The following is a 55,775-nucleotide window of genomic DNA, read 5'->3' as shown; positions in this document are numbered from 1 at the left end:
CGGCGGTCTACGGGTTCTTCGCCACCGTCATCGGCCTGCTGTCCTGGCTCTACCTGAACGCGCAGATCGCCGTGTACGCGGCCGAGGTGAACGTGGTCCTGCACCGGCGGCTGTGGCCGCGCAGCATCCTGCAGCCCCCGCTCACCGGGCCGGACGAGGAGGTCCTGGGCTCCATCGCGCGGCAGGAGGAGCGCCGTCCGGAACAGCGCGTCGACGTCGACTTCACCGACGACGGCGGAAAGGACGGCGAGGGGGATGGCGGCGGGAAGGACGGTGACGGGGACGGCGGCGGAAAGGACGGCGACCGGGGCGGCGGGGGCCCGCGCCCGCGGGAGGGGCCGCCGGGCGGCTGACCGGGGCGCGCCGCGCGGCCCGGGGTCAGTCCTGCTCGAGCTCGGCCAGGGCGTCGGTGACCAGGCGGGTGGCGAAGTCAGGGTCGCCGCCGGTCACCCGGTTGATGTGTTCGGCCAGGAGGGCGGCGACGGCTTCCAGCGAGTTCATCTCCGCTTCCGTCCAGGGGCCGTACTGGGCGCGCCAGAGGTTGGGGCTCAGGCCGGTGCCAGCGGCGACGAGCAGGGCGGCCATGGTGGGGATGACCTCGGGGCGGAAGGTCCTGGGCATCATGCGCATCGTGGCGACGAGGGTGGCGACCGCGTGTTCGACGACGTCCTCGTCGCGCTGCTCGTGGAGCGAGCGCAGCCAGTTCATGTACACGTAGATGAGGGTGCAGGTGCCGTCCAGGAGCTCGTGGAGCCCGGTGGGGCCCAGGGAGGCCGCGAAGTGGGCGACCATCCGCTGCTGTTCGGGGTCCGAGCCGGACTTCCCGTCGTAGACGGCCCTGAGCCGGGAGTCGATGACCATGAGCGCCGTGCTCACGTCGCCGACGGGAGCGTAGTGGGGGTCGCAGGGCGATGACATCGGACGCCTCCTCCAAACGGTCACAGCTGGTAGCCGGGGACGTTCGCAGGGTAGTGGGGCCGGTCGGGTGGTGTCCGGCGAACGCGGACTTCGCCGGCCGGTGCGCGCCCTCCAGCGGCGGCGCCGCGGGCACCGGGGGCGGCCGGCACCGCCCTGGGCCGGGCGGGGGCCGTCGGGGCGATTACCGGGCGGTACCGGTGGCGGGCGGCGCTCGTGCGGGGACACTGCGCCGGTTCGGCGCACCGCCGTGCAGGCCAGATCCCGGGAGCCGTCCATGCCGCCGTACGCCCGCCGTGTGCCCCCGGCCGCCGCCCGGCCGGGCGGGCGCGCCGTGCTGCGCCGTCTGGGTTCGTGGTGCGCGCGCCACTCACTGGTGGTCATCGTGCTGTGGATCGTCGCCCTCGCCGGGATCCAGGCCGCCAACAAGAGCGTCGGCGGGACGTACTCCGACGACTTCTCGCTGCCCGGCACCCAGGCGCAGCAGGGCAAGGACGTGCTGCAGGCCCACGAGCCGGCCGCCGCCGGCACCAGTTCGCAGGTGGTGCTGCACGACGCCGGGCAGCTGACCGGTTTCCAGCCGCAGATCGCCCAGGCCGTCTCCTCGCTCCAGCAGCTGCCGCACGTGCTGTCGGCGCAGAACCCGCTGCCGCCGCCGGGGCAGAGCGCCCCGCCGGGCGGGCCGCTGTCCGCGGACGGGCTGACCGGGTACATCACGGTGCGGTTCGACACCGCTCCCGCGCTGCTGGGCACCGGCTACCTGGCGGGGGTGGACGCGGCCGTGGCGCCGCTGCGCCAGGCGGGGGTGCAGGTGGAGTACGGGGGGCCGCTGGGCGAGTTGGCGCGGCCGGCGCCGGACGACCGGGCCAGCGAGGTGATCGGGTTCGCGGTGGCGGTGGTGGTGCTGCTGGTGGGTTTCGGCAGTGCGGTCGCGGCCGGGCTGCCGCTGGTGACGGCGCTGTTCGCGGCGGTGGTGGGGCTGGGGGTGCTGGGGCTGGTGGCGGCGCTGTCCACGTTCGCCACCGTGGCGCCCACCCTGGCGACCATGATCGGTATCGGGGTGGGCATCGACTACGCGCTGTTCCTGCTGACCCGGCACCGGCAGAACCTGATGGACGGGGTGGATCCGGTCGCCTCGGCGGGGCAGGCGGTGGCGACCAGCGGGCGGGCGGTGCTGGTGTCGGGCTGCACGGTGATCATCGCGTTGTCGGGGCTGTCGGTGTCGGGGATCTCCTTCATCGCCAAGCTCGGGGCCGCGGCGGCCGTCACCGTGGTGTCGGCGGTGCTGGGCGCGCTCACGCTGCTGCCGGCGCTGATGGGGCTGATCGGGCCGCGGATGGACCGGGTCGCGGTGCGCCGTCCGGTGGCGGAGGCCGCCGGGGGCGGGGAGGGCGGCTGGGACCGCTACGCGCGGCGGGTGGAGGAGCACCCCTGGCGGTACCTGGTGGCGGGGGTGGTGGTGCTCGTGGTGCTGTCGGTGCCGCTGCTGTCCATCCAGCTGGGCCACATCGGCGACGGCGCCGACTCCACCGACTTCACCGACCGGCGCGCCTACGACCTGATGTCCCAGGCCTTCGGGCCGGGGTCGAACGGGCCGCTGACCGTGGTCGTCGACCAGGGCGCGGTGCCCGCCGGGGCGCGGGCGGGCCTGCAGTCCTCGCTGCAGCAGGCCCTGGCCGGGACGCCCGGCGTCGCGAGCGCCACGGCGCTGCAGGCCAGCCCGGACGGCGTGGTGCTGTTCGGCACCGTCATCCCGGTCGGCGCCCCGCAGGAGCGCGCCACCACCGACCTGGTCAACCACCTGTCGGACACCGTGCTGCCGGACGCGGCGGCCGGCAGCGGCGCGAAGACCTATCTGACCGGCAACACCGCGGCGCAGGTCGACTTCCTGGACATCGTCTCCAGCCGGCTGGTCCTGATCATCGCGGTGGTGGTGGGGCTGGCCTTCCTGATCATCCTCGCCGTCTTCCGCGGTCTGCTGGTCGCCGTCAAGGCGGCGGTGCTCAACCTGCTCTCGATCGCGGCCTCGTACGGGGTGGTGGTGGCGGTCTTCCAGTGGGGCTGGGGCGGGCCGGCCCTGGGGGTGGCGGGGAAGGTCCCGATCGAGAGCTACGTGCCGATGATGATGTTCGCGATCGTGTTCGGGCTGAGCATGGACTACGAGATCTTCCTGCTCTCGCGGGTGCACGAGTCCTGGCTGCGCACCGGGCACAGCCGGGACGCGGTCGCGCACGCGCTGGGGATCACGGCGCGGGTGATCTCCTGCGCGGCGCTGATCATGGTCAGTGTGTTCGCGGCGTTCATCGTCAGCGACAACGTCGTGATCAAGATGATGGGCCTGGGGCTGGCGGTCAGCGTGCTGGTGGACGCCACGGTCGTGCGGCTGCTGCTGGTGCCGGCGGTGATGACGCTGCTCGGGCCGGCGGCCTGGTGGACCCCGCGGTTCCTGGACCGGGTCCTGCCGCACATCGACACCGAGGGGCGCGGCGGGATGCCGTAGGCGGGCGGCTCCGGGGGCCGGCGCAGCGGTCGCGGGCCCTGCGGCACCCCCCGGGTGCTTCGGGCACGCACCGCCCGGGCCGGGGGAAGCGTGTTCCGCGCACGCTAATCTGGTGGGGTGACCACTGCGACGGGACATGAGATCGCCGAGGCCCTGGGGCTGCTGCTGCGCCGCAGCACCCGGGCGGGCCTGCACGCCCAGCTGACCGACGGCCTGGGCGAGGCCGTCGACGACCTCACCTACCCGGTGCTCAGCGGCCTGGCGCGCACGGGGGCGTGCAGCGCCGCCGACCTCGGCCGCGAGGTCGGGCTGGACCGCACCACGGTGACCCGCCGCGCCGACCGGCTGGAGGAGGCCGGGCTGCTGCGGCGCGAGGCCGATCCGGGCGACCGGCGGGCGACCCTGCTCGTCCTCACCGGGGCCGGGCAGGAGGTGGTGCGGGCGACCCGGGAGCGTCTGGCGGACCGCATCGAGGGCTCGCTCGCCTCCTGGCCGGCGGCGGACGCCCGGGCCTTCGCCCGGCTGCTGCGGCGCTTCGTCGACGAGGGGCCGTTCCAGGCCTGAGCCCCGCGCTCAGCCGGTGGGGGCGAGGATGCGGGCGACGGCGGCGGGGAAGGTGGGGGCGAGCCAGGTGGGGGCGGCGGCGCGCAGGCGGGATGCGCCGTGGTGGCCGTAGGTGACGGCGATGGAGGGCATGCCGGCGGCGGTGGCCATGTGGAGGTCGTTGACGGTGTCGCCGACCATGACCGCGTCGGCGGGGCGGTGGCCGAGGCCGGTGGTGATCAGCAGGCCGGCGTCGGGGGCGGGTTTGGGGCGGGCGACGGCGTCGGCGCCGACGACCAGGGCGAAGTGCTCGCGCACCCCGGCCGCGGTCAGCAGGGTCTCGGCGCTGGCGGTGAGCATGTTGGTGGCCACCGCGAGGGTGAGGCCGTGGGAGCGCAGGCGGGCCAGGCCCCGCGCGACTCCGGGGTAGAGCAGCGCGGGGGCCCGGGGCACCACCTGTTCGCGGTAGAGCGCCAGGTAGCCGCGCACGGCGGCGGTGACGGCCCGGGAGTCGGCGGGTGCGTCGAGCAGGTGCGCGAAGGCCTCGGCCAGGGGGCGGCCGATGGTGGCGCGGATCGCCCGGGGGGTGGTGCCGTGGACGCCGAGGGCGGTGAGGGTGGCGGCGGCGGTGTCGACGACGGTGGAGGCGGTGTCGAGCAGGGTGCCGTCGAGGTCGAACAGGGCGAGCGCGGTCACGGCGCGGGGGGCTCGTCGGCGCGCGGGACCCAGCCGTTGTCGGCGCCGGTGCGGATCAGGGTCTGGGCGTAGGCCCACAGGTCGGCGGAGGAGTCGCCGATGACGGACTTGCGGGCGCGCACGTCGGCGTCGGTGACGCCGGGGGTGCGCCAGGTGCCGCCCTTGTTGCCGTAGTTGAGCAGCAGCGGCTGGAGGCGGTCCATGGCCTTGGCGAAGCGGGCTTCGGCGCTGGTGCGTTCCTCGAACTCGTCCCAGATGGCGCGGAAGCGGTCGCGCTGGTCGTCGGGGAGGATGGCGAAGAGCTTGTCGGCGGCGCGGCGTTCGCGTTCCTCCTGGTCGGCGGCGGCCGCGGTGTCGTAGAGGAAGGTGTCGCCGGCGTAGATCTCGACCAGGTCGTGGAGGATGACCATGGCGAGGGCCTTGACCGGGTCGACCGGCTCGTCCGCGTACTCGGCGAGGACCAGGGTCATCAGGGCGAGGTGCCAGGAGTGTTCGGCGTCGTTCTCGCGCCGGTCGGCGGCCAGCAGCGGGCTGCGCCGGAAGACGTTCTTGAGCTGGTCGACCTCGATGATGAACTCGATCTGGCGGCGCAGCCGTTCGGGGGTGCCCTCGGGCTGGGGTACGGATGCGGCGAAGGCCGGGGTGTCGTCGTGGGGCACGGTGCCTCCCTGGGGCTGGTGGTGATGGTGCGTCAGAACTGGAGGTACTGCAGGAGGATACTGGCGGCCAGGACCAGGGTGGTGGCCCACAGTGCCGGGTGGAGGGGTTTTCGGCCCGCGGCGCGCAGCAGGGTGCTGGTGGCGAAGGCGGCGGCCATGGCCTGGTCGATGGCCAGGGTGGCGATGGTCACGGCGGCGGCGACGGCGGTGGCGGCCGGGGTGAGGCGGTCGCCGCGGGTGGGGCGCAGTGCGGTGAGCATTTTGATCGCGACGAAGACCAGGGCGCCGGTGGTGGCTTCGACGGGGATGTGGGCGAGGGCGGGGGCGAAGAAGAGGCACAGGAGCAGCAGGAGGCCGGTGGTGACGGCGGCGAGGCCGCTGCGGGCGCCGGCGCGGATGCCGACGGCGCTCTCGACGAAGGCGACGAAGCTGGAGGAGCCGGTGGTGGCGCCGGCGATGGTGGCGCCGGCGTCGATCAGCAGGGCCTGGCGCATGCCGGGGACTTTTCCGGTGCGGTCCTGCAGCGGGGTGTGGGCGGTGAGGCCGACGACCTTGGCGATGCTGCCGAAGAAGTCGAGGGCGAAGAGGACCAGGATGACGCCCCAGGTGCCGGGGTCGGCGATGACGGTCAGGTCGAGGTGGAGGAGGGCGGCGCCGGCGCCGTCGAGGTGGTGGCCGAGGTTCGTGGTGGCGATGCCGCCGGTGGCGCAGACGGCGGTGGCGGTGAGGATGGCGGCCGGGACGGCGGCGGCCTTGGGGCCGTGGCGGTCCAGGAGCAGGGCGGTGGCCAGGCCGGTGTAGAGGGCGAGGGCGGGGGTGGCGGTCCAGTCGCCGGTGCCGGTGGGGTGTCCGTGGGAGGTGTGCAGGATGTGGGCGATCTGCAGGCCGATCAGGGCGATGAAGACGGCGACGGCGGCGGTGAGGGCGGTGCGCAGTTCGGCGGGGATGGCGTCGATGACGGCTTCGCGCACGCGCAGCAGGGAGACGGTGAGCATGGCGGCGCCGGACCAGAAGACCATGCCGAGGGCTTGGGGCCAGGTGTGGGCGAGGGTGCCGACGACGGAGAAGGCGATGACGGAGTTCATCTCCATGCCGGGTGCGACGGCGAGGGGCAGGCGGGCCCACAGGCCCATGGTGATGGTGGCGAGGCCGCCGACGGCGGCGGTGGCGAGGAAGGCGGCGGTGCGGGGGATGCCGGCCTGGCTGAGGACGGCGGGGTTGACGATGACGATGTAGGACAGGGCGAGGAAGGTGGAGGTGCCGGCGAGGATCTCGCGGGGCCAGGTGGTGCCGCGGGCGGTGAGGTGGAAGTAGCGGTCGAGGGCGGTGGGGCCGGCGGGGGCGGGGGGTGCGGGGCTGCGGGCGGCGCGGGGGGTGCGGGGGCGGCCGGTGGGGGTCACGGGCGGGTGCCCTGGGGTGGGACGGTGGCGACGGGGGCGATGGTGTCGCCGACGTCGCCGAGGACGAGGTGGGCGTCGTCGTCGGGGCTGACGGCGTAGTACTTGTGGTTGAGGACGCCGGATATGTGGCCGACGTGGAGGGTCAGGTGCAGGCCGAGGTGTTCGGCGTGGCGGGCCAGGGCGAGGGCGCCCTGGTGGGTGGAGTGGCAGGTGAAGACGTCGACGGTGGCGCCGGGGCGCAGGGCGAGCTGCATCATGGCCATCAGGGTGACGCCGCTGGCGACGACGCCGTCGACGATGACGACGCGCTCGGCTCGGGAGGGCAGCCATTCGTCGACGCCGACGACCAGTCCGTCGGCGAGGGGGATGCGTTTGGCCTGGGGGGTCCAGCGGCGGTGCTGGTCGGTGATGCCGAGGTGGTCGGCGAGGATGCGGCCCTCGCGTTCGGGGGCGATGACGGCGGTGCCGGGTTCGGCGGCGCGTTGGGCGGCCTGGACGGGCAGGTGGGCGTAGATGTCGAGCAGGGCCCGTAGGTAGCGGGTGCGGTCGGCGGGTCGGGGGGCGGGGAGGTTGGCGATCTCGGCGATGGTGGCCATGGCGTCGGCGATGGCCGGGTGGTGGGTGGAGGCGACGCGGACGGTGTCGGGCAGGGGGCCGCTGCGGTGCAGGGCGGCCAGGGTGGGGGCGCTGAAGTGCACCAGGTGGCCGAAGTAGGTGTCGTAGTGCTTTTCGAAGCCGGCCACGGCATCGCGTGCCTCGGTGGGCAGGTCGGCTCGGTTGAGCAGGTGGGAGCGGTTCACGGCTGTCCTCCGGCCCGGGTGGTCGAGGGGGTGGTGGGGTGCTGGTCGGTGGCGGGTCCCTGGGTGTCGCGCGCGAGGAGGGCGAGGGCCAGGGGTGCGGCGGCGGTGGCGATGGCGGCGGTGACGAGGAAGGTGCGGGTGAAGTCGGCGGTGGCGGGGTGTTCGCCGTGCAGCAGGACCAGGACGGCCAGGCCCACGGATCCGCCGGTGTACTGGGCGGTGGTGATCAGGGCGCTGCCGGTGCTGTTGCTCTGCGGTGGCAGGTCGCGGGTGCCGGTGATGAACATGCCGGTGAAGGCCATGCCCTGGCCGAGGCCGCTGAGCAGCAGGCCGGGCAGGACGCCGGTGGCGTAGCCGCTGTGCAGGCCGACGGCGGCGGCCAGGACGGCGAGTCCGGCGGCGCCGGTGAGGAAGGCCGCGGCGAGCAGGCGGCGCAGTGGGATGCGCCCGGCCAGGCGGCCGGCGGCGGTGTTGCCGACGACGATGGTGGCGGCCAGCGGGAGGAAGGCGGTGCCGGCGGCCAGGGCGCTGTAGTCGCGTACGTCCTGGAGGTAGAGGGTGACGAGGTAGAACTCGGCGCCGAAGCTGGCCATGTACAGCGCGGCCGTGGCGCAGGCGACTTGGAGGGTGCGCACGCGCAGCAGGGAGGCGGGCACCAGGGGGCGGCGGCGGCGCTGGCTGTGGGCGAGCAGGGTGGCGGCGGTGAGGGCGACGGCGAGGGCGGCGGCCAGGAGGGGGGTGGAGGGGTGGCTGCGGGAGAGTTCGGTGAAGGCCAGGACGACGGCGACGACGGTGGTGCAGGCGGCGAGGGTGGCCGAGGTGGCGACGGGGGTGCGGGTGGGGCTCTTGGCGGGGGTGAGGGCGCGGCCGGCGGCGAGCAGGCACACGGCGGTGATGGGCAGGTTGATCCAGAAGATCCAGGGCCAGGAGGCGGTGGCGAGGATGGCGCCGCCGGCGGTGACGCCGAGGGCGAGGCCGACGGCGCCGGTGGTGCCCCAGATGCTGACGGCGCGGTCGCGGGCGGGGCCGGCCGGGTAGGCGGTGCTGAGCAGGCCGAGGGTGGCGGGCACGAGGAGGGCGGCGGCGACGCCCTGTCCGAGGCGGGCGGCGATGAGCGGGGCGGCGGAGTCGGACAGGGCGGCGCCGGCGGATGAGGCGGCGAAGAGGAGTTGGGCGGCGAGGAAGATCCGGCCGGGGCCGAAGGCGTCGGCGAGCTGGCCGCCCAGTAACAGGCAGCCGGCGAAGAAGATGGCGTAGGCGCTGACGATCCACTGCAGGGCGATGGTGGAGAAGTGCAGGCTCGCCCCGATGTCGGGGAGCGCGACGTAGATGATGGAGAAGTCGAGCGCCACGAGCAGTTGGGCTCCGGCGAGTGCGGTGAGCAGGCGGGGCCCGGGGGTCGGGTGGGCAGGAGCGTGCACGGCGGGTCGGCCTCCGTCGGGGTGTCGTGGTGTCAGCCCAGAGCGGTGAGCGCCTTCATGAAGACGTCCCAGAACCGCTCGGTGTCCAGGTGGGTGGCCACCTTGGCGTTGGGGGTGCGTCCGGTGACACCGTACAGGTCGATCACGGTGGCGCCGCGGGTGTACTCCCCGCGCAGTTCGATGGCGACGGGGGCGTCGACGCATTCGACGAGGGTGGGGTCCAGGACGCGGGCGATGGCGACGGGGTCGTGCAGCGGGGCGTCGGGCAGGTCCCAGATCTGGTCGTAGGTGCTGGAGCGGAAGCCCAGCAGGGAGGCGGAGACCTTGCTGATGTGGGTGCCGACGTCGAGGATGCGCTGCATGACCTCGGCGGTGACGGGGGCCTGGTGGGTGACGTTGAGGCCGCAGTAGGTGAGGGGGACGCCGCTGTGGAGGACTTCGTGGGCGGCTTCGGGGTCGACGAGGATGTTGTACTCGGCGTAGGGCTGGGTGTTGCCGCGGTGGGTGGCGCCGCCCATGCAGACGATCTCCTTGATCCTCGCCTTGTCCTCGGGGTGGCGGGCGAAGAGGCCGGCGATGTTGGTCTGGGGGCCGGTGACGACGAGGGTGACGGGTTCGGGGCTGTCGGCGAGGGTGTGGTGGATGAGGTCGACGGCGTGGTCGGGGTGGAGGGGGACCTCGGGTTCGGGGAAGTCCCAGCCGTCCAGGCCGGTTTCGCCGTGGACGTCGTCGCCGATCAGCAGGGTGCCGGTGAGGGGCTTGGGGTAGCCGGCGGCGACGGGGACGTCGAAGGCCTTGGCGAGGGAGCACATGCGGCGGGCGTTGAGGGCGGTCTTGGCGACGGTCTGGTTGCCGGCGCTGGTGGTGACGGCCTTGAGGTCGACGCGGGGGTCGCCGACGGCCAGCAGGATGGCCATGGCGTCGTCGTGGCCGGGGTCGCAGTCCAGGATGATGGGGGTGGGCACGGGGGGCCTCCGGTTCAGGTGGTGGTGAGGGTGCGGTAGAGGGCGAGGTGGTGGCGCCCGGCGGTGGCGAAGGAGTGCCGCAGGTGCGCGGCGAGGGCCAGGTCGTCGGGGGTCGGGGCGGGGGCGTCCTGGGCGAGGGCGTGGCGCAGTGCGTCGGTCAGGGCGCGGGTGTCGCCGGCGGGCACGATGGCGGCGGCGGAGTAGCCGGCCAGCAGGGCCGGCAGGTTGCCGGAGTCGCTGGCGATGATGCGGCGGTGGCAGATGACGGCCTGGGCGACGGCGAGGGAGAAGGGTTCGCCGTGGGTGCCGCGGTCGATCGTCGGGTGGACGATGACGTCGGCGGCGCGGATGGCGGACCAGCTCTGGGCCGGGGTGTAGTGGGTGAAGTGGACGCGGCCCTTGTCGCGCCAGGTCCGGGCGCGGTGCAGGAGGGTGTCGGGGATGCCGGGGGGCCAGATCAGGTGGCGGGTGCCGGCGTGGACGAAGTGCAGGTCGCTGCCGTCGTCGAGGAGGGTGAGGGCGGCTTCCAGGCTGAGGTGGGAGCCCTTCCAGCGGGTCATGCGGCTGGGCTGCAGGACGGTGGGGCCGTCGGTGCCGGGCAGCGGGAAGGGTTCCTCGTCCAGGGGCAGGGCCAGGGGCAGGGTGTGGGTGGGCGCGGCGGGCAGGGCGCGGTGGACCTCGCCGGCCACGAACGGGGAGTGGGTGGCGATGGTGCCGGGCAGGGTGGCGAGGAAGGCCCACTGGGCGGGGTCGTCGTCGATGTTGTGCAGGTCGAAGACGAAGCGGGTGGGCCGGGCGCGGTGGCGCAGCCGGTCGACGACGGCGGTGACGACCTCGGGTTTGTGCCACTGGGGGTTGTGCCAGTGCACGATGTCGGCGTCGGCGAGGCGCTCGGCGAGGTCGGCGGTCAGCTCCGCGGTGGCGGGGTGGGCGATGTCCAGGGCCGGGTGGTGGGCGCAGCCCGGGGCGTCGGGGGTGCCGACGATCGCCGTCGCCTCGCAGGGCTGGTCGGCGAGTTGGCCGATGAGGGCGTTGAGGTGGGTCTCGACGCCGCCGGTGACCGGCGGGCCGGTCCAGTGGAGGTGGACGATGCGCACCGGGCTCAGTCCTTCCGGCCGGTGGGGTGGTCCTCGGCCAGGCGGAATCCCATCGCGTACAGCGAGCGGGGGTAGGGGCCGTGGCGGCGCTGGCAGCGGGCGAGGTCGCGGAAGCGGTTGAAGGCGCCGCCGCGGGCGATGCGGTACTCCCCCATCCTCAGGTAGAGGTCGTCCTGGACCAACTGGCCGCCGGGGTAGGGGCGGTAGGTGCTGCTGGTGTACTCCTCGACGTTGCCGGCCATGTCCAGGGCGCCGCACCAGGCGCGGCCGTGCGGGTGGACGCCGACGGGGCTGGTCATCAGCAGTCCGGATTCCAGGGTGTTGGCGGCGTCGGTGCGCCAGGTGTCGCCCCACGGGTAGCGGGGGCCTTCGGGTCCGCCGGCGGCGTACTCCCATTCCTGTTCGGTGGGCAGGCGGAAGCGGCGGCCGGTCCGGTGGGCGAGCCAGGCGGCGTAGGCGTCGGCGGACGCGGCGGTGACGGTGTGCACGGGGTGGTTGGCGGCGGCCGGGGCGAAGCGTCCGTAGCTCCAGTTGCTGGGCAGTTCGGGGTGGCCGGTGCTCTTGAGGAAGACGGCGTACTCGGCGTTGGTGACCGGGTAGCGGGCGATCCGGAAGGCGGGCAGGTCGACCGGGTGGCGCGGGCACTCCTTCTGGACCCAGGCGCGTTGGACGCCGAACTGCTGGGCGTCGCGGTGGAGTTCGTCGACGTCGTGGTCCGGGGTGCCGATCAGGGCGCGGCCGGCGGGCACGTCCGTCATGGCGGGGTCGTCCCAGCGGATGCGGGGGTCGCCGGCGAGGGCGAGGACGGTGGCGGCGGCGAGGCGGTGTTCGAGCGGCAGGGCGGGGTCCTCGGCGGTGGCGGCGAGGCGGGTGGTGTCGTGCGCGCCGACGTGGGTGAAGAACTCCAGGCGCTCGGCGCGGGGTTCGACGTATCCCTCGGGCAGGCCCATGGCGGCGCGGTCGGTGAGGGCGTTGATGTCGGCGTCGACCAGGTTGTGGTGCGCGATGTGGGAGGTCACAGGCTCTCCTTGGGCTGCGGCTCGAGTACGACGCGCACGTCCTCGCCGATCCGGCGGGCGCCGACGACGCGGAAGCCGGGGGCCTGGGCGCAGGTGGGGACGTCGAGTCCGCGCACCGCGGGCGCGCCGTCCGCTCCGAGCAGCCGGGGCGCGCTGTACCAGACGAGGCGGTCCACGAGGTGGTCGGCGAGCAGGGCGCCGGCCAGGGCCAGGGCGCGGCGCATCGCGGCCCGTTCCTCGGGCGAGAAGGCCTGCGGGGGTGGGGGCGGCTGGGTGCGGTGGGGTGTCACCGGGCCCCCCGGGCGGGGGCGGGTAGGGGGTGGTGGGGCAGGCCGAGGGCGCCGAGGTGGCCCATCCGCTGGTCCTTGACCTCGAGGTAGCCCTCGTTGAAGGGGGTGCGGAAGCCGCCGAGCGGGACGCGGTCCTTGACCGTGATGCCCTGGGCGGTGAGCTGGTCGACCTTCTCGGGGTTGTTGGTCATCAGCCGCACCCCGGTGACGCCGAGTTGGCGCAGGCAGTCGGCGGCCATCGTGAAGTCGCGTCCTTCGGCGGGCAGGCCCAGGGCGAGGTTGGCGCTGATGGTGTCGTGCCCGGCCGACTGGAGGGCGTAGGCGCGGATCTTGTTGGCCAGGCCGATGCCGCGTCCTTCCTGGCGCAGCATGTAGACCAGGACGCCGTTGCGCGAGGCGATGATGGCCTCGACGGCGGCGGCCAGTTGGGGGCCGCAGTCGCACTTGGCGGAGCCGAGGACGTCGCCGGTGAAGCAGGCGCTGTGGATGCGCACGATGGGCGGGGCGTCGGATTCGCTGTGCGGGGCGATCGTGCGCAGGGTCACGACCTCCTCGGTGTCCTCCTGGCCGCCGGCGCCGATGTGGCCGAAGACGGTCAGCTGCATCAGGGTGGAGCCGACGGGGACGGGGGCGCTGGCCAGGCGCAGCACGGTGGCGCCGGGGGGTGCCTCGGTCGGCGCTTGGGCGGGGGTGGCGGCGGCGGTGGCGGGGCCGTCAAGGGCCGTGGTGGCGGTGGTGGCGGGGCCGCCGTTGGCGGTGGTGGTGTCGTCGGTGGCGGTCATGGCGGGCCCCTACCGCTGGGAGCGGGCGGTGGTGTCGGCGTCGATCTCGTAGACCCGGCCGTCGTAGGAGGAGGCGAGGAAGCGGCCGGGTGCGCCGGCGGGGGCGAGCGAGGAGATGCCGGCGACGGTGGGCCGCTGGTCGGTGAGCCAGGTGGCGGTGTCCGGGTCGTAGACGGCGACGCGGCCGTGGTAGCCGCCGGTGGCGATGGTGCCGGTGAGGGGGTCGACGGCGACGCACTTGATGCTGTTGCGGTGCGGGGTGGGCACGGCGGCCTGCTGTTCGCCGGCCGCGCTCCAGATCCGCAGGGTCAGGTCGCGTCCGACGCTGGCGAAGCGGCCGTCGGGCAGGGCGGCGGCGCCGTTGGCGATGCGGGCGTGGGCCTGTTCGTCGGCGGCGATCGGTTCCAGGGAGGGCAGCGTGTGCCAGGCGGCGGCGCCGGTGGCGCAGACGCTGAACAGGACGTCGCCGTGGACGGCGATGCCCTTGATGGCGTTGTCGTGGATGCGGTGGGTGCCGGTCGGTGCGAGGCCGGTGCCGGTGTCGTCGCGCAGGAGGAGGACCTCGCCGGTGTAGGTGCCGATGATCAGGGTGTCGCCGTCGGGGCCGTGGTGGACGGCGGCGCAGTTGAGCGGGGAGCGGTGCTGGTGCAGGGCGGCGCCGGTGGTGGCGTCGAAGACGGTGCCGAGCTGGCCGCCGCTGACGACGGTGGCGCCGATGGGGGTGACGAAGTTGCAGCAGCTGCCGAGTTCGGCGGTGATGCGGCCGTCGCGGCGCACGGTGCCGCTGTCGCCGACGGTGTAGCGGCCGGCGGCGGTGCGGGTGACGGCGTTGAGGCCGGGGGTGGGTTCGACGCCGGTGAGGTCCCAGCTGCCGTCCTTGCGGTCGAAGACGGCGTAGCCGGAGCCGAAGGTGCCGAACACCCAGCGGGTGTCGTCGAGTTTGGCGCAGGAGCGCAGCCACACGTCGGCGGGCACCTGGCTGGTGAGCAGGTGGGCGGGGTCGGCGCCGGGGGCCAGCTGCCACAGCCGCACGGTGCGGTCGTAGCTGGAGCTGAGCAGGACGTGGTGGTCGGCGTCGTAGGCGAGGCGCTTGATGCCGGCGTCGTGGACGTGGTGGCGGCGGGTGCCCCGGGGGTCGATCAGGATGAGTTCGCCCTCGTCGTTGCCGAGCGCGAAGCTGTCGGGGCCCAGCACGGCGACGGTGTCCGTCTCGATGTCGCCGAGGTCGATGGTGCTGAGCAGGGCGCCGGTGTCGGGGTTCCAGCGCCGTACGGTGCCGTCGTCGCTGGTGGTGACGAGTTCGGCGCCGCCGCGCACCCATTCGACGGACAGCACGTCCGCCTCGTGGCCTTCCAGGCGGTGCAGGAGGCGGCCGTCCAGGTCGTAGACGCGGGCGATGTGGTCGCGCGAGGCGGTGGCGACGCGGGTCTCGTCGGGTGAGACGACGGTCATCTCCACGTCGTCCTTGTGGTCGGTCAGGACGGTGATCAGGCGCAGGTCCGGCACGGACCACAGGCGGGCGGAGTAGTCGCTGCTGGAGGTGACCACGATGCGTCCGGAGGCGGAGAAGCGGCACTGGTTGGCGAGGTGGTCGTGGCGGGCTTCGGCGATCGCCGTGCGGGTGGCGGCGTCCCACAGGATGACGCGGTTGTCGTAGCCGGCGGTCACGACGAGGTCGCCGTGGGCGTCGATGCCGCTGATCGGCGAGGTGTGCTTGATCACGAGGGTCCCCTTTGGCTCGTTGGATCGCGGTGGCGCGGTCGGTCGCGGCGCGCGGGCGGGCGTGACGAGGCGCCCGGGTGGAGGCGCGGTGGGATCGACCTGGTGCGCGGAGTCCGGCCTGCTGCGGTGGGGTCGGGCCGGGGTGATGGGGCCGGGGTGGTGCTGGTCGGCCCGAAGTGGCGGCTCGGGCGGTGCGGGCGGCAGACGGGGCGCGACGGCCGGTCGCGCTGTCTGCCTGGGCGGTGGGGGCTCGACGCCGGCCGGAGGGTCGACGCGGGAACGCGGGAGGGCGGAACGCGGTGCGGCGAGGGTCACCGGAGCGCAGGCCGGCGGCGGGCGCCGTGGACCGGGCCAAGGAAGGACGCTAGTTACCGGTACATGCCAGCGTCAACATCGCGGCGGACATGTCCTGATCCCGACCGGCCGCCGCGGGCTCGGGGTGAAGGCCGATCAAGGCCGCCGTGAAAGCTCCCCCACGGACCGGAGGCCCTGGTTCAGCCCCCGTGCAGGTCCCGGCATGATCCGGACCTTGCGGAGGGTTCACATCCGGATGTGGAGCCCGGTGGCGCCGCCTCCGGTCAGCACACCGATCGAGCCAAACCGTGGACGCCGTGTTGCTGAAATGTCGTCACAACACCTTCGATGGAGGGGAATCCACCAAGGGGGTACGGTGAACGAACTGGACGGCGCACTGGAGTTCCTCGGCGACACGGGCCCCGAGTTCGGCCCCGGGGTCAGCAACCACGGCCCGATGGCCTCCGAGGCACTCGCCCAGCTCGGGCACGCGGACGCGATCGCGGCCTGGGTCAGCTCCTACCGCAAGCTCCTCTACCAGGACACCTACGGCCACCTCGACACCATCACCGAGGACAACTGGCGCCCGGCGCTGGGCAACATGCGCCTGATGGGCGACTGGGCCGAGTTCTTCCGCCGCGAACTGGCCGACGCCCCCTGGACGGACGTGCTGGCCCGCTGGTGGCCGCGCCTGCTGCCCGGCTTCAGCGCCGGCGGCGGCCACGGCGTCATCCGCACCGGCCACGCGGTGCGGATGCTCGACGAGGCGCACACCCCGTGGCGGTTGGAGGAACTCGCCCGGGGCCTGGGCTACTGGGCCGCCCGCTACCAGGAACTCCCGCGGGACCCGGCCACCCCCCGCACCCGCGACCTCGCCCAGGCCTGGGCCGCGGTGCCCAAGCTGCGCAGCGACCAGGGCGACGGCATGATCTTCCGCATCCGGCTCGAAGCCCTGTGGCTCGAACCGGACTTCGCCCCCGCCGTGGACTCCCTGCGCCTCGAGGGCGACCCGGGCCAGGCGCTCAGCCGCCTGACCCGCACCACCGCCGCCAGCTACCTGACGGACGACCACGACCGGCCGATGGCCTTCGTCCACGCCCTCACCACCCCGGCCGCCGTGCGCCTGGTGCTGCCCCACCTGCCCGCCGAGCTGCACTGGCCCAGCGTCGCCGCCGCGGTGCGCTTCTGCGCCGCCATCCGCAGCGCCTACGGCACCGGGCGGCGCGAGCACCAGCCGTACGAGGCGGTCAAGGACTACGCCACGCTCGCCGAACGCGCCCTGGCCTCGGAGGACCCGCACGCCATCAAGTACGTGGAGGCCTGCCGGCGCGAGGACGCGCTCAGCCCGGACCCGGCCTACGGGGTGGCCGCGACGCACTGGGTGCGGCTCTGCGAGACCCAGTCGTACTGACCCGGCGCCCCCGGGCGGCCGCCCCCGCCGGCCGCGGGCCCACCGACCGACCGCCTGGCGCCCGCCGACGGGGCCCGACGGGGCGGGGGCCCACCGGCGGCCCGCCGACGGGGCCGACCGGCCGGGCCGACCGGCCGGGTCCACCGATGGGGCCCGCCGAAGGAGCCCACCGACCAACGGACCGGTGATGGAACGTCTCTGGTGGCACGATGCCGTCATCTACCACGTCTACCCCCGCAGCTTCCTCGACACCGACGGCGACGGCGTGGGCGACCTGCCGGGCGTGCGCCGCCGCCTGCCCTACCTCGCGCGCCTCGGCGTGGACGCGCTGTGGCTCTCCCCGTTCTTCGCCTCGCCGATGGCCGACTTCGGCTACGACGTCAGCGACCACACCGCCGTCGACCCGCTCTTCGGCAGCCTCGCCGACTTCGACGAACTCCTCGACGCCGCCCACGGACACGGCCTGCGCGTCCTCATCGACTACGTGCCCAACCACACCTCGGACCGCCACCGGTGGTTCCGGGACGCCCGCGCGGATCCGGCCGGCCCCCGGCGCGACTGGTACGTCTGGCGCGACCCCTCCCCCGGCGGCGGTCCTCCGAACAACTGGATCACCCTGTTCGGCGACAGCGCCTGGACCCGGGAGGAGGCGGGCGGCCAGTACTACCTTCACTCCTTCCTGCCGTCCATGCCCGACCTGAACTGGCGCAACCCCGCCGTCCAGGAGGCCATGTTCGACGTGGCCCGGTTCTGGCTCGACCGCGGCGTCGACGGCTTCCGGGTGGACTGCGCCCCGCTCATCGCCAAGGACCCGCTGCTGCGCGACAACCCGCCGGCCGCCACCGGGACGTCGGCCCACCACCGGGACCTGGGCGGCTTCGACAGCCAGCTCCACCTCCACGACCAGGGCCACCCCGACCTCCACCCCCGCTACCGCGACCTGCGCGCCCTGCTCGACTCCTACGGCGAACCGGGCGAGCGCATCGCCCTGGGCGAGGTCCACGAGTACGACTGGCCCGCCTGGAGCCGCTACTTCGGCCGCGACCTCGACGAGCTGAACCTGCCCATCAACTTCGGCCTGCTCGGCACCGACTGGCACCCCGAGGCGATCCGCACCACCGTCCGCGCGATCCTCGACGCCGTGCCCGCCGGGGCGGTGGTCACCTGGGTCATGGGCAGCCACGACGACCCGCGCGTCGCCTCCCGCGTCGGCCCCGCCCAGGCTGCCAACGCGATGCTGCTGCTCCTCACCCTGCCCGGCACCGCGATCCTCTACAACGGCGACGAACTCGGCATGCCCGACGCCGCCGTCCCGCCCGAGCGCATCCGCGACCCCTGGGGCCTGCGCACCCCCGCCCTCAGCCGCGACCACGCGCGCTCACCGATGCCCTGGTCACCCGACTCGCCGTCATGCGGCTTCACCGCCACGGGCGTCGAGCCGTGGCTGCCGGTCACCACTCCCCCGGGCGGCACGGTCCGCGACCAGGAGGCGGACCCTTCCTCCCTGCTGTCCCTCACCCGCGACCTGCTCGCCCTGCGCCGCGCCGGCGCCGCGCTGCACGGCGCCGGCCTCGCCTTCCTCGACTCCCCGCCCGGCGTCCTCGCCTACACCCGCTCCCCCGGCCCCGGGTCCCCGCCGGGCGCGGGCGGCGATCTGCTGGTCACCCTCAACCTCACCGACCGGGCCGTCCCGCTCGACCACCTCCTGACGCCCCGGCCGTCCGGCGGGCCCTGGCGGCGCGTCTTCACCACCGCCCGCACGAGGGACGCCGCGCACACCGGCCAGGGCGCCCTGGCCCCCGCCGAGGGCGCGGTGTGGAGCGCCGGCGACGGCGGTGGGCCGCACCGCACCTGAGCGCGGGTGCCGCCCCTTCTCACACCGGCCAGCGGGTCCGGCCTCCCCGGAGGCCGGACCCGCCGGGCGGCGGTCACGGGGCGGCGGGGCCGTCAGGGGGTGAGGACCCACTTCTGGTTGGCCAGGCCGTTGCAGTCCCAGATGCCCAGCTGGGTGCGGTTGGCGGTGTTGAAGCCGAGCTCGTCCAGGCACTTGCCGGTCAGGACGTTCTTCAGCGAGCCGTCGAGCTGCGGGACCCACTTCTCGCCCGGGGAGCCGACGCAGTCGTAGATCTCGACCTTGGTGCCGTTGGGGCTGTCGGCGGCGCCCCACACCACGTTGAGGCACATGCCCAGGGCGCGCACGGAGTTGTCCAGGCCCAGGGTCCACCACTGGGCGGGGGTGCCGTTGCAGTCGTAGATCTGCACCGGGGTGGCGACGTTGCTGCTGCCGTGCGCGACGTCCACGCACTTGCCGCCGTAGCCGACCAGGCGGCCCTGCTGGCCCTGCATGCCGATGACGGTCGGGCGGATGGTGTCGGTGGCGATGTCGCCCGGGCGGCAGACGGCGGTGGACGTGCCGTCGCCGACCACGGTGGAGCCGTAGACCCAGTACGTGACCGGCTGGCCCTGGACGATGTAGAAGCAGACCACCTCGGCCCGCCACACCGTGCCGGCCGGCACGTTGCCGCAGCTGGCGGAGGCCATCCAGCCGCCGCGGCCGGTGGTGCAGTTCCCGGGGGTGTCGGCCTGCGCGACGGACGGCAGGACGGCGACACCCACCAGGGCGAGCAGGGCGGTGACTAAGGCGGCGAAGGTTCGGCGCATGCGAGGAGGACCCCTTCCGGTGGACGTGGACCGGCCGGTCGGGTGGAGCGTGTGGCCGGCGCCGCCCAGCCTGGGGCACGCCATCACGGGACGTCAACTGGTGTGAATGCCTTGTCCTGAATTCATTCACGCCAGCTGACGCCCGGGGGTGCCGGGACCGGGGCTGTCCCGGGCCAGGGGCGGGGCAGGGCGGCTGCGGCGGCGGCTGCGGCGGTTGCGGGGGGGGTGGGCGCTCAGGCCCGGGGGCGGGTGGTGGTGCGGCCGGCGGGGAAGGCCAGGCGCACCACGGTGCGCCACTCCAGGGCGCGGCTGCGGTCCTGGCGGGCCGGGTCGGCGCCCGGGCGGTGGCGCGGCACGCGCACCCGCAGGGAGCGGGTGGCCAGGGTGCAGACGACCGGTGTGGGCAGCATCAGCGCCTCGCCGTCGACGGCGACCGCGATCCGGGGGGCGTCGGCGCGCACCGTGACCCGGCGTGCCGACGCCACCGTCAACCCGGTGGCCCGGGCGCCGCGCAGTGCCAGTTCGGCGGCCTGGGCGGCACCGTCGACGCGCACGGCCAGGACGCCGAGCACGCCCCGGTCCAGGCGCGGACGGCGGCCCATGCTGATCGCGTCGGGCGCGGCGTAGGGGTTGTTGCTGACCAGCAGTGCCTGCGGGTTGTCGAGGCGGTGGTCGCCGGCCTCGGCGCTCAGGTGCGGGCCGTTCGCGCCGAGCAGCAGGTCCGGGAGGGTGTCCAGGGCGGTGGCGGTCTTGGCGTCGCGGTACTGGGGGCTCTGCACGATCTCGGCGTAGGCGCCGAAGGAGACGGTGTTGACGAAGGGGCGATCGCCCACCAGGCCGAGGTCCACGTGCAGTTCGACGCCGTCGCGCAGTGCGTCCAGGCAGGTGGAGGGGTCGTCGCGGTCGAGGCCGAGGTCCATCGCGAAGTGGTTGCGGGTGCCGGCGGAGACCACCAGGAACGGCAGGCCCGCCTCGGCCGCGACGGCGGCGACCAGCGCCTGGGTGCCGTCGCCGCCCGCCACGCCGAGCAGGTCGGCGCCCTCGGCGACGGCCCGGCGGGCCAGCTCGCCCACGTCCTGCGGGACGGAGGTGTCCAGCAGGATCACCCGGGTGCCCAACTCCTCGGCCCTGCGGACCAGGTGGAAGCGCCCGACCTTCCCGCCGCCGGACTTCGGGTTCATGATCAGGACCGGTCGGCGGGGCGCCGGCGCCTCCCGCTCGGGCATCGGCCGGGGCGGGCGGGCCGCCGCCAGCGCGGAGCGGGCCAGGGCCAGGGCGGCCAGCCACAGGAAGAGCGCCAGCGTCACCGGCAGCAGCACCTCGGCGACGACCGCCAGCGCCAGCGCCCCGAGCGGCCCGGCGACCGCGAGCACCGCGCCGGCCCACCGGGCCACCCCGCGGTGGGACAGCGCCCACCACCCGCCGACGGCCACCAGCACCAGGGCGAGGGCCTCGGCGAGCAGCACCAGCAGCCCGTGCAGGCCGGTGAAGGCGAGGACGACGAGCGCGGCCAGCGCGCACAGCAGCGCGATCCGCGCGAGGTTGCGCGGGCCGCGGCCCTGCGCCGTGGTCATCGGCTCCCCGTCTCGTCCGCTCTTCGCCACCGTCCCGCCTCCCCTTCTCCCGCGCCGGGGCCGCGCTGTCCCGGCCGCGGCGGGCGGGCAGCGCCGGGTGCCGCGGCCGGGGTGCGCGGTGCCCGCGGCGGGGCGCCGTCCGTCCGGGTCACGGTAACCGGCGCGGGGCGGCGCCCGCGTGTCGCTCGGGCGCGACGCGCGGGCGCGGGCGGGGACCGGCGGGGCGGGCGAGCGGTCGGGGCGAGTGGGCAGGTCAGGCGCGGGGCCGGATGCGCGCGCGAGGGCGGGCGGCCACCAGAATGGTGCGGACAGTTGCTCGCGGTACAGCGTCGTACGGAGCTCGACGTTCCAGAGAAAGCGAAAACCCCACCATGGATCTCGGCGTGCGCTGGAAGCTGCACGGTGACGGGCGCACGCCCGCGCCGGGGGCGGTCGTCCGCCCCGACGAACGGCTCTCCTGGCCCCGCACGGTAGGGCTCGGCGCCCAGCACGTGGTGGCCATGTTCGGCGCGAGCTTCGTGGCGCCGGTGCTGATGGGTCTGGACCCCAACCTGGCGATCATGATGTCCGGCGTCGCGACCGTGATCTTCCTGCTGGCCACCCGCGGCCGGGTGCCCAGCTACCTCGGCTGCTCGCTGTCCTTCGTCGGGGTCGCCGCGGTGATCCGGGCCCAGGGCGGCACCAGCGCGACGGTCACCGGCGCGGTGCTCGTGGTCGGGGCGGCGCTGTTCCTGGTGGGCGTGGCGGTGCAGTACTTCGGGGCGCGGATCATCCACGCGGTGATGCCGCCGATCGTCACCGGCGCCGTCGTCATGCTGATCGGCTTCAACCTCGCCCCGGTGACCGCCTCGACGTACTGGCCGCAGGACCAGTGGACGGCGCTGCTGGTGATGCTGTTCACCGGGCTCGCGGTGGTGTGCCTGCGCGGCTTCTGGTCGCGGGTGGCGATCTTCCTGGGGCTGGTCTTCGGGTACGGGATCTCCTGGGTCTTCGACCGGGTCTTCGGGAAGATCCACTCGGTGGACGCCGGCGGGCACCTGACCGACCACTGGCGCCTGGACCTGTCGGGCGTCGGCAAGGCGGACTGGATCGGCCTGCCCGCCTTCCACGGCCCCTCCTTCCAGTGGTCCGCGGTGCTGGTGGCGCTGCCGGTGGTGATCGCGCTGGTCGCCGAGAACGCCGGGCACGTCAAGGCGGTCGGCGAGATGACGGGCAGCAACCTGGACGACAAGCTGGGCACCGCGATCTCGGCCGACGGCATCGGTTCCATGCTCTCCACCGCGCTCGGCGGCCCGCCCAACACCACATACTCCGAGAACATCGGCGTGATGGCCGCCACCCGCGTCTACTCCACCGCCGCCTACTGGGCCGCGGCCGGCTTCGCCCTGCTGTTCGGGGTGTGCCCGAAGTTCGGCGCCGTGGTCGCCGCGATCCCCGGCGGGGTGCTCGGCGGCATCACCGTCATCCTCTACGGCATGATCGGCCTGCTCGGCGCGCAGATCTGGATCAAGTCCGGGGTGGACCTGCGCAACCCGCTGAACCTGGTGCCGGCGGCCGCGGGCATCATCATCGGCATCGGCAACGTGACGATGAAGTTCACCGACACCTTCACCCTCAGCGGCATCGCGCTCGGCACCCTGGTCGTCATCACCGGCTACCACGCCCTGCGGGCACTGGCCCCGGCGCACCTGAGGACCCAGGAGCCGCTGCTGGACGAGGGCACCTCCTCCTACGACGAGGGGGCCGGGGAGAGCCGGCAGCGCCCGTAGCCCGCACGCTTGACGCCGCGGGGGCCGGGCGGGGGCCGGGGGGGGCCCCCCCCGGGGGGGGGGGGGGGGGCGCCCGCCCCCCCCCCCCCCCCCCCGCCCCGCGCGCCGGACCCCGCCCCCGCCCGCTTGCCGCCGGGGGCCGGGCCGGTCCCCGGGCCGGGCCCGCGGCGTCGGGCGTGCGGGTGTCAGACGTCGCCGAACTCGCCGCCGCGGACGGCGGCGACGAACGACTCCCAGGCCTCGGCCGGGAAGACCAGGGCCGGCCCGTGGGGGTCCTTCGAGTCGCGGACCGGCATCACACCGGCGAACCCGGGCGCCACCTCAACGCAGTTGCCCCCGTTGTTGGAGTACGAGGACTTGACCCAGCCTCCGGCCAGGTCTGTGTGGTCGGTCATGATGCCTCTCTCAAGCGTCGCCGAACTCGCCACTGCGAACAGCGATGACGAACGACTCCCAGGCCTCGGCCGGGAAGACGAGAGCCGGCCCCTGAGGATCCTTCGAGTCACGCACGGGAGTCAGACCGGGGAAGTCCGCGGTGACCTCCACGCAGTCACCGCCATTGTTGGAGTACGAGGACTTGACCCAGGAGGCTCCTGACAGGTCTACGTGGTCGGTCATGCTTGGAATTCCTTTCGGGCCCTGCGGATCATCGCCTGGGATGCGGCCTTCGGAAGCGCTTCCACCAGCAGCTGATCGTAGTCACTTTCCCATCCCGCGACTGCCGCACGCGACCGCTCAAGATGCCCTCTCGCTGTCGACTCCGCATACCCTACGACCGTGTGGTCCGGGAGGTTCAACAGAACCACCGGCAGTGTGAACGAAAGGTTCTCCCCGATGCTGAACGGTGCTATCTGCACAGTGACGTTGGGGCGTTCGGCCAAGTCCTCGAGGTGTTGCAGTTGCTCGGCCATGACCTGAGGACCGCCGATAGGGCGCAGCAACACCCCTTCTTCGATCACGGCATGAAGCGCCGGCGGATTTTTCTGATGCAGGATCTCCTGGCGCAGAGCGAGGTAGTCGGTTCGCTCGTCGGCCTCGGCTGAGGTGATCGCACCGCGTCTGACGGCTGCCTGTGCCAGCGCCCTCGCATACGCGGGAGTCTGGAACAAACCAGGCACGATGATCAGGCCGACCGTTCGCAGCCGCCTACACCGAGCCTCGGCGTCAGCGAACTCGGCGAACCCCTCAAGAAGCGCCGCCCGGCTGAATCGCCGCCACAGTTCGTAGAACCGTTGGCCAGTTCCGAACACCTCATCGGCCTTAACAGCCAAGGACCGTGTTGGGGAACGCCTCCCGTTCTCGACATATGAAATGTGCGCGCCCGAGTACCCCAGCCGACTGGCCGTCTCGGCCTGCGACCAACGCTTTGCCCGCCGTGACCTGCGAAGTTCCTGGCCGAAGCGCACCTGCGGTGTTTCCTGGGCGTCAACTCCAGCTTCGGCCATTACCGTTCGACTCCTTCACACGACATTGCTGTCAAGGGTAAGACGCTGGCAATCGTAGGGGCGATCGCGCCACCATGGCTACGCCAGGTCATCTACCGAGCGCGTAGCGCAACCGGTGCCCGGGCCGTCGATTCCTCACGTCTGGAGCAGAGTTGAGCACGACCAGCCTCTTGTCCCGTCCCCCCGCCCGACGCTGTGGCCAGCAGGTCTTCGTGCTGCGCGAGGACCCCGACGAGCGGGACGAGTTCTTCGTCCTGCTGGTCGACTCCGCCCACCGGGACGGCCTGGTCCTGCCCGGCGGCAGCGCCGAGCAGGACGAGCTTCCGCACCTCGCGGCGCGCCGGCACCTGGAGACGCAGACCGGGCTCGTCATCGCCCTACGGACGATCCTCACGATCGACTACGTGCCCGCCGCGAAGGACCCCGAGGGCGTCAACTTCGTCTACGCGGGCGGGATGATCACTCCCCGGCAGGCCGAGGCCGTCGGCCACCACCAGCCGCCAGAGGGCATCCGCGCTTTGCGCTGGGTGCCCCAGTTCAGGCTGCGGGAGGTCATGGCAGACGAGGAGTACCGACGCGTCGACGACGCGTGGGACGCCTGGGAGCACGGCGCCGGTCTTCCGCTGCTCGTGCGGGGTGTCCCGGTGCCGGTCGGCTGATCAAGGACCTGGGACCTGCGGCCTCGCCCTCGGCAACTGTCCGCGCCTGGCAGTGCCGGGCATGCGGCGTCTGGCCGGACCGGGATATCCACGCCGCCGTCACCCTGGCCACGGCCGCCGGACTGGCGGTGTCAGCCCGTGGAGCGCAGGTAAGGCCGGGGCTCGTCCCGGCACAGCGCGTTGAAGCAGGAACCCACCGAGACGGTCAGACGACCGCGGTAGGAATCTTTGCCGCCTTGGAGCTGTCCGGACGATCACGTGATTGGTTCGCCTGCCGCTCGTTGGACTTGGCATGGGGCGGGATCAGCGGCGTGTTGTCGGATGCTGAGCGGGAACGGCTCAGGCCGTTCCTGCCGGCGACGCGACCACATGACCCAGGAGAGGCCGCCCCCAAGCGGGACAGCCTCTCCATCAGCACGATCTACATCAACTTCCAGGCGCGCGCCGTGGCCCGGCGTGGGAGCTCCCGGCCGGGTGCGGGCGGCAGCCCGATCCGAGCCAGGTCGGTGCGTTCGTCGTTGGGCGCATCGAGGGACTTCGCGTGCCTGGCCGCATCGACGGAACCAGGTCCGTGGATGGTGAGTTCGAAGTCCTGGTGCGCCTTGACGTCCGGAGCGAACGGCAGGCGGATCCGCCCGTCCGCGACCAGACGGCGCACCTCGGCCCGGCTCAGGCCGAGACCGAGCTGGAGCAGCCGCTCCACCCGGACCGGCGCGGGCAGCTCGAAGCGCACCTGCACCGAGAGCGGGTTCGGGTCGTCGAGCGCGTACAGCGGCGTGCGGGTCTCCAGCTCCCACGTCCCCGTCCAGTCGAGCCGGTACCGGTTCTTCGCCGCGAGCGACGCGCTCATCACCAACTCCCGTACCGCTGTCGGTTCGTTGATCTCGTACGCCACCAGCCGGGCCGGCTCCACCGTCGAGACGTGGACGCGCTCGTGGACGGGTCCGGTCGCACGTCGCGCAGCTCAGCAGCAGCCAGACGTCGAGCAGCTTGCCGTTCGCGTTGGCGCGGATCTTCCCCGAGGCGCGGTGCCGCATGCCGGGACAGTCCGGGCAGGACCGGACGACGGTGGGCAGGGCGGACTGACGCACGGCCCACAGGGCCTTGCGGTCGGTATTCATGTGTGTTGGATGCTTTCAGGACTCAGCAGGAGGGCCTGCCGAACTCACTCGGCGGATCCCGCTCTCTGACGGATGCTCACGAGGGGCGCGGCCCATCGCCCCGGGGCCGGGTCTTCAGGCTCCGAGGTCGATCGCGCGACAGGTACGTACTACGTGGCAGTCATCAAAAGTCCATGCGGGTGATCATGATCGAGACGGCGGCCCGCGGCAACCGAATTCCCCCGTGCTCTCCGCCGGTGGTCGCGCGCCGCTCGATTCGGTCAGGTGCGGCGTCGTTGACACGGCGGCCCCTGCGGCTGCCGGGCGCGCCGGGTTGTGGGGCAGGCCACACCCCGGGCGGGTTTGGGTTCGTGCGGGTGAGAAGGGTCACGCCGCTCCGGCGGCCTGGTGGTGGCGCGGTGCCCGGGGGGCCGCAGGGCCCGGCAGGACTGGGCGGGCCCTGGGTCGGGGTGGTCGAAGGGCCTGTCCGTTTCGGGACCAAGGTCATCGATCCGGTTGACCTTCGACCTCGCGGTGATCACGGCGGGTCCGGGCAATCGTGGACGGTCGCCCGGTGTGTCCGGGCGGGGCGCCGTCCACGGTGGGCGGCGCCGTTCCCTGCCGTCTACCCGGCGCACGGCGCGTGGAATGCGATCCGTACGCTCCGGAGGACCCCGAAACCCATGTCCCAGACCATCGACAACGCCCCGTATACCGCCTTCCACCGCAGGTTGGCCCTCGCCTGCTCGGGTGGGCCGCTGCTCGACGGCTACATCCTGAGCATCGTCGGCGTCGCCCTGATCGGCATGCGCCCCGACCTCGGCCTGTCCACCGCGCAGGTCAGCCTGATCGGTGCCGCCGCGCTGGTGGGCATGTTCGTCGGCGGCGCCCTGTTCGGCGTGCTGACCGACAAGATCGGCCGGGAGGTGATGTACACCGCCGACCTGCTCGTCATGGTGGCCTGCTCGGTGCTCTCCTTCTGGGTGGACGCGGTGTGGGCGATCGCCGTGCTGCGCTTCGTGCTCGGCATGGCGGTGGCCGCCGACTACCCCATCGCCACCTCCCTGCTCGCCGAGTGGCTGCCCGCCAAGCACCGCGGGCGGCTGCTCGGCCAGCAGATCGTCGCCTGGTACGCCGGCTCGGTGCTCGCCTACGTGGTGGGCTACCTGTTCCTGGAGCTGGCCGGACCGGGCAGCTGGCGGTGGATGCTGGCCAGTTCCACGGTGCTGTGCGTGGTCTTCCTGGTGATCCGGCGCGGCTCGCCGGAGTCGCCGCGCTGGCTGGCCGCGAACGGGCGGGTCGGTGACGCGGTGCGGGTGGTGGAGAAGCACCTCGGGGTGCGCGTCGACGGCCGTGAGCTGATGCCGGACCCGGCCGCGCGCGCCCGCAGCGCCGGCGGGCTGCGGCTGCTGATGACCCCGCCCTACCGGCGGCGCACCCTGTTCTGCGGCCTGTTCTTCCTGTGCCAGGTCGGCCCGCTGTTCGCGATGCTCACCTTCGGCCCGCAGATCCTCTCCTCCTTCGGCATGCCGGGCGGCACGGTGATGGAGACCCTGGGCACCGGGCTGGTCAGCCTGGTCTTCCTGCTCGGCTGCTACCCGGCGCTGCGCCTGATCGACACCCGGGGCCGGCGCCCCGTCATCATCTGGTCGTTCGCGCTGATGACCGTCCCGCTGGCCCTGCTGGGCGTGTGGCCCACCGCCCCGGCCGCCGTGGCGCTGACCGCGCTGTGCGCGTACGCGTTCCTGTGCGGCGGACCCAACGTGCTCGACTGGACCTACCCGAACGAGCTGTTCCCGACCGAGATCCGGGCCACCGCCGTGGGCGTGGCCACCTCGGTGAGCCGGATCGGCGCGGCCGTGGGCACCTACCTGCTGCCGCTGTCGCTGTCCGGCCTCGGCACCGGCCCGACGATGCTGATCGCCGCCGGGACCACGGCCGTGGGCCTGCTGGTGTGCGCCCTGTGGGCCGAGGAGACCCGCGGCACCTCGCTGGGCGCCGCTCCGGCCGCCGCCGCCCAGGGCCCGGCCCCGGCCGTCCCGTCCCAGCGCGTGCCCCAGCCGGCGCGCTGACCGGCAGCGCGCACCGGCCGCGGTACGTGGCCTGCGCGGCCTGCGCGGCCTGCGCGGCCTGCGGTTGAACGGCGGCGCCGCCTGGGAGGCTTCCCGGGCGGCGCCGTTGTGCTCACCGCCCGCCGACTCCCCCTCCCCGGCGCCGGTTCGGCGCGGGCCGGCCAGACGGGGCGGCGGACAGGCGCTCCAGGGTGGCGAAGTAGGCGCCCCACGCGGGTTGTTGGGAGCCGAGCGGGTGGGGCGGGAGGGGGTCGTCACGCTCGACGCCGGCGGGCAGCTTGCCGGTGACGGGCCTGAGCGGGCGTCCGCCCCGGCGGGCGAGGTGCGTCCAGAAGCCGACGGCGAGCGGCGCGGTCGCCACGCCCGCGGGCGCGGGCCAGGGCTGACCGGTCTGCGGGTGGCGCGGCACCACGGCGATGTCCGGAAGGGGATCGGGCAGGAGCAGGCCCGGTCCGGCCAGGGCCGCGCGCTTGGCCGGACCCGCTGCGGGCAGCAGCCGGTCGAGGCGGGCCCGGAAGGCGTCGGCGAGGGGGCCGTCGGGCAGGGCGACGGGCGAGCCGTCTGCGGTGGCGACCAGGTGGGCGAGCGTCACGGCCGTCTCCGACGCCCAGCGCGGGTCCCACCGCCCGGCCGCGTCCCACGGCTCGGCGGCGCACCACCAGTGGGTGAGCGAGGCCCAGTCGGCCACCGGCCGCACCGGGCCCGCGGGCACCGCGCGCACCGCGGCCGGTTCGAGCCAGGTGGCCTGCCACAGGGAACAGGCGTCGATCCTGGTCGCCACCTTCCGGCCGCAGCCGGCGCAGGTGAGGTTCGGGCCGTAGCGACCGTCGATGCCGCAGCAGGCGCCGGGCTCGCCGCGCTGGAGCAGGACGGTGCCGTGGGCGTCGCCGGGGGCGATCACGATCGAGCGCTCCGCCCGGGCGGGGTCCTCGTCGACGGCGTAGGTGCCCGGTTCCATGAGGACGGGCATGGGGTGGCCGTTGCCGTAGGGCATGCCGGCGTAGACGGGGTAGGGGACCCGCGACAGCGGCGCGGTCAGCGCGGTGCCGCATCCCCCGCACGTGAAGACCTCCACGTGTGCGCTCCTTTCTCGCCGCGGCGGCGGGTGCGCGCCTCCCGCCCGGGTGGGGGCGGGTGGGGCGGCCCCGCGGCGCCCTTGAATTTACCGTCCCGTGCAACTATTGTCGGGACACATAACGTGCACCTGCAAGCGGCTGCGGGGCATTGGCTCCCGCCGCCGATCCCACCGGGAGTCCGACTTGAGCACCGATCTCTTCACCCCGATCACCCTGCGGGAGCTGACCGTCCCCAACCGGGTCTGGATGCCGCCGATGTGCCAGTACAGCGCCGCACCGGACGGCGAGGCGGCCGGGGCACCCACGGACTGGCACTTCGCCCACCTGGCGGCGCGGGCCGCCGGCGGCACCGGGCTGATCATCGTGGAGGCCACCGCCGTCAACCCCGAGGGGCGCATCAGCCCGTATGACCTCGGCCTGTGGAACGACACCCAACGCGAGGCGTTCCGGCGGATCGCCTCCTTCCTCAGGGAACAGGGCACCGTCCCCGCCGTCCAGCTCGCCCACGCCGGACGCAAGGCCTCCACCGAGCGGACCTGGGTGGAGCGCGGACGCGCCCTGCGCCCGGACGAGGAGCACGGCTGGCAGCCGCTCGCCCCCAGCGCCACCGCCTTCTCCCCCGAGCACAGCACCCCCGACGAGCTGACCGTCGATCAGATCCAGGGGATCGTCGCGGACTTCGCCGCCGCCGCCCGGCGCGCGCTGGACGCGGGCTTCCAGGCGGTCGAACTCCACGGCGCCCACGGCTACCTGATCCACCAGTTCCTCTCTCCCCAGAGCAACCACCGCACCGACGCCTACGGCGGCACCTTCGAGGGCCGCATCCGCTTCGCGCTGGAGGTCGCCGACGCGGTGCGCGCGGTGTGGCCCGAGGAACTGCCGCTGTTCTTCCGCGTCTCCGCGACCGACTGGCTGAGCGAGAACCCCGAGGACGGCCGCGAGGGCTGGACCTCGCAGGACACCGTCCGCCTCGCCAAGGAGCTCCAGGCCCACGGCGTGGACCTGCTGGACGTCTCCACCGGCGGCCTCGTCCCCGACGCCCGCATCGAGGCCGCGCCCGGCTTCCAGGTGCCCTTCGCCGAGGCCGTGCGCCACGGGGCCGGCCTGCCGGTCGCCGCCGTCGGCCTGATCACCGACCCCGTCCAGGCCCAGGACATCGTCGCCTCCGGCCGCGCCGACGCCGTCCTGCTCGGCCGCGAACTGCTGCGCAACCCCTCCTGGGCCCGCCACGCCGCCGCCGAACTCGGCGGCGAGGTCCACTCCCCCCTCCAGTACCACCGCGCCTGACGGCCGCCCACGGCGGCAGGGCACCCGCAGAGGCCGGGCGCGTCCGCGGGCGCCGTGCGCGTCCGAGGGTGCCCTGCGCGTCCGAGGGTGCCCTGCGCGTCCGCGGCGCCCGGGCCTCCCGCTGCGCCGGGAAGGGGCGGCGCGGGGGGCCGGGGCGGGCGGCAGGCGGCGGGCGGTCAGGCGAGCAGGTCGGACTGGAGGGTGACGACCTGGCGGAACGCCGCGGTGGGCACGCCCCGGGGGTTCGTCATGGTGATGACGGCCAGGACGTCGGAGGCCGACAGGTACGCCAGACGGGCGGTCGGCAGGCCCTTGCCGGCACTCTCCGCGGAGTCCTTGAGAGTCACGTCCACGCCCTCGACCGCGTCCCAGTCGCCGTGCGGGGCGGTCTTCGCGTCGGGCGCGGCCTTGAGCGGGCTCTCCGAGCGCGCGGTGGAGAAGGTGCTCCAGGCCTCACCCGAGGAGCCGAAGCGCAGCAGCCGGATCTGCGTGCGGGTGCCGTCGGAGGCCGTCCACTCCCGGACGGTGGCCGCGCGGCACGCGTTCTCCAGGAGCACCGCGCGCAGCTTGGCCGGGTCCTTCTGCTCGGCGAGCAGCGCGTCGCAGGGCACCCAGGAGGCCGGGGACGTCCCGGCGGCCGCCGAAGGGGCGCCGCCGGCGCCCGCGGTCGCCGGCGGCGCGGCGGTGGCGGTGGCGGTGGCGGTGGCGGTGGCCGACGGCGCGGCGGTGGCCGACGGCGCGGCGGAGGCGGAGGGGGTGGCGGTGGGCACCGGGAAGACGGGCGCGGCCACGGAGCCGCCGGCCTCCTTGGGCGCGGGCAGCAGCAGGTAGCGCAGGTCCGCGTAGTGGGGCACCTTGCCCTTGGCGTCCGGCGCGGGCTTGCCCGAGGGCAGCGGCGGCAGGGTCAGCGGCGGGAAGGTGTAGCGGCCGTCGCCGGCGGTGGCCAGGCCGGGCAGGTCGGTGCGCTCGGGCGCGGTGACGGCCATCGCGGCTCCGGTGCCGGCGAGGGCGAACACCAGCACGGCGCAGCTCCAGCGCACCGCGGCCCTGCGGCGGCGGGTGCGCCGGGCGGCCCGCTCCTCGGAGCTCTCCGGGGTCGTGCCGGTTTCCTGCGCTCCGGCGGCCTGCCCGGCCTCGGGGGCCGGGACGGGCTCGGGGACCTGCGCGGGCTCGGGGGCCGGGACGGGCTCGGGGACCTGCGCGGGCTCGGGGGTCTGCGCCGCGTCGGGGGCCGGGGCGGCCGGGTCCGGGGCGGGCTGCGGCGACTGCGGTGCGGGCTGCGGTGGCTGCGGCGCGGCGGGCTGGTCGGTCATACGGACGCTCCCGGGAGGGCGAGGCGGTCGAGCTGCATGGTGAAGAGGGCGACGATCTTGTCCTTGGGCAGAGGCGCCAGGCCCTCGGTCTCCATGATCACCAGGAGGTCGCCCTCGGCGGCCGAGCACTCCATGCGGTCGATCGGCGCGGATGGCGGTGCCGGCATCAGGTAGCAGTGCGCCTCGGGGTGGCCGGAGATCGACGGGCCGACGCGGAAGATCCCGGTGTCACCGGTGAACATCGCCGTGTACTCGTTGATCTTCTGCACCTCCTGCTGGTTGAACTGGCGCAGCCGGATGCCGATCACCAGGTCGTCCCCGCCGCTGCGGTAGGTCCGTACGCCGGTGCCCTTGACGTGCAGGCCCTCCCAGTAGGAGCGCAGCCGCTCGCGCTTGTCCTTGGGGATCTGCTGGAGTTCGGCCTCCAGTTCACCCGCCAGCTGCTCGGTGCCGTACTCGGTGTCGTTGCCGTAGCCGCCCTGGTCCGGGCCGAGTTCGTAGCCGGCCGGGACCGGCAGCAGCAGGTCGCGCAGGGAGCCGAAGTGGCTGCCGTTGGACTTGGCGCCGAACGGCGTGGCGCTGGCCGTCGGGGCGGGCGCGCCGGTGGGGCCGGCGGTGGCGGCCGGGGCCGCGTCGTCGTACTGGGTCTTGATGATGCCGACGCCGATGGCCACGCCGACCAGTGCCGCCGCGACGGTCGCGGCCCCGGCGCGCAGCAGGCGGCGCGAGGCGGAGCGGGGCGCGGCGCTCTCGCCGTGGGGCTGTCCGGTCGCGCTCTCGTCGTGGGACGGTCCGGTGGCGCTCTCGTCGTGGGACTGCTCGGGGAACGGCTGCTGCTCGGGGGCGGGCGGCGTGGCAGCCGACGCGGTGGGCGGGCCTGCGGGCGGGGACGTGGGCGGGGCGGCCGGGGTTCCGGTCACGGTGTCGTCGGTCATATCATCCGCTCCCACTGCTGCTTGGCGAGGTCCTTCAGGACCGCGGCGTCCACCGGCTTGGGGCTGAAGACCTCCACCGTCATCTGCACCGTGCCGCGCTTGGCGGTGGCGAGGCCGTAGTAGTACTGCTCCTGGGTGTCGGACCAGCGCATGGGCAGGTCGTACACCGTGGCGCCGCCGTTGGCGTCGTCGGCGAAGGACTCCGCGCGGAAGGCCTTCGCCTCCTCGGCGTGGTCGGGCGCGTACTGGGTGAGCAGGACCCGGTACCTGATGTCGTCCTTCTTCCAGTCCACTTCGGCCGCGCGCCGGAAACCGGAGGCGTTGAGGCTCTTGAACGTGACGTCGGGGCGGCCGCTGTGCTCGGCGAGGTCACCGGCCGACATCCAGCTCGGCTTGTCCGGGAAGTCGCTCCAGGGGCCGCTGCCCTCCGGGGCGCTGACCAGCAGTTTGGTCAGGTCGCCGTCGATGGCGAGCGGGGCGGGCTGCTCGGCGGCGAAGGCGGCCGCGTCGACCGTCCGGGCCGGGTAGGACGGGCGGGCGACCTGGAGCCCGGGCAGCGGCGTGGGCGGGCGCTGGGCCTGGACGGCGTAGCCGACGCCGACGCCGGCCAGCGCGCCCAGGACCAGGGCGCAGGCGCACAGCAGCACCGGGCGTGGACGGCGCGGGGCGCGCGGCGCGGCCTCGGCGGCGGCCGGGGTTTCCGGGGTGGTGGCCGGGGACTCGGGGGTGGTGGCCAGAGGCTCGGCGGCGGTGGCCGGGGGCTCGTGGGTGGCGTGGGCCGGTGCGGCCGGCTGCGGCTGCGACGCGGGCGGTGCGTCGGCCGGCGCGTCGCCCGGCGCGGGCGGCGGCTGCGCGGGTTCGGTGGTCACGGAAGGGGCTCCAGAACGAGGGGTGAAGGGTGCGGCGGAGGGGCGGGGCGCGGGCTCAGCCGGAGGCGAGCCACTCGCGCTGGCGCTTCATCAGGTCATTGAGCAGCGCCTTGTCCGGGGTGCCCTTCACCTCGACGTCGACGGTGTACTGGACGTCGCCCTGGCTGCCGATGCCGCTCATCGAGCCGGTGTACGTCTCGTTCTTGGGCTTCTTGCGGAAGCCGTGGGCGTTCGGGTCGCCGTCGATGTCGATCGGTTCCTGCGACTTGATGGTGTAGCCCCTGACGAACCTGCTGGCGGTGTCGGCGGAGCCGAAGTGCAGCAGGGTGACGGTCACTTCGGCCTTGCCGTCGGCCGTCCGGTAGGTGCGGACGGCGCCGTCCTTGTAGCCGAGGCCGGTGAGGAGGGAGTCGATGTCATCGGGCTTGCCGAACATCTCGGCGACGTCGTCGCGGGTCATCGCCATCCCGTCCGCGGGCCCGTACGACTCGCCGCCGTCGGGAATCGGGAGCAGGAAGTAGCGCAGGTCGCCCTCGTGCTTGGAGCCGTTGACCGTGCCCTTGACGGTGCTGGCGGGCTTGGGGTCGGCCGGGGCGGCGGTCGGCACCGGTACCGGTACCGGGACGGCGGAGGGCGTCGCGCTCGCGGCCGCCGAAGCGGTGGTGGCCCGGGCGGGCGCGGCGGCGGCCGGGCGGGGGTCCGGCTTGCCGACGGCGACGGTGAGCGTGGCGCTGGCCGCCGTGACGGCGAGCAGCCCCGCGGTGGCCAGCGCCACCGTGACGGCCCGCGGCAGGCGCCGCGGAGCCGGCGCGGCAGCGGACTCGACGACGGCCTCGGGCGCGGCCTCGAACTCGGGCGCGGCCTGGAGCTCGGGCGTGGGCTCGACAGCGGGCGCGGGCGCGGCCTGGGCGACGGCCTCGGGCGCGACGGCCTCGGGCGCGGCGGGCGCGGACTGCGGCGCGGCGGGCTGCGGCGGTGCGGTGGGCGCCGGCGGCGGCTCGGTGGAAGCGCTCTCGTTTTCGGGCGCGGGCAAAGGAGTCCCCCAAGGGAAAAGTGGATTTCGCACGCGGACCACTCTCGGATTCCGCTCCCCTGCGGTTGTCCGGACCGTCCATCACGTGTCTCAGCAGGCATTATGAGAGCCCGTTGACACGGGTGCCAACAAATTCAATCACCGCACTCCAGATCATTGGCCGTAAACCGGACACGCCGTGATCCAAACGCAACCCGCCCGGTGTGCCGCGAAGGCGGCCGGGGCCGGTGCGGGCCGACCGGCGCTGGCGGCCCCCGCACGGCGGCCGGCATGGCCGCCTGGCGGCCTGGCCCCGGACGGGCTGGCGGCGGGTCGTTGCGGCGCGGGTTCGGGCGCGAAGGCCGCTCGGGGTCCTACGGTTCTTGCCGTGGTCACCGGCCGGCCGGTCGGGACCGGCGCGAGAGAGGACTGACGCCATGGGTGTTCCCGCGGACGAGGCCGGCTGGCGGCAGGAGCGGTTCGAGCGGGGCATGGAGACGATGGCCCGGGTCAGCGGCGAGGCGGGGCGGCGGGTGGTGGAGGCGCTGGCCGACGTCAATCCGGAGCTGGCCCAGCAGATCGTCGGCTGGGGGTTCGGCGAGATCTACAGCCGCCCGCAACTGTCGCCACGTGACCGGCAGTTGGTGACGCTGGGGATGCTGACCGCGCTCGGCGGCTGCGAGCCCCAGCTGGAGGTCCACGTCAACGCGGCACTCGATGTCGGGCTCTCCCCCGTGCAGATCACCGAGGCGCTGCTGCACGCGGCCGGGTACTGCGGTTTTCCCAGGGCACTCAACGCGACCTTCGTCGCCAAGAAGGTCTTCGGCGAGCGCGGGCTGCTGCCGGTCGAGGAGCACTGACGGCCCGCCGCGCCCGGAGCGGCGGGCCGGGGTGCTCCGGGCCGGGCGTGGCGGGTGGGGGCGTCAGTGCTGGGACTCGGAGGCGAGGTCGATCAGGGCGATCAGCCGGGGGCCGACCGAGTCGGGCTCGGCGCACGGGGCCAGGACGGCGGAGCCGACCCTGGGGTAGCGGGTGCCGTCGGCGGCCTGCACCTCGGGCGGCGGGCCGCCGGCCGGGCGGTGCACGTCCTTCTCGGAGAGGGTCGCGGCCCGGACGACTCAGGGGCGCGGGCCGGGGCCGCGGGGATCCGGGGGCGCGGGGGTCCGGGCCCGTGGGGCTCAGGAGTAGGTGATCTCGACCGATTCGATGACCACGTCCTCGACCGGGCGTTCGTTCTCGGTGGGTGCGGTGGCGATCGCGTCCACCACGGCCTTGGAGGCGGCGTCGGCGACCTGCCCGAAGATGGTGTGGCGGCGGTTGAGGTGGGCGGGGGTTCCCACGGTGATGAAGAACTGCGAACCGTTGGTGCCGGGGCCGGAGTTGGCCATCGCCAGCAGGTAGGGCCTGGTGAAGAACAGTTCGGGGTGGAACTCGTCCGCGAAGGCGTAGCCCGGGCCGCCGGTGCCGGTGCCGGTCGGGTCGCCGCCCTGGATCATGAAGCCCGCGATCACCCGGTGGAACAGGGTGTTGTCGTAGTACGGGCCGCTGCCCGGCTCGCCGGTGCGCGGGTCGGTGTACTCCTTGGTGCCTTCGGCGAGTTCGACGAAGTTGCGGACCGTCTTGGGGGCGTGGAAGGGGAACAGTTCCAGCCGGATCGGGCCGGCCGTGGTGTGCAGGGTGGCGAACCGGGCCGTGGCCACGGGTGTCTCCTCGGGTCGGGCATCAGGACTTCCGGGTGGGAATCCTGGCACAGTGGGGGGTTCGCGGCCGAACCGGGCGGCCGGCGGGCGAGGAGGGGGTGGCCGTGGTGGTGGGTGCGGTGCTGGTCGCGGTGCTGGTGCTGGTCGTGGCGGGGTGCGGGTGCGTGGTGTGGGCCGAGCGCGGCGGGCCGCGTTGGGCGCGCGCGGCCGCGGCCGTCACGCTCGGCGCGGGAGAGGTGCTGCGGCGTCTTGAGCGGGGTCGGCGCCGCGAGCGCGCGCGGCGCCGGCGCGTGACCGGCGGCGGGGACGGGGACTGAGCCCGGCGCGCGGCAACCCGGGGCGCGCGTATCCCCGGCCGTCGCCGTGACGGCGGCGACGGCCGGGGACGTACGGGGTGTCAGCTCTCGCTGGTGCGGCGGCGGGAGACGGCGACCAGCGCGGCCCCGGCGGCCAGGGCCGCGGCGGCGCCGCCGGCCTCCCAGCCGAGCCCGTCGGTGCCGGTGGCGGCGAGCGTGCCGCCGGCCGCGGTGGTGACCGCGGTCGCGGAACCCGTGGTGGCGGAGCCCGTGGTGACGCTCGTGCCGGTGGTGTCGGCGGTGCCGGTCCCGGTCAGGGCGGCCGGCTGGACGCTCTGCTGGGCGCCCTGGTCCTGCTGCCCGGCGCCCCTGCCGTCCGACGAGCCGGCGCCCTTGCCGTCCGGCTTGTCAGCAGGCTTGTCTTCCGGCTTGTCGGCGGGCTTGTTCGCGGCGGCCTCGTCCACGGCGCGGGCCTTGGCCCAGCCCGCGTCGAGGAAGGCCAGGACGGCTTCGTAGCCGCCGTCCAGCGCCTTGCCGGCAGCCTCGCGCACGGCCGGGCCGCCGGTGGACATGATCCGGGCGACCTTGACCCGGTTGTCGTCCGCGCGCAGCCTGGGCAGTTCGACCGTCAGGAAGTGCGCCAGGTCCGCCGGGGTGCCGTTGAGCGCCTTCTGGGCGGCCTCGGCGGTGTAGCTGCTGATGCTCTTGTCCGCCAGGACGGCCAGCACCGCGACGCGGTCGTCCTCGGCCTGGGCGGCGGGCCAGCCCACCTTCAGGAACGTCGCGACGTCCTCGTCGCTGCCGTTCAGCGCCTTGCGGGCGGCCTCGCGCACCGCGCGGCCGCCGGAGGACAGGATCTGGGCGACCTTCACCTGGTTGTCCGCGGCGCGCAGCCTGGGCAGCTCGACCGCCAGGAAGTGCCGCATCTGGGCGGCGGTGCCCTGGAGCGCCTTCGAGGCGGCCTCGCGCACCCCGGGCCCGGTCTCCTTGTCGGCGAGGATCCGCTGGATCTCGGCGCGGTCGCGCTGCTCCTGGCCGTCGGCGTCCTCGGCGGGCGTGGCGTCCGGGGCGGAGCCGGAGGCGGTGTCGGGGCCGGCGATCCCGGTCGGCTGGGGGGCGTCGGCCGCCGAGGCCGTCGAGGGGAACAGGACGGCGGGGGCGAGAACGGCGGCCGCGACGACGGCGGACACCCGGGGCAGCTTCATGCAGAGGAACCTGCTGCTTCCTGTGAAGAGATCATGAACGCCCACAGCATAAGTCTTCTTGTATGTTCGCCCTACCGGATATCCGGCGCTGCCCCGCGGGGCCCGCGAGGGCGCCCCCCGCCCGGCCGCAAGGCGCCGCTAGGGTGGGGCGGATGAGCTTCCATCTGGTCGTCGGACACGGGCCCGCCGGGGCCGCCACCGCCCGGCTGCTGGCCGGACAGGGCCACGAGGTGCGGGTGGTCACCCGCACCGGAGGTCCCGGCGGGCCGGCCGTCGAGGGCGTCGAGCACCTCGCCCTGGACGCGAGTGACCCGGTGCGGCTGGCGCGGGCCGCCCGCGGCGCCGTCGCCATCCACGGCTGCGCCGCCCCGCCGCTGCCGCAGTGGGCCGGGCGCTGGCCGGCCCTGGTCTCCGCGCTGTGCGCGGCGGCCGAGGACAGCGGCGCGGTCCTGGTCCTGCTCGGCAACCTGTACGGCTACGGCCCGCGGCCCGACCCCGCTCGCCCGATGACCGAGGACCTGCCGCTGGCCGCGACCGGCCCCAAGGGGCGGGTGCGGGCGCAGGCCTGGGAGCGGGCGCGGGCGCTGCACGAGGCCGGGCGGATCCGGGCCGTGGAGGTGCGGGCCTCGGACTTCTTCGGACCGGGTGTCACCGACGGCGGCCACCTGGCCGCCCGGGTGGTGCCGGCGCTGCTCGGGGGCCGCCCGGTCACGGTGCTCGGGAATCCGGACGCCCCGCACAGCTGGACCTACCTACCGGACGTGGCACGGGCGTTGGTCGAGGTCGCGGGCGAGGAGCTGGCCTGGGGCCGGGCCTGGCACGTGCCCACCGCGCCCGCCGCCTCCGCCCGCGCCATGGTCTCCCTCCTGGCGGCGCAGGCCGGCACCGGCCCGGTCGCGGTGCGCCGCCTGTCGCCCGTCCTGCTCGGCGCGGCCGGGCTGTTCTCCCCGCTGCTGCGGGAACTGCGGGAGGTCCGCTACCAGTTCGACCGCCCGTTCGTCATGGACTCCCGTGCCTACGAGGCGGCGTTCACGCTCCGGGCCACGCCGCTGCCCGAGCAGGTGGCGGCCACCGTCGCCTGGTGGCGCGAGCGGACGGGGGCGTAGCGGCGCGCCGCCCCTCGACGGTCGGTGGCCGGTGGCCGGTGGCGGGGCGGCGGATGGTGGTGGCCGGTGGCAGGACGGGGCGCGCTCACCTGGTGATGTCGCCGTCCGGCACGTCCCGGACGGTGATCTTTTCGGCCGGCAGGCCGAGGAGTTCGGCGACCGCGGCGCCGATCCCTCCGGCGTCCGCCGTCGGCGCGGGGGCCGACCCGTCGGTGTAGCGCTCGATGGCCGTGTGGAAGTAGGAGGGGTTCCAGGCGCCGACAGCGCCGCTGACGTCGACGGACTGCACCGGCCGGTGGCCGACGACGCGCCGCATCGCCGGGAGGATCTCGTCGGAGGCGTACTTCCCGGGGACCTGGAACAGGCTCGCGTGGCCGCCGACCTTGGCGCCGTCGCGCAGGCGGACGGTGACGACCAGGCAGCTGGTGACGGACGGGTAGGTGATCGTCCCGCGCGGCCCCACCTCGCCGACCTCGCCCTCGGTGATCGAGACGGCCCGCGGGGGCGCCTTGGGCCCGCCGGGCAAAAGCGCCGCCCCGGCGACGGCCGGCCCGTACGCCACCGGCCCGTGCGCCGACGCCCCGTCACTGCCGTGTGCCGCCGCGCCGGCCGCCGTACCGGCGGCCAGGACCAGCGCCAGCGCCGCGACGGCGGCCAGGCCGGCCCCTCCCGCGGACCGCGCGGACACCCTGAACGTCATGAACCCCCCGTTTCGGGACACCGGTCCGCCTCCCGGACCCGCGCACCACGCGCGGCGACACATGCTCCCGGGCACGAACGATCCCGTCAACCGCGGGCCCCGCGCATCAGGCGCCCGCTCGAAGCGAGTCCGCCGCGCGGTAGCCGGCCCGCACGCCGTCGACGAGGACGATGTCGGCCACCATGTGCCGGGTGCGCAGCGGCAGGATGTCCCGGTAGGCGGGCGAGTTCCACCAGGCGCGGGCCCGCTCGAGGTCGGGGAACGCGATGACGATCGTGCCGCCCTGGCCCCACGTGCCCTCGACCGTCTCCGACGTGCCGCCGTGGACGATGAAGTGCCCGCCGAAGGGGTCGAGGGTGGCGTCGATGCGCTCCAGGTACTCGACGATGTCGGGGCCGAACTCCACCGAGTGGACCTGGGCGATCGCGTAGGCGCTCATCTGCTGCTCCTGGGGGCTCGTCGTCGGGATCCCTACCGGTTCCCGCCGGTTTCCTGCTGACGTCCCCGACGGTAGGGCGCCGCGGGCCCGGGCCGAATCCGTCACGCATCAGCAGGGGCGACGTATCCGCGCCAGGCGGCCCGAGCGACGGAGGGCCGAGCCCGGGTCGTCGCCGGCTCCCGGGCTCGGCCGCCCGAGGCGCGTCAGCAGTTCACCGGCACTTCCAGGGTGACCGGGACCGGACCTCGATAGGCGCCCGACACCGCGAAGGAGGCGTGCACGACCGAGCCGCACGGCACCGTGGCAACGACGCCGTCCACCCGCACCGTGCTGACCGTGAACACGGTGCGCCCGGACACCGCGCCGAGCGATCCCCCACCGGCGGTCTCCGCCGACAGCCCGGTGATCAGTTCCCGCGGTGCCGGCGGCCACGGCGTCCCCGGCGACGGCGGCCCCGCCAGCCCGATCCGGCCGTACACCACGACGCGGTCGCCCGTCACCTCCGCGCACACCTTGGTGGACAGGCCGGCCTGCAGGCCGGACCAGCCGCACGTGGTTGTGGTGGCGGCAGGGGGCTGCGGCGCGTCAGCGAGCGCCGGAACGGGGGCGGCAAGCAGCGCGGCGGCACCGGTCCCGGCGGCCGCGATACGCGAGAGGGGGCTCATGGGCTTCTTCCTTCGAGAGCTGGGAGGCGTTCACGAACTTCGCGATGTGGCACATGTGATATTTCATTCGCGCCACGAGCAGAACTTTGGCATACGTTTCGAAGGGGTGGCCCCGATTTTGCCTTGGAACCATAGCCGCGGCCGAAATCAGACCTCCGATGACGCATTCCCGCCTGGACGGGTGAACACCCGTCGCGCCGCAGGCGTCGCCTCGTTGAACCCGTGATGAACCGCCTACGCGCCGCTGGCCGGGGTCAGGTCAGCTGCTGGTCCTGGAACGGCCCGGAGCAGGGCGACGGCGTGGGGGCGTCCGAGGAGAGCCAGGGCCGGCCGTCGGTGGCATCGAATGAGGAGGCGGCCTTCCGGTGCAGGCGGCCCAGCCGTCGCGTCGCCGGTGGCCTCGACCCAGCCCAGCAGCCGACGGGAGCAGGTGCTGCGCCTTGATGTGCAGGTGACGGGAGCGCCCGGCTGCAGTGACCTGCAGGTACCCGGCCCTGCCGATGAGATCAGGGCGGGCGAAGCACACCCGGGGTGCACGGCCGGAGGGGCCGCCCGGACGTCCCCTCCGCTCCGGGTGTGCTGGTCGTTCAGGTGCCGAGGAGGCGGTCCAGCAGTGCCCGGTACTCGCGCAGAGTGAGGCGCAGGTCCTCCGTGCTGGCAGCCGGCGCGCCGTCCGGTGCCGCTTCGGCGCCGCGCAGCCGGTGGCGCCGCTCGGTGACGGCCTCGGCCAGCAGGCCGACCGACTTCTCGATCAGGGCGTCGGCCTGCTGCACGGCCTGACGGGGATCGTCGACGAATCCCGCCTGGACGGAGTGCCATTCGGCCCGCAGTCGCTGCGTCCGCTCAACGCCGAGCCAACCGCTCGATCCGCTCTCCGCAGGTGCCGCCAATGCCGGTTCCGGGTCACCGAGCCGGGGGCCCGGGAGGGGGCGGACGGGCTGGGCGGGCTCGAACGGCGGTTCTGCGGCCCGGTCGCCTCCCGGTACGACGGCGAACCGACCTCCGCCGGCGCGTCGTTCGGGCGAAGCTTCCGGGCGGCCGGTCTCCGGGGCGGCCGGGTCCGGGCGGGCCGTTCCGGCGCGAGCGGCGTGGGGGTAGGCGCTGGGCCGGCGGGCGGTGTCCGGCTTGGCCAGGTTCGCCCGACCGCTGCGGGGGTCCGGGGCCGGCGCGTCATCGGAATTGTTCCGGGCTGCGGAACCGTACTGGGACATGGTCATCCTCTCCTTCGTGAGGTCGTCGGCGTCATCGGGTGGCGTGGCGCGGGCCGGAGTGGCGGATGGCACCGGTGGAGTTGCCGGCAGGGGCCGTCCTGCCCTCCTCGTCGCCGCCGGAGCGGGCCACCTCGAGGCACAGGTCGCGCACGGCCAGCAGCGCCGTCCGCAGTTCCTCGGTGCCCACCCGCTCCGACCGGCTGCGCTCCAGCACCCGCCGCGCGGACCGGTAGCCGGGCACCAGGGCGGCGTGGTCGACCGAGAGCACGGCGAGCCGGCCCTCGGCCGGGAAGCCGATCTCCTCGAGCGTGCCGTCCAGAAGGGTCATGGCCTCGTCCAGCGAGCGGGCCGGGTCGTCGACGAACAGCTCCTGGAGGGCGGCGAGCTGGTTGCCGACCTCCTCGACGCGGCGCTGCGGCAGCCGGGTGAGCGCCAGCTGCCGGGCCTGTCGCAGCCGACCGGCCAGCTCGTGCTCGGCCTCCCTGGTGCGGCCGCCGTGCACCCGCACCGTCCGGTCGTACTCCGGACCGAAACGCTGTCGCAGCCGACGGGTGTTCAGCCGCGGCAGCAGTACGGCGAGGGCCGCCGCGGCTGCCAGCACGACCACCACCAGAACGATCCAGATGCTCATACCGCTCCTCCTTCGGTTCGGCCACGGCTCGGAGTGGCTGGTCGGTCCCGTCATTCGGGTTCCCGCTCAGGCGATTCCAAACAGCCAGTCCCCCGGAAGCGTTGGCCGCCCGGGTTCGGGGAACCCGCCCTGGGCGGCCTGATGGACACTCATGCGCCCTTCACATCAGCAGAGTTCACTCAGAGGAGGCAGATCGCCATGTTCCGCCGCCCCCGCCGGAGAGCCACTCCGGACACCCAAGCGCCCGCACCCGTGCTCGCCGGCCGCCGACTCCCCCGGTACGTCAGCCTGTCGATCGCTTCTGCCGCGATCGCCGCGGTCCTGGTCGCCTCGGCCTCGCTCCACCTGCTGCCGGGCCTGCCCGACCCGTTCGCCGAGAAGACCACCGACCGCAGCCAGCCGGTGCTGCTCAGGTCCATCCAGGACATGAGCCGCTACACGGCCGCGAGCGGCAACTTCCAGCTGGTGGTCGACCTCGACCGCGAGGCCGCCTTCCTGCCCTCGAGCCTGCTCGGCCGCCGGACGCTGTACGTGGCAGCCGGGACCGTGGAGGCCTACGTTGACCTCGGCAAGGTCCCCGGCTCCGGCGTATCGGTCTCCGCCGACCGGCGCAGCGCCACGGTCTCGCTGCCGCACGCCCAGCTGGGGCAGGTCGCGCTGGACCCCAAGCAGTCCTACGTCTACTCCCAGGAGCGCGGTCTGTTCGACCGGATCGGCGATTTCTTCTCCGGCAACCCGGGCAACCAGCAGCAGGTGGAGCAGCTGGCCTCCCAGCGGATCCAGAACGCCGCGCAGTCCTCGGACCTGCTGCAGCACGCGGAGCAGAACACCAGGGACGCGCTCCAACAACTGCTGCGCTCGCTCGGTTTCACCACGGTGGACGTGCACGTCGGCTGACCGAGGCGTTCGGGTAGGCGGCCCGGCCGCCGGTGCCGTCCCCGGTGATGGCGAGGATGGCGCCGCCCCCGACGCCGCCTGAACCGCTCCCTTCGCCAGCATCTCGCCGCTCCCCGGACGGCGGGTGGATCGGGGCACCTGATGGACGCGATCGAAGTCCGGGCGGCGTACCGCAGAGCGTTCTACCGGCTGCTGACCTGCGGCGACACCTGAAACTCACCGAGGATCTCGCGGGTTCCCTCGACCGTGAACCCGAGAGCGACGTAGATCGGCCGGTCGGCGACCTGGCCATCGCGGAGGTTCACGTGCACGCAGTCGTTGAACACCACGGGGTAGACCGGGTCGAGAGGCCGGTTCTGCCACTCGGACATGCCCTCGATCATCTGGTCGGTGATGGTAAAGGTCGTCTGCCTGGACACGTCCGCGCCGTAGACCTCGGCCAGGTGCGCGGAGATCTCACCGTGCGTCAGACCGCGGGCCGATAGGGACAGCACCATCTCGTCCACCCCGGACAGCCACCGCTGGCGCTTGCGGACCAGCTGCGCACTTCCTTGATCGGGAGTTACACCGTGCTTCTTACAGACCCGCCCTGCCCTTCGACGCCGAGGGTCGCTGGTTGACGGGCGTCATGCAGCCCTGACGGATTGCCCGGAGGGCACGGGCCGCACTGGAGGCGGCCGCCGCCGATCCCTTGTGGCTCGCGCGCCGGCGCCTGCCTCCTCTCCGGGCCCCGGTGCACGATCGGCCGATGTTTCCGTTGCTGCCCGGCGGGTGGTCAGCCGAATCACCCCACCTTCTCCGCGCCGCCGAGCATGCGGTGGGCGAGGTGGTGGAGCGCGGCTTCGACGCGTTCGGGGGAGACGCCCTGGTCGCGGTGGCGGCGGTACAGCTCCGGGGCGAGGGGGGCCAGCAGGTGGTCGGCGAGGACATCGGGGTCGGGGGCCTGTGCCGCGGCGGCGAGCATCCGGACGTGGGCGCGCCAGAAGCCGTAGGCGCCGGTGGCCAGGCGGGCGGGGCCGGTCTCGGCACCGAGCAGCAGGTGGGAGTGGCGTTCCAGCAGGTCGACCATCGCCGAGTAGAAGGCGCTGAGGCGCTCGGCGGGGGTGGCCGCCGGTTCCGGGCCCAATGGGCCTTCTCCGCGCAGGAGCTGTTCCTGGATCCGGTGCTCGTGGGCGTCCAGCAGCGCGCGGGCGATCGAGGCGCGGTCGGGGTAGCGGCGGTAGAGCGTGCCCCGGCCTACGCCGGCGGCCTTGGCGATGTCGTCCATCGTCACGCCGGACGGGTCGCGGGTGGCGAACAGCCGCTCCGCCGCCTCCAGGACCTTGGCTCGGTTGCGGGCGGCATCGGCGCGTTCGACGGGCGGCATGGGGCCGATCCTATCAAGTGGACGCCGTGTCCACTTGAGGGCTAGCATCGGACACCAGGCAAGTGGACACCGTGCCCACTTATCGCTCTTCCGGGGGTCCCATGCCGCAGCTGCTCCATCTCGACGCCAGCGCGCGCCGCGCTTCCCTCTCCCGCCGGACAGGCGCGGCGTTCGCCGACGCCTGGCGCGCCGCAACGCCGCAGCACACCTACGTCCACCGTGACCTCGCGGCCCGGCCGGTGCCACCGATCGGCGAGGCGTGGACCACCATCTGCGACACCCTGCTGCGCGAAGGCATCGTCGAGCCCGCCCGCTACCGTGAAGCGGTGCGCACCGACGCCCAACGCGAGGCCTGGGCCGTCCTCGAACCGCTGCTCACCGAACTGCTCGCCGCCGATGTCGTCCTGATCGGCACCCCGATGTACAACTTCGGTGTTCCGGCCCAGCTCAAGCTCTGGATCGACCAGGTCACCTTCCCGCGGATGGACCTCCGGCCGCGGCGCTTCGTGATCGCCTCCGCCCGCGGCGGCTCCTACCGGCCCGGCACGCCGCGCGCGCCCTTCGACCACCAGGAGCGCTATCTGGTGGACTTCTTCCGCGGCCACTACGGCGTGGAGGACACCCTCGTGATCGGCACCGAACTGGCGAACTCGACCGTCGACCCGGCCCTGGCCGAACGGCTCCCGCAGCACGAGCAGTCGCTGGCCGCCGCGCTGGCCGAAGCCGCGGCCGCGGGGCGGCGGATGGCCCGCGAGGCGTCCGAAGCCCCCGCCGGCCGGTCGCTGGCCGCCGCTCTGGCCAAAACCGCGGCCGCCGGGCGGCGGACGGCAGACGAGGGATCCGAAGCTCCCGACGGCCAGGGGCGGTGAGGCGGGCGTGTCCTGGCTCCTCCTGATCGCGGCCGGCCTGGTGGAGGTCGTGTGGTCGCAGAGCATCAAGCCGACCGAGGGCTTCACCCGCCCCGGCCCGACCGGCCTCTGCGTGCTGCTCGGCGCACTCTCCGTCTATCTGCTGTCGCGGGCCATGCGCGACCTCCCGGCGGGGCTCGCGTACGCGATGTTCACCGGCATCGGGACGATCGGCGCCCTCGCACTCGGCACGGTCGTGCGGCACGAGCCGCTCGGGCCGGGCCGAGCGGCCGCACTGGCGCTGATCCTGGGCGGGCTCGTCCTGGCGCGACTCACCGCTGCGGAGTGAGCATCGCGGCCGTCGCCGCGGTCATGCCGTGCCACCTCCCGCCAGCCGCCGGCGACTCGCCGCGGGCGCCGACAGCATCGCAGTCCACCGAAGGGCGCAGCGCAGCAAGGCGCGCAGCGCCGCTCGCAGCCGGGGCGGTGGCCCGGCGACGTGTGGGCCGAAGCGCCGCCGCACCGGGCCGAGCGGCTCGGGCTCGGCTTTGACCCAGCGTGGTGGAAGACGGTCCCCGCGTGAGGGTGCGGGGGTCGGGGTGGTGAGTGCGCTCACACGTGATCACGGACCACGACGACGGATAGTGATGTCCGTTTTGTCTTGGCTCGTCGGAGGTGGAGCCGGTTGCCGCAGGCCAGGTGCGGTCGCCACGGTCGCCACCCTCGGGCCGGCCCGTTCGCCGACCCCCTTGCGCGCGCCCCGGCTACGACGGCGGATCGTAACGAGGGGGTCTTGGAGACCACCGAACCGTTCTGGCACCTTGGCATTCGTCGTCGGCCACACCGGCTCCTGTCCCGCCGGATGCGGCTAACCCGCCGAGTCACACCCCCCGACGCTTCGGCCCCTGTCCGGCCATGGTCGTGCAGGGGTGTGACACCGGCCCAACCTGATTGAGGTCTTGCTCTTCATGCCCGCTTTCAAGCTCCGTATGCGTACCTCTGCCGCGATTCTCGTCGGTGCCGCCGGTGTGAGCGCCCTGGGCGCGGGTGTCCTGCCCGCCACCGCGAACGCCGCCACCGCCTCCCCGCAGACGATCGCCGCGCAGATGGTCCCGGCGGACCAGCTGGCCTCGTTCAGCCAGATCATCTCCCACGAGTCGGGCTGGAACGTCACCGCCACCAACCCGGCCTCGGGCTCGTACGGCCTGGGCCAGGCGCTGCCGGCCTCCAAGATGGCCTCCGCCGGTGCGGACTGGAAGACCAACCCGAAGACCCAGATCAAGTGGGCGCTGGACTACATGAACTCCCGCTACGGCAGCCCCAACGCCGCCTGGGCCTTCTGGCAGACCCACCACTGGTACTGAGCCGCCCCGCCCCCACCCGTGGGCGGACAGCCACCACCGGAGTGACCCACGAGGGCCCGTCCCGCGCACCCGCGCAGGACGGGCCCTCGTCCCGTTGCGTCGAGGTCGGCGGACGCCGGGGCAGCCGGCTGTATTCGTCGTATTCGTCATTCGTCGTATTCGTCGCGGTCCCTTCCAGTGGTGCCCCGACCGGTCGGGGGTGACGACGAGGTCCAGGCACAGGTCGAGGGTGTCGATGCCGCCGGCGTGGCGCTGGTGGGGCTTCTCGACGTTGGCGTACCAGCGCAGCGGCTCTTTCGTGGCGGTGCCCTGGAAGCATGCACGGAGAACTCCCCCGCCAGGAAGTGGGACAGCACCTCGGTGCCGGTCCATTGGTAGCGGCCGAGCGTCCAGGTGCCGACCGCCAGGTCTTCCCGGCCCTGCTTGCCGGTGGTGTCGCCCCCGCTTCGCGTGCGGTGATCCAGGTCGTCGGGGCCGCACTCTCGATCCCCGGCCGGCAAACCGGGGTCACCACGTGGCCGATGTCGTGCACCCCACGCGCTGCGGCATCGCCGTCCGCACCCACCCGGCGCGGACGTCGCGGCGCACCGCCGTGGTACGGGGCCCCCAGGCGCTTGCACAGCTCCTGAACGGCGCGCTCTTGCGGCTTCTTGTGTGTGCGGTCAGGGCAGGAGGACGGCCTTGCCGCGGTTGCGGCCGTTGTCGAGGTCGTCCTGGGCCTGTGCGGCTTCCTTGAGGGGGTAGGTGCGCCAGATCTCCACGGTCAGCTTGCGGCGGCGGCGAGTTCCGCCAGTTGGGGCAGGGCTTCTGGGGCGCGGTCGGCGGGGTCCAGACCGGTGAGGTGTACCCCGTGCCGGGCTGCGGTCATGTCGGCGATCGTGATCACGTGGTCGGGACCGCCTGCCAGGTCGACGGATTCGGGCAGGACGCCGGCTCCGGAGGTGTCGAGCACCGCGTCCACGCCCTGCGGGGCAGCGGCGCGCACGCGTGCGGGCCAGCCCGGGCCGTAGGCGACGGCGGTGGCGCCCAGGGCGCTCGCGCGCTCGAGGTCGTCGGCGCCGGCGGTGGCGACGACGGTGACGCCGCGCGCTGTGGCCAGCTGGACGGCGATGGCGCCCACGCTCCCGGCTGCGCCGTGGATGAGCACGGTCTGGCCGGGCGCGAGGTCCAGGTGCTTCAGGGCGCGGAAGGCTGTCTCGCCGACGGTGGGAGCGCGGCCGCGATCTCCCAGTACAGGTCGGTGGGCTTGGCCACCGGGGCGGGCATCAGCGCGTACTGGCGTAGGAGCCGCCCGGAGTCACGCCGAACACTTCGTCGCCGGCGTGAACCCGGTGACGGCTTCGCCGACCGCGTCGATGACTCCTGCGGCGTCCAGGCCGGCCCCTCCCGCGGACCGCGCGGACACCGTGAACGTCATGACCCGTTACCTTCTTCGTGGCCCTGAAACGGGGCTCCTGGCCTCCGGGTCCGGCATGACTGTTGCCCCCTGTCGATCGCATGACCTGGGGGGTGGTGTCACCGGGCCCGGAGCACCGTGTGACCGCTGATGAGAGGCCTGACCGGCACCCGGCCGGTCGCAACGCCCGGCCGCTGACGGGTGCCGGGTCTGCGTAACGTGGATGCGCGCGAACGGTGCCGATGGGCGAGGCCGGGACGATGAACGACCCTCGGGGGGTTCGGTGTTCGACACGAGTGACATCGCGGTCTTCCTCGGCCTGGACGTCGGCAAGGGCGACCACCACGGCCACGGCCTGACCACGACGGGAAAGACCGTGTTCGACAAGCGGCTGCCCAACAGCGAACCGAAACTGCGGGCCGTCTTCGACAAGCTCACCGCCAAGTTCGGCCGCGTCCTGGTCATCGTCGACCAGCCCGCCTCGATCGGCGCCCTGCCGCTCGCGGTGGCCCGTGACGCCGGCTGCGAGGTCGCCTACCTGCCCGGCCTGGCCATGCGCCGCATCGCCGACCTCTACCCCGGCGAAGCGAAGACCGACGCCCGCGACGCCCACGTGATCGCGGACGCCGCCCGCACCATGCCCCACACCCTGCGCGCCCTCGAACTCGCCGACGAGACCGCGGCCCAGCTCACCGTCCTGACCGGCTTCGACCAGGACCTCGCCGCCGAGGCCACCCGCACCAGCAACCGCCTGCGCGGCCTGCTCACCCAGTTCCACCCCTCCCTCGAACGCGTCCTCGGCCCGCGCCTGGACCACCCCGCCGTCACCCACCTCCTCGAACAGCACGGCTCCCCGGCCGCCCTGCGCAAAGCCGGCCGCCGAAGACTCGTGACCCTGATACGACCCAAGGCCCCGCGCATGGCCGAACGCCTCATCGACGAGATCTTCGACGCACTCGACGAACAGACCGTCGTCGTCCCGGGCACCACCACCCTGGACACGGTGGTGCCCTCCCTGGCCCGCTCGCTCGCCGCCGTCCACGAACAGCGACGCGCCGTCGAAGCCCAGATCAGCGAACTCCTGGAGGCCCACCCTCTTTCCACGGTCCTGACCTCGATGCCCGGAGTCGGGATCAGGACCGCCGCCACCCTGCTGGTCACCGTCGGCGACGCCACCAGCTTCCCCACCTCTGCCCACCTGGCCTCCTACGCCGGCCTGGCGCCGGCGACCAAGTCCTCCGGGTCCTCCATCCACGGCGAACACGCCCCTAGAACCGGCAACCGGCTTCTGAAACGAGCCATGTTCCTCTCCGCGTTCGCGGCCCTCCACGACCCCGAATCCCGGGCCTACTACGACCGGCAACGCGCCCGCGGCAAGACCCACACCCAGGCCCTCCTCCGCCTCGCCCGCCAACGCATCAGCGTCCTGTTCGCCATGCTCCGAGACGGCACCCTCTACGAGACCCGCACCCCCGAAACCGCCGCAGCATGACCCGCACAGCCTTGACGAAGGACATAGAGGCACCCCCCCGTTTCGGGACACCGGTCCGCCTCCCGGACCCGCGCACCACGCGCGGCGGCACATGCTCCCGGGCACGAACGATCCCGTCAACCGCGGGCCCCGCCCGTCAGGCGCCCGCTCGAAGCGGGTCCGCCGCGCGGTAGCCGGCCCGCACGCCGTCGACGAGGACGATGTCGGCCACCATGTGCCGGGTGCGCAGCGGCAGGATCTCCCGGTAGGCGGGCGAGTGCCACCAGGCGCGGGCCCGCTCGAGGTCGGGGAACGCGATGACGATCGTGCCGCCCTGGCCCCACGTGCCCTCGACCGTCTCCGACGTGCCGCCGTGGACGATGAAGTGCCCGCCGAAGGGGTCGAGGGTGGCGTCGATGCGCTCCAGGTACTCGACGATGTCGGGGCCGAACTCCACCGAGTGGACCTGGGCGATCGCGTAGGCGCTCATCTGCTGCTCCTGGGGGCTCATCGTCGGGATCCCTACCGGTTCCCGCCGGTCTTCCTGCTGGCGTCCCCGACGGTAGGGCGCCGCGGGCCCGGGCCGAATCCGTCACGCATCAGCAGGGGCGACGTATCCGCGCCAGGCGGCCCGACCGACGGCGAGGCACCACAGATCCTGAATGCCGCGCGGCCGCGGCGCGCGGAGTTCCTCGGCTACCTCAGTCGCCCCCTGCTCCCGTCCGGCGTAAGGGCCGGACAGGAGCAGGGAATTCGGGGCACACGAGCCGCAGCCGCATCCGTACTCGTTACGTGGCTGCATGTGTCCCGCTGCTAGTCAGCCTGCCAGTGGACGAAGCGGGGCGGTTTCTCGCCCCAGGTGACAACGGCACCGACCGGGCTCGGGCTGATTCCGCCCGAGACCAGCCCGTGGAGGAACTCGACCATGCCCATGTCGTACACCGAGGGCGGGCCGCCGTTCCGGCCGAGCACGAGGACCGGCCACGCGTCGGGGTCATCGTCGACCGTCAACCAGCCCAGGGTGTCGGCCGTGGCGGAGCCTCCCCAGGCAACGATCTGCTCGGCGGAACGCACCTGCTCTGTCGATTCCCCATCTTCCTCGAACAGCCAGCGCGCCTCCTCTGTCATGCCGCGCATGCCCGGCTGCGGAGCGTCTGCGGGCATCAGCTCGTCAGGGGCGAAGACGGCGAGGGAGCGGTCGATCTCTCCCTGCCCATACCGGGTGATGAACTCGGTGTAGTCGCGCGGGAACCGGAAGCCCCAAGTCGACTGGACTGCCGCCCAGTCACCGGACTCACCACCCCCTTCGGGCGGAGGCATGAGGCTCAGCAGCCTGTTGATGTCGAATTCACGTGCCATTTTTCTCTCTCACTGAAGCCCGAGGTTGTACCAGGTCTTGGTTTTCAGTCCGTACAAGGAGTTCGGAACGACCTCGGCCTTCCGGAAGCCGGGCACCCCGGCGGCGTCGGTCCCGAAGGCCATCATGACGTACGCAACGGGAACCACCTTGGTGTCGTCAGCGTAGACCGGTTCCACGTTGTAGTGCACGATCTGATTCCTGCTCACGACCTGGCCGACAACTTCCTTCTCGAAGGCCCGCATGTTGTCCTCGAGCCGACCGTTGGCGACACTGCGGTAGGAATTGGCCTGACGCGCACAAGTGGAGAGGTTCTCAAGCTTGCTCCCCGATCCACCGAGCTTGTCCGCGATGAGGTGGCAGGCATTGATCGCAGTCGACTCCTTGAGGCCTTCGCTCTTGGCCAGGTCCCGGGCTTCCTGGTAGCCGCCCGGTTCCTTGCTCGCTGCGGTGCCCTTGCCGATGAGCGTCTTGTCGATGCAAGCGTCCGCGGCGGTGGCCCGGTTGCCCCGGGCGGCGTCGAGGTCGCCGTAGTCGATGTAGGCCCCACCGTTTCGGTAGCAGGTGCGATCGCCGCTGCCAAAGCGGTCCAGGGAGTTGCCGAACCCCTGGGCGGGAAGCGGCCACGGAAGGTCGATGACGATCGGCTGGGCGTTCTGCTGAGTAGTCAGCATCGCAAGGAAATCTGCCGCCGTGTAGGAGGCCGCGATGTGCCGGATGGCGTCGTCGGGACGGGGCGGCTCCCAGTCAGGCGTGGGAACGGGGCGCTCGACCGTTGGCTTCGTGTTGTCCCACAACCTGTCGTCGCGGTCCTTGTGGTCGTCCTTCTTGGGCTCGATGTCGTGGGCCCAGTCGTAGGTGTTGGAGAGGCCGTTGGCCGTGCTGTTGACGAGGTCGCCGCCGGCCTTGGCCATCTGCTTGCAGGAGAAGTAGCAGACCACGGCGGCCCCGAGGGCCCACGCGGCGGCTCCCTCCATGACACAGACGTCCCAGAAGCAGTGCCCCGAGGGGTCGGTGCCGTTGATGGGGCTGGCATTGCCGTAGGTATAGCGGTTGGCCTGAACCGAGGGGGTAGGGCTCAGAAGGTAGGAGTCGCGGCTGGTGAAGCCTCCGGTGCCGGGACGGTACCAGCGGGCGGCCATGTTGACGTCGCCGGTGCTGGGGTCGGTCCAGCCGCTCTGGTAGCCGAGGGTGGTGCCGGTGCCGCTGGTGACGGTGGGCTTGCCGAAGGGGTCGTAGGTGGTGGAGCCGGTGACGGTGGTGCCGTTGTGGTCGAGGGTCGTGGTGACGTCGGTGTGCTGGTCGGTGCGCAGGCGCACGCTGGTGGTGGCGTTGGCGGCGCCGAGCAGGTTGCCGGCGGTGTCGCGCGCGTAGGTCCAGGTGCCGTCGCCGGTCAGGTTGTTGGAGCCTCCGTCGTAGCTGAAGCGGGCGGCATTACGGCTGGTGACGCGGTCGAGGCCGTCGTAGGTGTAGGTGGTGGTGCCTTCGGTGATCAGGCGGCCGAAGGCGTCGTAGGCGAGGGTGTCCTCCTTGGTGCCGGTGGTGACGGCGGCCATGGTGCCGCGCGCGGTGTAGCGGTAGGTGCTGGTGCCGTCCGACAGCAGGCGGTTGCGCTCGTCGTAGGAGGCGGTGGCGGTGCCGTTGCCTGTGCGGTTGCCGGCGGCGTCCCACGTGTAGGCGGTGGTGGTGCCGTCGGCGGTCCAGGAGGTGAGGCGGCCGGCCAGGTCGTAGCCGTAGCGGTTGTCCTTGACCGGGTCGGTGGCACCGCCGCTGACGGTCTTGCGGGTCAGGCGGTTGTCGAGGTCGTATTCGTAGGTGGTGCCGGATAGCGGGGCGGCGGTGGCGCCGACGGCGAGCAGCTGGTCGCCGGCCAGGCGGCCGAGCGGGTCGTAGCTCAGGCGCCGCTCGGACTTGACCTGGTCCTTGCTGGTATCGACCGGGTCGGCCTGGATGTACCACTGCTTGCTCGGGCGGCCGTCGCCGTCGTAGCCGTACCAGTTCTTGATGTTCAGTTTGGGGTTGTTGGCCCAGTCGAGCTGGCCGTCGGCCTTGTAGCCGAGGACGGTCAGGCCGGTGTCCTTGTCGGTGCGCTTGGTGACGCGCCCGTTGGCGTCGTACTCCCAGGTCTGGTCGGGGGTGGTCAGGTCGGTGCCGGCCTTGATGAGCAGGCCGCGGTCGTTGTACGCGTAGTTCTGGCCGTTCAGAGCGGACGAGTTGTGCCGGATAAGGTGCCCGGCCTTGTCGTAGGCCAGCTCCCGGTCGGTGGTGCCGACCTCGGCGCCGGTGCCGCTCTCGCGTACCAGGCGCCCGAGCGGGTCGTAGCTGCTGGTGCGCACCACGCCACCGGGTTCGGTGCTGCGCACGGCCTGGCCGGCCACGTCGTAGGCGGTGGTCCAGGTGCGGTCAGCGGCAGCGGGATGGGCCGTGGTGGAGGGTTCGACGGTGGACTCGGGCAGGCCCCAGGTGTTGTAGGTGTAGACGGTGGTGTTGCCCTTGCCGTCAGTCAGGCGGGTGCGGTTGCCTGCGGCGTCGTAGCCGAAGGTGGTGCTGATGCCCTGCCCGGCTGCCACCGGCTCGGTGAGCTTCACCAGGCGTCCCAGCGCGTCGTAGTCGGTTCGGGTGACAGCGCCTGTGGTGGGGCTGGTGGTGGTGAGCGGCTTGCCCTCCAGGTCGTAGGTGGCGGTGGTGGTGCGCAGCACGGTGCCGGCCGGGTCGAGGTTGTCCGTGGCGGCGGGGTTGCCGAGGCCGTCGTAGCGGGTGCGCACGGATTCGCCGAGGGGGGCGATGGCGCGCACCGTGCGGCCGAGGCCGTCGTACTCGGCCTTGCTGACGCGGCCGACCGGGTCGGTGGTGGCGATCGCTTCGCCGGCGGGGTTGTAGGTGGCGGTGGTGCTGCTGCCGGCCGGAGTGGTGACGACGGTGCGGTTGCCGGCGTCGTCCCAGGTGAACTTGGCGGTCAGGTTCTGGGGGGTGGGCTGGCGCTCGACGACGGTGGTGGTGAGGGTGCGGCCGAGTTGGTCGTAGGTGGCTTCGGTGCGGGCGCCGAGCGGGTCGGTGGCGGACAACTGGAGGCCGGTGGGGGTCCAGGTGGTGGTCCAGGTGGGCGGGGTGTCGCCGGTCTGGGGCTGGAAGGGGCCGGTGGAGTTGGGGTCGACGCGCAGGTTCTGGTGGTCGAGGCGGTCGTAGCCGAAGGTGGTGCGCCGTCCGGCCGGGTCGGTGGTGGCGGTGACGCGGGAGAGCTTGTCGTACTCGATGCGGCTGATGGGGTTTAGTGCGGCGGTGGCGCCGGGCGGGGTGTAGGAGGGCAGGCGGGTTTCGGTGACGCGGCCGAGCGGGTCGACGGTGAGCTTGGTGACCTGGCCGAGGGGGTCCTTGGTGGAGACGACTTCGCCGAAGGCGTTGTAGCCGGTGGTGGTGGTCGGGCGGACGGTGGCGGCGGGCGTGCCGCCGCTTTCGGCGGCGACCGGCGGCGCGGTGGTGGCGGTGCGGCGTCCGAGGGTGTCGTACTGGAAGGTGGCGGTGTAGGCGGTCGGGTCGGCGCCGGGGGCGTTGCCGTTGGGCGAGGTGGCGGAGGTGAGCAGGCCGCGCTGGTCGTAGCTGAAGGTGCTCACCGCGGTGGGGCCGCCGGTGGAGGAGGAGAGCTGGCTGCGGGTCAGGCGCCCGGCGGTGTCGTAGGCGTTGGTCTGGACGCTGTTCTCGGTGTCGCTGACCTTGATGGTGCTGGTGGTGACGTGGTCGTCGGCGTCGTAGCCGAGGGAGGTGGTGCGCTTGAGGCCGGCCGGGTCGGTGACGGTCTGGGTGACGCGTCCGGAGGGGTCGATCGTGCGCACGGCGGTGGTGCGTCCGCCGCCGGTGGTCTGCTTGATCAGGTGGCCGGCGCCGTCGTACTCGTCGGCTTCCAGGACGATGGAGTGGGTGGTGCCGTCGGCCTGGGTGACGTTCTCGGCGGTGACGGTGGCGGGCAGGCCGTCGTCGAAGTAGGTGTAGCTGGTGACGGCGCCCATGGCGTCGGTGACCGAGGCCAGGCGGCCGGCGGGGTCGTAGGCGCGGGAGTCCAGGGTTAGGTCGCGTACGCCCTTGCCGTCGCCGTTCCAGCCCTCGACGACGGTGGTCGCCGGCTGGCTGCGGGGGGTGTAGGTGTAGCGGGTGACCTGGCCGAGCGGGTCGGTCAGGGAGGTGCGGCGGCTGAGTGCGTCGTAGCCGTAGCGGGTGACGCCGCCCATCGGGTCGGTGTCGCTTTCCAGGCGGCCTGCGCTGTCGTAGCTGCTGGTGGTGGTGCGGGTGCCGTCGGTGCCGGCGATGTCGGTGGTGGTGGTGGCGGTGGGGCGGCCGTCGGCGTCGAAGCTGGCGGTGGTCTTGGTCTGGTGGGTGTCGCCGGTGACGGCGTCCGTGACCTTGGGGCCGGTCTGGGCGGTCTGGCGGCCGAGTTCGTCGTACTCGTAGGTGGTGACGACGCCGTCGGGTTGGGCGTCGGAGGTCTCCTTGGTCCAGATCCTGCGTCCGGCCAGGTTGTAGCCGTAGGTGAGGGTCATGCCGCTGGGCAGGGTGGTGCGGGCCAGGTCGCCGGTGGAGTAGTAGGCGTAGCTGGTGACGGCGCCGGCGGCGGTGGTCTCGCTGGCGAGCAGCCCGGCGGGGGTGGTGCCGCCGCTGTAGGCGGGTTCGGTGCCGGTGGTGTAGCTGGTGCGGGTGGTGCGGCCGTCGGGGCGGGTGGTGGATTCGGGCAGGCCGAGGGCGGTGTAGGCGACGGTGGTGCGGTAGGTGGTGTCGCCGGGCCCGGCGGAGCGGGCGTCGCGGGTCTCGGTGGGCTTGTCGTTGCGCGGGTCGCGCGGGTTGTCCT

Annotated in this window: 52 protein-coding genes and 3 pseudogenes (2 of these 55 cut by a window edge); 17 read left to right on the top strand and 38 right to left on the bottom strand. The window is 73.6% G+C overall.

The genetic code is table 11. The annotated features are described in order from the left end of the window. Positions 1-353 carry the 3' portion of a YihY/virulence factor BrkB family protein gene (locus ACGF07_RS04645; protein ID WP_392895412.1) on the top strand. It extends 721 nt beyond the left edge of the window, so 353 of the gene's 1,074 nt are visible here — the last part of the coding sequence; its start codon lies off the left edge, out of view; the stop codon is at positions 351-353. A 25-nt stretch (positions 354-378) separates the two neighbouring features. Here the strand turns inward: ACGF07_RS04645 and ACGF07_RS04640 are convergent, their stop codons facing one another. Beyond that, positions 379-918, bottom strand: coding sequence for a hypothetical protein (locus ACGF07_RS04640; RefSeq protein WP_392895410.1), 540 nt, complete (start codon positions 916-918; stop codon positions 379-381). Positions 919-1,192: 274 nt separating this feature from the next. Here ACGF07_RS04640 and ACGF07_RS04635 point away from each other — a divergent pair, with 274 nt between their 5' ends. Further along, the gene (locus tag ACGF07_RS04635) at positions 1,193-3,415 is read left to right on the top strand and encodes an MMPL family transporter (RefSeq protein ID WP_392895408.1); all 2,223 of its coding nucleotides are present in this window, start codon (positions 1,193-1,195) and stop codon (positions 3,413-3,415) included. Between the two features lie 117 nt (positions 3,416-3,532). Continuing rightward, positions 3,533-3,979, top strand: coding sequence for a MarR family transcriptional regulator (locus tag ACGF07_RS04630; RefSeq protein ID WP_350740430.1), 447 nt, complete (start codon positions 3,533-3,535; stop codon positions 3,977-3,979). Between the two features lie 9 nt (positions 3,980-3,988). Here the strand turns inward: ACGF07_RS04630 and ACGF07_RS04625 are convergent, their stop codons facing one another. Genes ACGF07_RS04625 through ACGF07_RS04575 form a run of 11 tightly spaced genes read right to left on the bottom strand, consistent with a single transcriptional unit; the run spans position 3,989 to position 14,809 of the window. Continuing rightward, positions 3,989-4,654 carry an HAD family hydrolase gene (locus tag ACGF07_RS04625; RefSeq protein WP_392895406.1) on the bottom strand — a complete coding sequence of 222 codons (666 nt, stop codon included), beginning with the start codon at positions 4,652-4,654 and terminating at the stop codon, positions 3,989-3,991. After that, a complete protein-coding gene (locus ACGF07_RS04620) occupies positions 4,651-5,313 on the bottom strand; it encodes an HD family hydrolase (RefSeq protein ID WP_392895404.1) in 663 nt (220 codons plus the stop codon). Before ACGF07_RS04620 ends, ACGF07_RS04625 begins: the two co-directional genes overlap by 4 nt. Before the next feature lie 32 nt (positions 5,314-5,345). Continuing rightward, complete coding sequence (locus ACGF07_RS04615) at positions 5,346-6,713, bottom strand: solute carrier family 23 protein (RefSeq protein WP_392895402.1); 1,368 nt, start codon at positions 6,711-6,713, stop codon at positions 5,346-5,348. Then, positions 6,710-7,513: a hypothetical protein gene (locus ACGF07_RS04610; protein WP_392895400.1), complete on the bottom strand. Its 804-nt coding sequence runs from the start codon at positions 7,511-7,513 to the stop codon at positions 6,710-6,712. Before ACGF07_RS04610 ends, ACGF07_RS04615 begins: the two co-directional genes overlap by 4 nt. Beyond that, the gene (locus ACGF07_RS04605) at positions 7,510-8,934 is read right to left on the bottom strand and encodes an MFS transporter (protein WP_392895398.1); all 1,425 of its coding nucleotides are present in this window, start codon (positions 8,932-8,934) and stop codon (positions 7,510-7,512) included. Before ACGF07_RS04605 ends, ACGF07_RS04610 begins: the two co-directional genes overlap by 4 nt. Positions 8,935-8,966: 32 nt before the next feature. After that, positions 8,967-9,899: a nucleoside hydrolase gene (locus tag ACGF07_RS04600; protein WP_392895396.1), complete on the bottom strand. Its 933-nt coding sequence runs from the start codon at positions 9,897-9,899 to the stop codon at positions 8,967-8,969. Between the two features lie 14 nt (positions 9,900-9,913). Continuing rightward, complete coding sequence (locus ACGF07_RS04595) at positions 9,914-10,996, bottom strand: glycosyltransferase family 4 protein (protein WP_392895394.1); 1,083 nt, start codon at positions 10,994-10,996, stop codon at positions 9,914-9,916. A gap of 5 nt (positions 10,997-11,001) precedes the next feature. Continuing rightward, complete coding sequence (locus ACGF07_RS04590; RefSeq protein ID WP_350740453.1) at positions 11,002-12,015, bottom strand: SUMF1/EgtB/PvdO family nonheme iron enzyme; 1,014 nt, start codon at positions 12,013-12,015, stop codon at positions 11,002-11,004. Then, entirely contained in the window at positions 12,012-12,305 is a 294-nt protein-coding gene (locus ACGF07_RS04585; RefSeq protein WP_392895391.1) for a dihydrofolate reductase family protein, read from the bottom strand. The genes ACGF07_RS04590 and ACGF07_RS04585 overlap by 4 nt, the downstream gene beginning before the upstream one ends. Next, on the bottom strand, positions 12,302-13,087 hold the full coding sequence (ribA, locus tag ACGF07_RS04580; protein ID WP_392895389.1) for a GTP cyclohydrolase II RibA: 786 nt from the start codon (positions 13,085-13,087) through the stop codon (positions 12,302-12,304). The genes ACGF07_RS04585 and ribA overlap by 4 nt, the downstream gene beginning before the upstream one ends. Before the next feature lie 9 nt (positions 13,088-13,096). After that, positions 13,097-14,809 (bottom strand): WD40 repeat domain-containing protein, encoded by a 1,713-nt coding sequence (locus ACGF07_RS04575; protein ID WP_392895387.1) that lies wholly within the window; start codon positions 14,807-14,809, stop codon positions 13,097-13,099. A 670-nt stretch (positions 14,810-15,479) separates the two neighbouring features. Between ACGF07_RS04575 and ACGF07_RS04570 the strand changes: the two genes are divergently transcribed. Beyond that, a complete protein-coding gene (locus ACGF07_RS04570) occupies positions 15,480-16,514 on the top strand; it encodes a questin oxidase family protein (protein ID WP_392895385.1) in 1,035 nt (344 codons plus the stop codon). A 187-nt stretch (positions 16,515-16,701) separates the two neighbouring features. Then, positions 16,702-18,369: an alpha-amylase family glycosyl hydrolase gene (locus ACGF07_RS04565; RefSeq protein ID WP_392895383.1), complete on the top strand. Its 1,668-nt coding sequence runs from the start codon at positions 16,702-16,704 to the stop codon at positions 18,367-18,369. 92 nt (positions 18,370-18,461) lie between these two features. Here ACGF07_RS04565 and ACGF07_RS04560 read toward each other — a convergent pair whose 3' ends face one another. Beyond that, positions 18,462-19,175, bottom strand: coding sequence for a ricin-type beta-trefoil lectin domain protein (locus ACGF07_RS04560; protein WP_392895381.1), 714 nt, complete (start codon positions 19,173-19,175; stop codon positions 18,462-18,464). 233 nt (positions 19,176-19,408) lie between these two features. Then, the gene (locus tag ACGF07_RS04555; RefSeq protein WP_392895379.1) at positions 19,409-20,749 is read right to left on the bottom strand and encodes a diacylglycerol/lipid kinase family protein; all 1,341 of its coding nucleotides are present in this window, start codon (positions 20,747-20,749) and stop codon (positions 19,409-19,411) included. A 371-nt stretch (positions 20,750-21,120) separates the two neighbouring features. Between ACGF07_RS04555 and ACGF07_RS04550 the strand changes: the two genes are divergently transcribed. Next, positions 21,121-22,518 carry a uracil-xanthine permease family protein gene (locus tag ACGF07_RS04550; protein WP_392895377.1) on the top strand — a complete coding sequence of 466 codons (1,398 nt, stop codon included), beginning with the start codon at positions 21,121-21,123 and terminating at the stop codon, positions 22,516-22,518. 185 nt (positions 22,519-22,703) lie between these two features. Here ACGF07_RS04550 and ACGF07_RS04545 read toward each other — a convergent pair whose 3' ends face one another. From ACGF07_RS04545 to ACGF07_RS04535, 3 genes are read right to left on the bottom strand one after another with little or no spacing between them, the layout of a single operon-like run. Further along, positions 22,704-22,913: a DUF397 domain-containing protein gene (locus ACGF07_RS04545; protein ID WP_392895375.1), complete on the bottom strand. Its 210-nt coding sequence runs from the start codon at positions 22,911-22,913 to the stop codon at positions 22,704-22,706. 10 nt (positions 22,914-22,923) lie between these two features. Beyond that, complete coding sequence (locus ACGF07_RS04540; protein ID WP_392895373.1) at positions 22,924-23,136, bottom strand: DUF397 domain-containing protein; 213 nt, start codon at positions 23,134-23,136, stop codon at positions 22,924-22,926. After that, positions 23,133-23,963, bottom strand: coding sequence for a helix-turn-helix domain-containing protein (locus ACGF07_RS04535; RefSeq protein ID WP_392895371.1), 831 nt, complete (start codon positions 23,961-23,963; stop codon positions 23,133-23,135). Before ACGF07_RS04535 ends, ACGF07_RS04540 begins: the two co-directional genes overlap by 4 nt. 152 nt (positions 23,964-24,115) lie before the next feature. Here ACGF07_RS04535 and ACGF07_RS04530 point away from each other — a divergent pair, with 152 nt between their 5' ends. Then, complete coding sequence (locus ACGF07_RS04530) at positions 24,116-24,622, top strand: NUDIX domain-containing protein (RefSeq protein ID WP_392895369.1); 507 nt, start codon at positions 24,116-24,118, stop codon at positions 24,620-24,622. Between the two features lie 421 nt (positions 24,623-25,043). On the opposite strand, the pseudogene ACGF07_RS04525 reads toward ACGF07_RS04530, so the two are convergent. Continuing rightward, a pseudogene (locus tag ACGF07_RS04525) lies at positions 25,044-25,566 on the bottom strand (DUF1062 domain-containing protein); the annotation flags it as partial. Positions 25,567-26,405: 839 nt separating this feature from the next. On the opposite strand from ACGF07_RS04525, the gene ACGF07_RS04520 reads away from it, so the two are divergent. Beyond that, the gene (locus tag ACGF07_RS04520; RefSeq protein ID WP_350749087.1) at positions 26,406-27,794 is read left to right on the top strand and encodes an MFS transporter; all 1,389 of its coding nucleotides are present in this window, start codon (positions 26,406-26,408) and stop codon (positions 27,792-27,794) included. 112 nt (positions 27,795-27,906) lie between these two features. Here ACGF07_RS04520 and ACGF07_RS04515 read toward each other — a convergent pair whose 3' ends face one another. Beyond that, a complete protein-coding gene (locus ACGF07_RS04515; RefSeq protein WP_392895367.1) occupies positions 27,907-28,869 on the bottom strand; it encodes a hypothetical protein in 963 nt (320 codons plus the stop codon). 184 nt (positions 28,870-29,053) lie between these two features. On the opposite strand from ACGF07_RS04515, the gene ACGF07_RS04510 reads away from it, so the two are divergent. Then, positions 29,054-30,157 (top strand): NADH:flavin oxidoreductase/NADH oxidase, encoded by a 1,104-nt coding sequence (locus tag ACGF07_RS04510; protein ID WP_392895365.1) that lies wholly within the window; start codon positions 29,054-29,056, stop codon positions 30,155-30,157. 176 nt (positions 30,158-30,333) lie between these two features. Here ACGF07_RS04510 and ACGF07_RS04505 read toward each other — a convergent pair whose 3' ends face one another. Genes ACGF07_RS04505 through ACGF07_RS04490 form a run of 4 tightly spaced genes read right to left on the bottom strand, consistent with a single transcriptional unit; the run spans position 30,334 to position 34,307 of the window. Further along, positions 30,334-31,470, bottom strand: a complete 1,137-nt coding sequence (locus ACGF07_RS04505) for a hypothetical protein (protein WP_392895363.1) — start codon at positions 31,468-31,470, stop codon at positions 30,334-30,336. After that, positions 31,467-32,405: a hypothetical protein gene (locus ACGF07_RS04500; RefSeq protein ID WP_392895361.1), complete on the bottom strand. Its 939-nt coding sequence runs from the start codon at positions 32,403-32,405 to the stop codon at positions 31,467-31,469. The genes ACGF07_RS04505 and ACGF07_RS04500 overlap by 4 nt, the downstream gene beginning before the upstream one ends. Beyond that, complete coding sequence (locus ACGF07_RS04495) at positions 32,402-33,274, bottom strand: hypothetical protein (protein ID WP_392895359.1); 873 nt, start codon at positions 33,272-33,274, stop codon at positions 32,402-32,404. Before ACGF07_RS04495 ends, ACGF07_RS04500 begins: the two co-directional genes overlap by 4 nt. Positions 33,275-33,329: 55 nt before the next feature. After that, the gene (locus ACGF07_RS04490; protein WP_392895357.1) at positions 33,330-34,307 is read right to left on the bottom strand and encodes a hypothetical protein; all 978 of its coding nucleotides are present in this window, start codon (positions 34,305-34,307) and stop codon (positions 33,330-33,332) included. A gap of 416 nt (positions 34,308-34,723) precedes the next feature. On the opposite strand from ACGF07_RS04490, the gene ACGF07_RS04485 reads away from it, so the two are divergent. Next, positions 34,724-35,146, top strand: a complete 423-nt coding sequence (locus ACGF07_RS04485) for a carboxymuconolactone decarboxylase family protein (protein ID WP_392895355.1) — start codon at positions 34,724-34,726, stop codon at positions 35,144-35,146. Positions 35,147-35,209: 63 nt separating this feature from the next. Here ACGF07_RS04485 and ACGF07_RS04480 read toward each other — a convergent pair whose 3' ends face one another. Together ACGF07_RS04480 and ACGF07_RS04475 are read right to left on the bottom strand one after the other, a co-directional pair. Beyond that, positions 35,210-35,371: a hypothetical protein gene (locus ACGF07_RS04480; protein ID WP_392895353.1), complete on the bottom strand. Its 162-nt coding sequence runs from the start codon at positions 35,369-35,371 to the stop codon at positions 35,210-35,212. 93 nt (positions 35,372-35,464) lie between these two features. Then, on the bottom strand, positions 35,465-35,986 hold the full coding sequence (locus ACGF07_RS04475) for a peptidylprolyl isomerase (RefSeq protein WP_392895351.1): 522 nt from the start codon (positions 35,984-35,986) through the stop codon (positions 35,465-35,467). 98 nt (positions 35,987-36,084) lie between these two features. Between ACGF07_RS04475 and ACGF07_RS04470 the strand changes: the two genes are divergently transcribed. Then, positions 36,085-36,303, top strand: coding sequence for a hypothetical protein (locus ACGF07_RS04470; protein WP_392895349.1), 219 nt, complete (start codon positions 36,085-36,087; stop codon positions 36,301-36,303). An 80-nt stretch (positions 36,304-36,383) separates the two neighbouring features. Here ACGF07_RS04470 and ACGF07_RS04465 read toward each other — a convergent pair whose 3' ends face one another. Then, positions 36,384-37,487: an ALF repeat-containing protein gene (locus ACGF07_RS04465; RefSeq protein WP_392895347.1), complete on the bottom strand. Its 1,104-nt coding sequence runs from the start codon at positions 37,485-37,487 to the stop codon at positions 36,384-36,386. A gap of 152 nt (positions 37,488-37,639) precedes the next feature. On the opposite strand from ACGF07_RS04465, the gene ACGF07_RS04460 reads away from it, so the two are divergent. Then, positions 37,640-38,593, top strand: a complete 954-nt coding sequence (locus ACGF07_RS04460; RefSeq protein WP_392895345.1) for an NAD-dependent epimerase/dehydratase family protein — start codon at positions 37,640-37,642, stop codon at positions 38,591-38,593. Positions 38,594-38,678: 85 nt separating this feature from the next. On the opposite strand, the gene ACGF07_RS04455 is transcribed toward ACGF07_RS04460, so the two are convergent. From ACGF07_RS04455 to ACGF07_RS04435, 5 genes are all read right to left on the bottom strand, one after another. After that, positions 38,679-39,293, bottom strand: a complete 615-nt coding sequence (locus tag ACGF07_RS04455; protein ID WP_392895343.1) for a hypothetical protein — start codon at positions 39,291-39,293, stop codon at positions 38,679-38,681. 106 nt (positions 39,294-39,399) lie between these two features. Then, positions 39,400-39,732, bottom strand: a complete 333-nt coding sequence (locus ACGF07_RS04450) for a DUF1330 domain-containing protein (RefSeq protein WP_392895341.1) — start codon at positions 39,730-39,732, stop codon at positions 39,400-39,402. A 203-nt stretch (positions 39,733-39,935) separates the two neighbouring features. Next, positions 39,936-40,397, bottom strand: a complete 462-nt coding sequence (locus ACGF07_RS04445; protein ID WP_392895339.1) for a hypothetical protein — start codon at positions 40,395-40,397, stop codon at positions 39,936-39,938. A gap of 587 nt (positions 40,398-40,984) precedes the next feature. Continuing rightward, a complete protein-coding gene (locus ACGF07_RS04440) occupies positions 40,985-41,287 on the bottom strand; it encodes a hypothetical protein (protein ID WP_392895337.1) in 303 nt (100 codons plus the stop codon). A 352-nt stretch (positions 41,288-41,639) separates the two neighbouring features. Next, positions 41,640-42,239, bottom strand: coding sequence for a hypothetical protein (locus ACGF07_RS04435; protein ID WP_392895335.1), 600 nt, complete (start codon positions 42,237-42,239; stop codon positions 41,640-41,642). 198 nt (positions 42,240-42,437) lie between these two features. Here ACGF07_RS04435 and ACGF07_RS04430 point away from each other — a divergent pair, with 198 nt between their 5' ends. Then, positions 42,438-43,136, top strand: a complete 699-nt coding sequence (locus ACGF07_RS04430; protein WP_392895333.1) for a DUF4230 domain-containing protein — start codon at positions 42,438-42,440, stop codon at positions 43,134-43,136. Positions 43,137-43,354: 218 nt separating this feature from the next. Here ACGF07_RS04430 and ACGF07_RS04425 read toward each other — a convergent pair. Together ACGF07_RS04425 and ACGF07_RS04420 are read right to left on the bottom strand one after the other, a co-directional pair. Then, positions 43,355-43,675: pseudogene (locus ACGF07_RS04425) on the bottom strand (transposase); the annotation flags it as partial. Positions 43,676-43,920: 245 nt separating this feature from the next. Then, positions 43,921-44,502, bottom strand: coding sequence for a TetR/AcrR family transcriptional regulator (locus tag ACGF07_RS04420; RefSeq protein ID WP_392895331.1), 582 nt, complete (start codon positions 44,500-44,502; stop codon positions 43,921-43,923). A gap of 101 nt (positions 44,503-44,603) precedes the next feature. Between ACGF07_RS04420 and ACGF07_RS04415 the strand changes: the two genes are divergently transcribed. The 3 genes from ACGF07_RS04415 to ACGF07_RS04405 all read left to right on the top strand — a co-directional run bounded on the left by ACGF07_RS04415 (position 44,604) and on the right by ACGF07_RS04405 (position 46,714). Then, positions 44,604-45,371, top strand: a complete 768-nt coding sequence (locus tag ACGF07_RS04415) for an FMN-dependent NADH-azoreductase (RefSeq protein WP_392895329.1) — start codon at positions 44,604-44,606, stop codon at positions 45,369-45,371. A 7-nt stretch (positions 45,372-45,378) separates the two neighbouring features. Continuing rightward, complete coding sequence (locus ACGF07_RS04410; RefSeq protein WP_392895327.1) at positions 45,379-45,699, top strand: DMT family transporter; 321 nt, start codon at positions 45,379-45,381, stop codon at positions 45,697-45,699. Between the two features lie 640 nt (positions 45,700-46,339). Beyond that, complete coding sequence (locus tag ACGF07_RS04405) at positions 46,340-46,714, top strand: transglycosylase SLT domain-containing protein (protein ID WP_392895325.1); 375 nt, start codon at positions 46,340-46,342, stop codon at positions 46,712-46,714. Positions 46,715-46,915: 201 nt separating this feature from the next. Here the strand turns inward: ACGF07_RS04405 and ACGF07_RS04400 are convergent. Continuing rightward, a pseudogene (locus tag ACGF07_RS04400) lies at positions 46,916-47,086 on the bottom strand (DUF402 domain-containing protein); the annotation flags it as partial. Between the two features lie 391 nt (positions 47,087-47,477). After that, complete coding sequence (locus ACGF07_RS04395; protein ID WP_392895323.1) at positions 47,478-47,834, bottom strand: zinc-binding dehydrogenase; 357 nt, start codon at positions 47,832-47,834, stop codon at positions 47,478-47,480. Between the two features lie 559 nt (positions 47,835-48,393). Here ACGF07_RS04395 and ACGF07_RS04390 point away from each other — a divergent pair. Beyond that, complete coding sequence (locus tag ACGF07_RS04390; RefSeq protein WP_392895321.1) at positions 48,394-49,602, top strand: IS110 family transposase; 1,209 nt, start codon at positions 48,394-48,396, stop codon at positions 49,600-49,602. Positions 49,603-49,738: 136 nt separating this feature from the next. On the opposite strand, the gene ACGF07_RS04385 is transcribed toward ACGF07_RS04390, so the two are convergent. The 3 genes from ACGF07_RS04385 to ACGF07_RS04375 form a co-directional block, all read right to left on the bottom strand. Further along, entirely contained in the window at positions 49,739-50,071 is a 333-nt protein-coding gene (locus tag ACGF07_RS04385; protein WP_392895537.1) for a DUF1330 domain-containing protein, read from the bottom strand. 323 nt (positions 50,072-50,394) lie between these two features. After that, entirely contained in the window at positions 50,395-50,940 is a 546-nt protein-coding gene (locus ACGF07_RS04380) for an SMI1/KNR4 family protein (RefSeq protein ID WP_392895319.1), read from the bottom strand. A gap of 9 nt (positions 50,941-50,949) precedes the next feature. Beyond that, positions 50,950-55,775, bottom strand: partial view of a LamG-like jellyroll fold domain-containing protein gene (locus ACGF07_RS04375; protein ID WP_392895317.1) — the 3' end only. Its footprint extends 5,620 nt past the window's final position; 4,826 of the gene's 10,446 nt are visible here — the last part of the coding sequence; its start codon lies off the right edge, out of view; its stop codon occupies positions 50,950-50,952.

It is taken from the genome of Kitasatospora sp. NPDC048194 (assembly GCF_043202455.1).
In the GTDB taxonomy this organism is placed as follows: Bacteria; Actinomycetota; Actinomycetes; order Streptomycetales; family Streptomycetaceae; genus Kitasatospora.
The sequence above is the reverse complement of the archived record's forward strand: the minus strand, read 5'-3'. Positions and strand labels throughout refer to the sequence as shown.

Bases quoted from the DNA above. Each gene is read 5' to 3' on its own strand.
- ACGF07_RS04415 (WP_392895329.1), top strand. From the start codon at position 44,604: ATGCCGCAGCTGCTCCATCTCGACGCCAGCGCGCGCCGCGCTTCCCTC.
- ACGF07_RS04535 (WP_392895371.1), bottom strand. From the start codon at position 23,963: ATGGCCGAAGCTGGAGTTGACGCCCAGGAAACACCGCAGGTGCGCTTC.
- ACGF07_RS04520 (WP_350749087.1), top strand. From the start codon at position 26,406: ATGTCCCAGACCATCGACAACGCCCCGTATACCGCCTTCCACCGCAGG.
- ACGF07_RS04460 (WP_392895345.1), top strand. From the start codon at position 37,640: ATGAGCTTCCATCTGGTCGTCGGACACGGGCCCGCCGGGGCCGCCACC.
- ACGF07_RS04380 (WP_392895319.1), bottom strand. From the start codon at position 50,940: ATGGCACGTGAATTCGACATCAACAGGCTGCTGAGCCTCATGCCTCCG.
- ACGF07_RS04635 (WP_392895408.1), top strand. From the start codon at position 1,193: ATGCCGCCGTACGCCCGCCGTGTGCCCCCGGCCGCCGCCCGGCCGGGC.
- ACGF07_RS04430 (WP_392895333.1), top strand. From the start codon at position 42,438: ATGTTCCGCCGCCCCCGCCGGAGAGCCACTCCGGACACCCAAGCGCCC.
- ACGF07_RS04505 (WP_392895363.1), bottom strand. From the start codon at position 31,470: ATGACCGACCAGCCCGCCGCGCCGCAGCCACCGCAGCCCGCACCGCAG.
- ACGF07_RS04405 (WP_392895325.1), top strand. From the start codon at position 46,340: ATGCGTACCTCTGCCGCGATTCTCGTCGGTGCCGCCGGTGTGAGCGCC.
- ACGF07_RS04420 (WP_392895331.1), bottom strand. From the start codon at position 44,502: ATGCCGCCCGTCGAACGCGCCGATGCCGCCCGCAACCGAGCCAAGGTC.
- ACGF07_RS04550 (WP_392895377.1), top strand. From the start codon at position 21,121: ATGGATCTCGGCGTGCGCTGGAAGCTGCACGGTGACGGGCGCACGCCC.
- ACGF07_RS04445 (WP_392895339.1), bottom strand. From the start codon at position 40,397: ATGAGCCCCCTCTCGCGTATCGCGGCCGCCGGGACCGGTGCCGCCGCG.
- ACGF07_RS04385 (WP_392895537.1), bottom strand. From the start codon at position 50,071: ATGAGCGCCTACGCGATCGCCCAGGTCCACTCGGTGGAGTTCGGCCCC.
- ACGF07_RS04565 (WP_392895383.1), top strand. From the start codon at position 16,702: ATGGAACGTCTCTGGTGGCACGATGCCGTCATCTACCACGTCTACCCC.
- ACGF07_RS04545 (WP_392895375.1), bottom strand. From the start codon at position 22,913: ATGACCGACCACACAGACCTGGCCGGAGGCTGGGTCAAGTCCTCGTAC.
- ACGF07_RS04555 (WP_392895379.1), bottom strand. From the start codon at position 20,749: ATGACCACGGCGCAGGGCCGCGGCCCGCGCAACCTCGCGCGGATCGCG.
- ACGF07_RS04465 (WP_392895347.1), bottom strand. From the start codon at position 37,487: ATGAAGCTGCCCCGGGTGTCCGCCGTCGTCGCGGCCGCCGTTCTCGCC.
- ACGF07_RS04450 (WP_392895341.1), bottom strand. From the start codon at position 39,732: ATGAGCGCCTACGCGATCGCCCAGGTCCACTCGGTGGAGTTCGGCCCC.
- ACGF07_RS04455 (WP_392895343.1), bottom strand. From the start codon at position 39,293: ATGACGTTCAGGGTGTCCGCGCGGTCCGCGGGAGGGGCCGGCCTGGCC.
- ACGF07_RS04560 (WP_392895381.1), bottom strand. From the start codon at position 19,175: ATGCGCCGAACCTTCGCCGCCTTAGTCACCGCCCTGCTCGCCCTGGTG.
- ACGF07_RS04500 (WP_392895361.1), bottom strand. From the start codon at position 32,405: ATGACCGACGACACCGTGACCGGAACCCCGGCCGCCCCGCCCACGTCC.
- ribA (WP_392895389.1), bottom strand. From the start codon at position 13,087: ATGACCGCCACCGACGACACCACCACCGCCAACGGCGGCCCCGCCACC.
- ACGF07_RS04435 (WP_392895335.1), bottom strand. From the start codon at position 42,239: ATGAGCATCTGGATCGTTCTGGTGGTGGTCGTGCTGGCAGCCGCGGCG.
- ACGF07_RS04640 (WP_392895410.1), bottom strand. From the start codon at position 918: ATGTCATCGCCCTGCGACCCCCACTACGCTCCCGTCGGCGACGTGAGC.
- ACGF07_RS04540 (WP_392895373.1), bottom strand. From the start codon at position 23,136: ATGACCGACCACGTAGACCTGTCAGGAGCCTCCTGGGTCAAGTCCTCG.
- ACGF07_RS04485 (WP_392895355.1), top strand. From the start codon at position 34,724: ATGGGTGTTCCCGCGGACGAGGCCGGCTGGCGGCAGGAGCGGTTCGAG.